Here is a 46631-nt window from a genome sequence, read left to right as displayed (position 1 = left end):
CTAGTTACAAAAAGTAACATGTCGAGTTTAAAAACCCATTTGAATTTCTAAACTGAATTTTATTGGTCTTTGTGGTATAAAGGCAGTAATCGTTAAAATAATAATCGAAAGGTAATATAAAAGTGCTTCAGGCTGGAATAGTGGGCTTACCAAACGTAGGAAAATCAACTTTATTTAATGCTTTAACATCAAGCAAAAAAGCAGAATCGGCTAATTATCCGTTTTGTACAATAGAACCAAACAAAGGCGTTGTCATTGTACCGGATGAAAGAATGCAAATTCTTCAAGACCTCGTAAAAACAACTAAAATCATCCCGACCGCAGTAGAATTTTATGATATTGCAGGACTTGTAAAAGGTGCAAGCAAAGGCGAAGGGCTGGGAAATCAGTTTTTGGGACATATAAGAGAAGTTGATGCAATAATTCAAGTGGTAAGATGCTTTGAAGATGAAAACACAGTACACGTTTCAGGAAAAATTGACCCTGTAAGCGATATAGAAACAATTAATCTTGAACTTGCTATGGCAGATCTTTCAACTGTCGAAAAAAGAAAAGAAAGAGTTTTGAAAAACGTAAAATCGAGAGATAAAGATGCGATAATCGAAGATCAGGCACTTGACAAGCTTCTGGAATTTTTGAACAACGGAAAACCTTTTTCTATGGATTTATTTACGGAAGAAGAAGTCCCTTTTGTTCAAAATCTCCATCTTTTATCCACAAAACCAGTTATTTACGCAGCAAATGTCTCAGAAAATGACCTTGCATCAGGCGGAAATGATTTTGTTAAAAAAGTCGAAGAATATGCAAACACTCATGGAGCCGAAGTAGTTGTGATTAGCGCACAAATTGAGGCAGAACTGGTAGATCTTGGAGCTGAAGAAGCAAAAGAATTTCTTAAAGAACTTGGCGTTACCGATAGCGGAACAGAAAGAATGATCAAAAAAGTTTATGATCTTCTAGACCTAAGAACATATTTTACCGCCGGAGAGATTGAAGTTAGAGCCTGGACAATAAAAGTCGGGATGAAAGCACCTCAAGCAGCAGGTATTATTCATACTGATATGGAAAAAGGATTTATTAGGGCTGAAGTAACCTCTTATAAAGATTTTGTTAACTGCGGATCGTACACAGTTGCCAGGGAAAAAGGACTTACCCGCCTCGAAGGGAAGGATTATATCGTTCAGGACGGAGATATAATGCACTTCAGGTTTGCTGTTTAAAAGAACCTTTATTTTTTGTAATCAGTTATTTCCAAAAATTTACTTAACATATACGGATTAAAGCTTTTTTCTCCTTCTGAGATCATAATTTCGATAGCTTTTTCTGACGCAAAACCTCTTTTGTAGACTCTGTTTGAAGTTAGTGCATCATAAACATCAGCTATACTTGTAACTTGGGCATAAAGATTAATTTCTTTCCCTTTTAATCCGTTAGGATAACCGCCACCGCTATATTTTTCCTGATGATCCAGAGCAACTCTAGCGACAGCATCACTTACTTCTAAATTCTTCTTAATATATCTATAACCGCGCACTGTATGAGTTTTCATTATTTCAAATTCTTCAGGATCAAGCTTTGCAGGCTTATTTAAAATTTCTATAGGTACAAGCATTTTGCCTACATCATGAAGCAAAGCCCCGAGAGCAAGTTCCTTGATATCCTTTTCACTTAGCCCTAAAGTTATTCCGATAGCAGAACTATATGTAGAAACGTTTACTGTATGAGAAAAAGTATATTCATCAAAGATTCTAAGCTGGCTTATGCAATCAATTTTTTCAAGATTTTTGCTTACTTCCTGCAATATCACATCGGTGGCTTCTGTAAAGACAGCTGTTTCAACTTTTTCGTTGTCAAAAACCTTTTTAAATATTGTTTTTGCACTCTTTACAAGATTTTTTGTTGATTTCTCGGAAATCACAGTGTTATGAGTTAATATAACAGGATTTTCAAATTCCAAGTTTTCGTCTGCTAATAAATTTTTTACATATACTTTTTTATAATTAAGTTTAATTAACAACTCGGGAGTGAGATTATCTCCACTCCTATAAAGGATTTCTCCTTTTTCGTCATAAAGGTCAAAATCGAGTTTGTCATTTCCGACCAGTTCTAAAGGGATTATACGGCGCATTTATTCAGTACTCTTTTTTTCGAAATAAGATCTCAACTCTAAATCAATATTACTAATAAAATGGGGAATTCAAAATACTGCAAATTACTAATAAAATTTATTAATACACTATTTATTATACAAGATTGCAGAAAAAAATCATCATTTTTTTTTGAATAATGTTATATGGAACACTCAACTATAGTATTTATCGACTTTTAAAGAGGGAGAGATGATAATGAAAACAGGAAAATATCTTTTAGGGTGTTTAATTATTTTATTTTTGTTAACTAATGTATCTTTTGTCAGAGCGCAAATGACAAATGCTGCTACTCCTATTAAAAATATTAAAAATGTAAAAGTTGTTAAAGAAGACAATCAGGCTGAATCTCTTTATTATTTCAATATGGCAAAAGCTTATGAGAAACAAAAAAATATAGATAAGGCAATTGAAAACTATAAACTTGCGATAAAGACCAATCCCGATCTTAGTGCTGCTTATAGCAATCTCGGGTTAATTTATGCAGAAAAAGGCGATTATAAAAATTCTATAGAACTATTTAAAAAATATTTGAATTTTTCGAATAATCCTGAAGAAGAATCATCAATAAAAGAATTTATAAGCAAAATAACTCCTTTGATTAAAAAATAATAATTAACTCAAATCGCTAATTAACTCCAATTGCCAATTAATTTTTTTATTGTCATGTTGAGCAAAGCGAAACATCTGTCCCTTTTGGGTTTTAAGCTTAAATACTTTTTTGGACAGATTCTTCGGGCTTTAGCCCTCAGAATGACAATACCAATATTCATTTAGATTTCGACTATAGTGCTCTGAAAAAGTAATTAAGAAATGAAATATTTTTTGCGAAAGCACTATAGCTTTTAGGAGTGATGCTTTTCAGTATACAAGCAATTCGAGTTAATTAATTATGAAAAACCCGAGAATAAAAATTCCCGGGTTTTTCATCTGCAGGTTTAAACCGTTGGTTTGATGAATGTATATAAAAAAGAGATACACTAAAAATAAGAAGCTGCAATTAAATTTAAGGAAGGATAAACTTATGGCTATTAATAAAATTGAAAGGTTTTTTGAAGAAACAAAAGAAATAAAAAATTTGGCGATTACCGGAGAAACTAAAACAAAAAAAGAAAACTTAACAAAATCTGCTTCTTTAAATCCCAAATATATAGGTGTTTATCTTTCTAACTATTATGCTAAAAATACAAATAAACAATTCCATCTTGACCTCTTAAAATAAAGAGGTTATTCAAAAAAAAGAGGCTGTGTCTCTTTTTTTATTTTGCTTTTTCAAAACCTTGCGGCATAAATTTATATCCACCGCCATAAATAGTTTCAATATAATTTTTATCCGAACCTGCTTTTTCGATTTTTGATCGAAGGTGTCTTATATGGACTCTTATTGTTTCTACATCATCGTCTTTTGAATAGCCCCATATTTCTTTAAGCAAATCTCCTGATGAAACCGCTTGACCGTGGTGCTGAAAAAGATTGTTAAGTATTTCAAACTCAATAGGCGTTAATTTTACGTTTTCCCCGTTTAATTTTACCGTAAAATTTTCGGGTATGAGAGTAAAGTCGCCTACAGAAAGTATTTCAGGTGTTTTTAATGATTCGGGAATCGCATTTGATCTTCTTAGAAGAGCTTTTGTCCTTATTTTGAGTTCTTCGAGTTCAAAAGGCTTAATCAAATAATCATCAACACCTGAATTAAAACCTTGCACTTTATCTTGAAGCATACCGAGTGCTGTGAGCATAAGAATAGGAATTTCTTTTGTAGAAGAATTTTGCCTGATTCGCTGAGCAACGGTAAAACCGTCAACTCCGGGCATCATAACATCAAGAACTACAAGATCAGGCAACTCCTGTTTAACAAGAGCAAAGCCTTTTATGCCATCAGGTGCAGTTAAAATATCATGTCCCATTAATTCAAGATTTATTTTTACCAGCTCTAAAATTGATTCATCATCATCAATGACTAATATTTTGCCCACTTATATTCTCCTTATAAAATATATTTCAAGCTTTCTTAATATTAGCTTAATAAATATTTAAATTATAACAATTAAAACATATTATAAATTCAAATTTTTAAATAATTTTATTTTGTAAAGGAAAATTAATATTTAAAAAAGACAGCTTTTAAGATTTAAAAATTTTCGCCTTTGAATTTTTCCGGTTTTCCGTCACGTGAAACTACTAAAAATTTTTCATAATTGTAATCACTGCAACAAGTTTTTTCTTTTATAAGAACATTTCCTGATAAAGGATTAAGTGCTAATAATTTTGTAATTCTTTTAAAAAGTTTGCCTTCAAGACCCGCAATAGTATAATTACCGTTCCTTATGTATGTTTCTTGCTCTATTGAAGCTGATAAAGGATTAGAATGACTGAATACAAAAGGTAATTCTTTTTCTTCTTTCATAAATCCTACCTCTTAAAGTTTACTTCTCCCCAAGAAATATAGATACAAAAATTGTAATTAAACTTGACATCACCTGCTTAAACGCCCTGTCAGCATGTCATTTTAGTAGTTTAAGAACTTTTGTATTACTATAGCACTATTTTTTAATAAAAATATTAGATTTATATTAAGATTCAACAAATAATATTAATTCTTAATATTATTAAATTTTAAAATAATCGCAAATAAGTTTTTTGTTTTTTTTCCTGTTAAGCTTTTCGCAAAAATTTATTAAAACATTATTTGATTTTTTATTCTCAAGCTTTTTTCTTATGGTTGCTCTTTCTATAAGCAAACGATTATATGTTTTGCTTAACTCTTCATTATCCAAACTATTGCTTAATTGATTAATCAAATAAGTAATACGACTTTGAGAAGAGTCAAGATCTTTGTTCTTTTTTATTTTAAGCATATAACCTCTATGCATCATCCTTTATTGACTGAAAAACGGTTCTTAGACAACAAAATATTGCTTAATTGCAATACAAACTTAAGTTTTTAAAAAACAGATATTAAATTCTATCAGATTGTTAATAAGCCTAACTAATATCTGTGTTATTATTTTTTCTATTAAAATAATAAAGCAGGTATCCGAATATTTGTTCCTCTAAACAATTGAACAACAATCACATAGTTGTACGTTAAAAAGATTATTTGAATAATTTTAGAATATTTTGTTATCGGCAAGACCAATTAAAGTAAAATATAAATAAAGTCCGAAATTATGAATACTCCCCCTAAAATATTAATAGTAAGGCTAAGCGCGATTGGTGATGTCATTCATTCCACGCCCATACTTCATTCTCTACGGAGAAAATTCCCTGAGGCGTATATTGCATGGGCTATAGAGGATAAATCTTCTGATATTATAATAAATAACGCCTTAATTGACAAAATTTTTGTTTTTCCAAAGCAAAAATGGAAAAACAGAGGTTTTAATATAAAAAATTTATGGGAATTTTTTATATTAATCAAAAAAATCAGAAAAGAAAAATTTGACATAGTCATAGATTTGCAGGAATTATTTAAAAGCGCAATTATAGCGTTTTTAAGCGGAGCAAAAAGAAAAATAGCACATGCTGGAACAAGAGAATTTGCAAGTATCTTTGTAAACGAAAAACTCCCTGCCCATGATAATTTTGACCCCGATAAATTAATAATAGAAAGATATCTTGAGCCTGCTGCTTACCTTGGAGCGCCTGTTGACCAAGTTCAGTTCAGTCTTCCTCCGGTAAGCGAAAGCGCAAAAATTTATATTGATAAGCTTCTGGAAAATATCGATAAAAACAAAGAAATCATAATATTTTCTCCTGCTACCATCTGGGATTCAAAACACTGGCTCGAAAAATACTGGGCAGAACTTCTGGAAAAACTTGCGCCCGAATATAATATTATTTTTACAGGGACAGAAAAAGACAAAGAACTTATTGCAAGAATATGCAGAGCTCGAGATGAGCAGGTCAACAACACAAATCAGAAAAGCAATTATCTTTCTCTGGCAGGCAAAACCAATCTTTTTGAGTTAATAGAGCTTTTTAACAGGGCAAAATACTTAATAGCCCCTGATACAGGACCTGCACACATTGCAAATGCAACCCAAAAACCTTCTATAATAATGCTCTTTGGTTCTACAGGTTTTAAAAGGACTCCTCCTTTTGGAGAAAAACATATAGCCTTAGCGGCAGAACTTCCTTGTCAGCCTTGCTTTAAAAGAAAATGCCCGAGATCCGATAATAATATGGAATGTATGAAACAGCTTTCTCCTGAAAAGATTCTGACGTTTATTGAGCAAAGAAACAGGGTATATTAGTTAGATTGGATGATAAAAATTATAAATAAATTAATTTCAATATAAAAAATGTTATACTATAATAATTATAAATAATTGTGTGCTTCTAAGTACTTAGTATTTAAACAGGTCGTAAAAACATATGGCATCAGGATGGCTTAAAGATATTGTTAATAAAGTAGGGACTTTCAAGGATAAAGTTAATATTCTTGAAGATAATTTTTTGGATGAAAGAAAAAGATTCAAAAATACTTTTGAACGAAATCTCTTACTTGAGAGAGAAATTACAGAACGGACTGACGAATTAAATCAGGCCAACAAAAGCTTGCTGACTTTAAAACACATCTGGAGCACCATGAATTCGGCTGAGCCATTATCTGAAGTTCTTTCTACGGTTATTAACGGATTGTCTGACGAGCTGGGGTATCTGTATTGCTTTGTTTTTCAGATTTATAATTTCGAATCAGGAACAAGACTCAAAATAAGAGCCGCAAACGAAAACAGTTTTTCCGCAAAAATGCATGATATATTGCAAAGCTCTATATTTTCTTACGATATACCTTTGAGCTGTGAAAATAATATTATTGTAAATGCCCTGAAAAACAGGGAAATAGTCAAAATAAAAAACTTTAAAGAACTGTTTCAGGGTGCTGTACCGGAAATAGAAGATGAAAAACTTGAGGCCATCGATAAGCTGTTAGGGAACAGGGCTATTTCAATATTGCCAATAATAGTGCAAGGAGAACCTTTCGGATGCCTTATTACTATTTCTATCAGAAGTGAAATAGGAAGTACGGAAAAAAACTTTTTGAGCCTTTTTGCAGGACAAATTGAACTTGCAGTGACAATCGCAAACCTTTTTGAACAAATTAAAAAACAGGCTATTACAGACGGTTTAACGGCTTTGTACAACAGAAGGCACTTTGATCAATGCCTGACAGCGGAAGTTGAGAGAGCAAGCCGTTTAAATCAGCCTTTTACGCTTATTACACTTGACTTGGATCACTTGAAAAAAATTAATGACACGCATGGACACTCCGTTGGAGATGAAGCAATTAAACAAATAGGGGTCATTCTCAAGAAAAATGCCCGTTCTGTAGATATTGCGGCAAGATTTGGCGGAGAAGAATTTGCTATAATACTTCCCGGTATTGAGATAGAGGGTGGTCTTATTGCTGCAGAAAGGCTTAGAGCAGCTATTGCTGAAGCACAGATTAAAGAATCCATACCTATTTCTGCAAGTATTGGTGTTGCGACTTTCTTAAAACATACGGAATCTATAGGAGAGCTTCTTGAACTTGCCGATCAGGCTATGTATTTAGCGAAGAAAAACGGCAGAAACAGAGTTGAAGTTGCAAGTAAACAGGAAGAAACAGACTGGCAGCGTTTGATTGTAAATACATTTATAGAATTGCTTGTTAAACAACAAATTCCGGCAGCTTCTCAAATTGTAAAAGACATTCAATTAAATAAACTTCAAGGTGAAAATCTTTTTGACATAATGAATTGTATATATTGCTCACTTTCTCAAGCCTGCAACAATATCTACAAAAATGAATATCTGGATGAAAAACTTTTTCTGGTTACAGAACTTGCAAAAAAATCAGATTTATCAGATGAAGAAATTGAAAAATTAAAAATTGCATGTGTGTTACATAACATTGGAAGTCATTTATTACCCGAAAAAATTCTAATAAAACCCGGTCCTTTAACAAATGAAGAAAGAAAGCAAGTGCTTGAGCATCCACTTTTATCGGCAAAAGAGATTCTGAGACCGCTTAAATCCACCGGATATATTATAAATATTATTGAACATCATCATGAAAATTGGGATGGAACAGGTTATCCTGGTATTCTTTCCGGAGAGACTATACCGAGAGGATCAAGAATACTTTATGTAATAAATGCATACTATGCAATGATTGACGATAGACCCTACAGAAAAGCTCTTGCCCCTGAAAAAGCTTTTGAAATGCTTATAAATGGCGCAGGAACCGTCTGGGATCCACAGATAGTAGATCAATTTATTTCTATCTTAAGAAACAAAAAAAATAAAGATCTGTCAAAAACTGTATAGAAATTTTTACCTTGTTTGAGAAGCAAAAACTTCGAAAACTTTATGAAAATTCTTTAAAATTCTGCTAAAAAAACTGTAATCACTTAAAACTTTTTCATGATCGAGAATGTTATACCTGAACACATGCTTTTCAGCCAAAAGCCTTTTATTGGGTACATTTTCTTCTGTAATTTTATCAGGATCAATGATGTATCTAAACATATCAGGACTAAACATAATTTCTCCCGCCCATTTTCATGTAAATCGACCGCATAGCGGTATATTTATATAAAAACAAGCATGAGCAAAAAATTGCGTTAATTTTTTATTTTATTAATTAACTCGAATTGTTAATTATACAGTTTCTTTTCCTTTGGTCTTGATTTCTTTATTAAGCGAATTTATGAAGTCATCAATATTTTTTGTACCAATATCACCTTTTAATCTGGCTCTTACTGCAACAGAATTTGCTTCAATTTCTTTATCGCCTATAACAAGCATATAAGGGATTTTTCTGTTTTGAGCTTCCCTAATTTTGTAGTTCATACTTTCACTTCTGTCATCAAGTTCGACTCTTAAATCTGCTTCTTTTAGTTTTTCATAAATACTTTGAGCAAATTCAGTATGTCTGTCGGCTATAGGGATAACAACAGCCTGCTGAGGAGCCAGCCATGCAGGGAAAGCACCTGCGTAATGTTCTATAAGAATACCTATAAATCTCTCCATAGTTCCAAATATAACTCTGTGAATCATAACAGGAGTTTGCATACTGCCGTCTTTTTCAGTGTATTTGAGGTTAAACCTGATTGGAAGGTTAAAATCCAGCTGAATTGTAGCACCCTGCCACGTTCTTCCTATGGCATCTTTCAGCTTGAAGTCGATTTTTGGGCCATAAAAAGCCCCATCTCCTTCGTTGATAACATAAGAAAGTTTTTTGTCTTCCAGAGCTTTTTTAAGTCCTGTCTCTGCCTTATCCCAGATTTCTATAGTTCCTGCAAAACCCTCGGGGCGAGTTGATAACTCGACTTCGTAAGTCATTCCAAACATAGTCAAAGTATCGTCAATAAACTCGATTATCCTGTTTATTTCGTCTACAAACTGATCCTGTGTACAGAAAATATGCGCATCATCCTGTGTAAAACCTTTTACTCTGGTCATTCCATGGAGTGCACCAGATCTTTCATTTCTATAAACTGTTCCAAGTTCTGCCATTCTGAGAGGAAGACTTCTGTAGGAATATCTTTTTGCTTGATATATAAGAATATGGAAGGGGCAGTTCATTGGTTTTAGCACATAATCTTGTTCTTCCACCTGCATGTAAAACATATTCTCTCTAAAATGCTCATTATGTCCTGAAATATCCCAGAGATTAGATTTTGCAATATGAGGAGTATAAACTATGTCATAGCCTCTTTTCCTGTGTTCATAACGCCAGTGATCTTCGATCATTTGTCTGACTACGCTTAAATTTGGATGCCACAACACTAGTCCTGCACCGACTTCTTCTCTTATGCTGAACAAATCAAGTTGTGTACCAAGCTTTCTGTGATCTCTTTTTTCTGCTTCTTCAATCCTTGTAAGATATTCATTAAGTTCATCTTTTGTCCAAAAAGCTGTAGCATAAATCCTTTGAAGCATTTTATTTTTTTCATCTCCGCGCCAATAAGCACCTGCCACGCTTAAAAGCTTGAATGCTTTTATAAATTTGGTGCCGGGGATATGCGGACCACGACAAAAATCGTTCCATACTATATTTTTATCTTTATCCCTGCCAAGATAAAGTGTGGGGTTCTGCGAAGCGTATTCCATAAGCAATTCTATTTTATAAATCTCGCCTTTTTCTCTAAAATTCGTTATTTGTTCCTGCACATTTACTATTTCATGCCGTTCAAAAGTTTGATTTTCTTTGATAATAATATTCATCTGCTCTTCGATTTTGGAAAGATCCTCTACACTAAGAGAAGTGTCAGGAATATCAAAATCATAATAAAAGCCGTTTTCGATGGTAGGTCCGATTGCAATCTTTGCATTTGGATAAATTCTTTGAACAGCCTGAGCCATAACATGAGCTGTACTATGTCTTAAAATATCAAGCGTTTCAATATCTTTTGAAGTTAAAATCTTTATGCTGTCACCGTTTTTTAGAATTGTATTTAAATCAACAACATCTCCGTTTATTTTAGCGGCAATGGCCACTCTTCCGAGTCCTTCACTGATTTTGCAGGCAAGATCTGCCACGGTGGAATTTTGGGCAATTTCCATTGAAGAGCCGTCAGGAAGATTTATTTTTATTAAATTTGTATTTTCTGACATATTTTATTCCTTTTGATAAAAATATTTTCAAGTCTATTTTCATACTATTTGTAATTAAAATCAATAAATAATAAAAAATATTTAAAATAGGTTTGATTTTATAAAATTATATATTTTAAATTTAAGTCGGGTAAATATACTATTTTTCACTCAATAAGCTATTAAAAACTAAAGTTTTGTAAAAATAATCCGACAAACTATACTGAGAGAGTTAGAAATAAGGGTATGAGAGAGATGCGCTCAAAAAAGAATAAGAAAAAGTTGCTTATTGCTATAACTCTCGGGTTAATAGCAACTGCCGGCGTTTTTAACATGATGAATAGCCAAAAAGCATCATTAGAAGCATCTATTGCCAAGCAACAAGCTGCTGCTCTCGCTACTATGCAGTCACAAACAACTGCAACAGTTCCGGAAAATGAAACAACAAGTGTTATTTTAGCAAAAACAGATATAAAATCCGGTGAAATTATTACTCTTAATAAAATTGAAAAAAAAGAATATAAAAAAAATGAACTACCTCCAAGTTTCTTTTTTAACGAAAATTTTGTACTGGGAAAAATAGCAGCTCAGGATATTCTTGCCGGAAAAATCGTTACTAATGAAGACATCCTTGCTATGTCAGAACATTCATTAAATATTCCTTCGGGCATGCGTGCAATTACTATTCCGACTTCATTAATTCAAGGACTGGCTTCTTATATATACATAGGCTCAAAAATCGACCTTATTTCAATAAAATCACCGCCTGAATTTATTGCGCAAAATATAAAAATAATAGCACTGGAAACAACTGTAGACTATTCCGCAAAAGAAACAACCCCAAAAGAAACAACAGCTAAAGCACCTGAGCCACCAAAGCCATCTGACTCTTCCACACCTCTTGCCCCTGCGCAATTGGCACCGATAGACGATACAACTGCTTCGCCAGAATCTAATACAACAATATCCCCGTCTTCTGCGGGAATAAAAAGTACCAGTGCCGATAAAGCTCTGGGAATAACTATACTTGTACCTGTAGAAACCGCAAAAAAAATAATCTTTGCAATGATTGAAGGAAAATTACAAGTTATAACAAGAGGAAGAAATGATGATAAAATAATTAAACAATCCTCATCATCATTCTCTTCATCATCTTCTTCTATTCGTAAACTTCCTTCGGAAATAAGCTCGCTGTTGCCGCCTCCTCCATCAGGAACAGGAAAACTGCCTTCGCTGCCGGGAGTTGTCAGCCCTAAAAATATTCCTGTTGAACAGCCCAAAATTGAAGTAGAAGTTATTGAAGCAAATAATAAAAGACAAGTTTCCTTTAATGATACAAGAAAAAGTCCTGCAAGCACCTCTTCTAATAAAGATATAAAAGAACTTCTTAAGGGGCTAAACTAGGAGAAATTAATAAAGTATGTTGTTCAAGCTGTTAAAATTTATAAACTGTCATTCAGAGGGCTTTAGCCTGAAGAATCAGTTTGGTCTACAATGCAGGTCTTTTATTTTATTAATAATAATGCTTGCTCTCTCGTCTGCCTCTTTTGCTCAAGAAATCCCTAAAATAAGAGAACTTCCGTCAAATCCGACTCCTATTAATAATCAGATATTAAAAAATGACAAAAATAATATTTATAAAACACAAGCAATAACTAAAAAACTCGAAAAGAACCTCACTGTAACCGAAACTAATAAAACTACACAGTTAAAGGGCGGCGTTTCCGAGTTAAAAGCGATTGTCGGCAAGTCCCAATTAATAAGATTTGATGAACCTATTAAACGAATTTCTATAACAGATCCGAATCTTGCTGATCTTGTCATAATTTCTCCAAAAGAAATGCTTGTTAACGGGAAAGCAGGCGGTGAAACTTCTCTTATAATCTGGGGAGAAACCGGTAATCCAATTATGTTCAATCTTTTTGTGCAGAATGATTCAATAAACTTTGTTAAGGAAATTAAAAAAATAGCACCTGATGATGATATTAAAATTGATTTTATTAACTCCGGCAGTCAAACCGGAATGAAAGTTGCTATTTCAGGGCGTATTTCTTCTACCATAACAAGAGATAAAATTAAAAATCTTGTTACAGCTTACGGCTATACACTAATTGACAATACTGAAGCCCTTACTCCACAGATTATGCTTTCGCTCAAAATAGTTGAAATCAACAGAACAAAGGTTAAAAACAAAACTTCAAATTACTTAAAAGGTCCTCTGTCAAATGATTATATGACAAAAACGTTTGGCGTTGATGTCTCTGCCATTGACCCTTTAACTAGTACAAGAGTCAATGGCAATGATGCAGTAAGTATAATACAAAATCTTCTTAATATGACAGGAGGCTCAATAAAAAATACCCAAACAACATTTCCTGATGGCAACGGCTTTACTTTCTGGAGATGGAACATCACAGGTAATGATCAAACAGCACAAGTTTTTAAGGTAGCTGAAACCGAAGGGATCATCAGTATACTTGCAGAGCCTAAACTTATGGCAATAAACGGGCAGGCAGCAACTTTTAATGCAGGGGAACAAATACCTGTAGTCAAAGGCAGAGATGAATATGGTGGATTAATCATTGAATATAAGGATTCCGGAATAAATGTCTCTTTTACCCCAACAATACTAGAGCAATCAGGAAGAATTTTATTAAAAATAGCTCCTGAAATTAATCAACCCAGTGCTTCTGCAATATCAACTGTAGACGGATTCCCTATTTATGGATTTACAACAAGAAAAACAGATACCACTGTTGAACTTGAAGATAATCAGACAATGGTTATCGGTGGATTGATTCAAAAAAAATCAAATTTGCAAAAAACAAAAATCCCATATCTTAGCAATCTTCCTATAATCGGAAACTTATTGAATAATTCCACATATAATAAAGACGAAACTGAACTGATGATATTCGTAACTCCAACAATAATAAAACCTGATGATGTTGTAAACGGGGTCTGATAATGGCTAATTTAGATATGATAATTATTGACAGCAATTCTGACTCAAGAGATGAACTTATCGTTCTCCTTGAGCAATTTCACCAAATTGACGTTATTGGCGAATTTGATGACCTACTTGCAGGATACTCCGCAATCATTCAGGAAAAACCTCATATTGTATTTATAGATCTCTCCGAAAATGCAGATTTGAGCATAGAAATAATAGAAAAAATAACTTTAAAAAACAAAAATTGTGTAATATTGGTTTCTTCAGAAAACGTAAATACAGAGCTTGTTTTAAGGTCAATGAGAGCTGGCGCAAGAGAATTTTTGACAAAACCTGTTATGCTTGAAGACCTGAGTACAGCACTAAAAAAAATAAAAATGCTGCTTGAAAACCATGAAGGAAGAACTGCAGGACAAATAATTTCAGTATTCAGCAACAAAGGCGGCATAGGAAAAACAACTATAGCTACCAATTTGGCATTAAAAATATCCGAAACGACAGGAGAAAGAGTCTGTCTGGTGGATTTAAACCTTCAACTCGGAGATATTACAACCTTTCTGGATATAACCCCTTCTTTTGATATTTCTTATGTAATAACACATATAAGCAGAATCGATGAAGCCTTCCTTTTAAGTTCACTTGAACAGTATAAAAACAAAGAACTTTATATTCTTGCAGACCCTCCAAACCTAGAACAAGCGGAAGAAATTTCTTCAGAAGACATAACTTCTGTTCTCAGTATGCTTAAAGAGATGTTTTCTTACGTTATTGTTGACACGAGCAGTGGTTTCGATATGAAAACGCTTACATGTCTTGATATTTCTGATATTATCCTTCTTATTTCCATGGTAAACCTGCCTTCCATAAGAAATTGCCAGAGATGTATGGATCTTTTCCACCGACTTGAATATCAAACTAATAAAATAAAACTTGTAGTCAACCGCTATATAGAAGACGAAGAAATCACCATAGACGATATTGAAGATGCTCTGGAACATGAAGTTTATTGGAAAATACCAAATAATTATTTTGCAGTAATGTCTGCAATTAACAAAGGTATCCCGATTTCATCAATAGCTCCTGATTCAAATATTGACCTGAGTTTTACAGAATTAGCCGGAAAAATTACCGATAGTATAATGATTTTGGACCAACCGACAAAAGCATCAAATGCAAATTTAAAACTCCCATTTGGTCTAAATCTTGATACATTTAAAAATTTCAAATTGTTTAATAAATAGGAGCATCTATAATGTCCATCCGTGATCGACTTTCAAAACAATCCTCACCCCCGTCAGCGCCAACGGGAAGACAAGTGACGGTACAAAATAAAAAATTAAATACTGTTGATATATCAGCACTACAGGACATCAAAGACAAACTGCACATGCTGCTTATAGAAAAAATTAATGCTATAGCTGATTGGCAAAAAATAGGTGATTCCGAGCAAAATTCTTTTATCAAACAATTTATAGAAAGACGTATTGAACAGGATTTTGGGTCAACACCTTTAAGTACAATTGAAAGAGAGCAGCTGGTACAGGAAGTACGACAAGAAGTTAAGGGCTTTGGACCGCTTGATCCGCTTCTTTGCGACCCGAGCGTCTCTGATATCCTTGTAAACGGACCTGCTAATGTTTACGTTGAAGTTGGCGGCAAGCTCAGGAAAACTAATGTAAGATTTAAAGACAATGCTCACCTTATGAATATTATTGAAAGAATAGTATCAAAAGTAGGTCGGAGAATTGACGAAAAATCGCCCATGGTTGATGCAAGACTTCCTGACGGTTCCAGGGTAAACGCTATTATTCCTCCCCTTGCAATTGATGGAGCTTCTTTATCAATAAGAAGATTTAAAGCCGATGCTGCAACGATACAAAATCTGCTAACATGGGGTTCAATGACCGTAGCAATGGCAGAAACTCTAAAAGCTGCCGTCAAAGCTCATCTGAATATAGTAATCTCAGGTGGTACAGGCGCAGGCAAAACAACTCTTTTAAACAGTCTTTCTTCTCAAATACCGGAAGATGAAAGAATTGTAACAATAGAAGATTCGGCAGAGCTTTCGCTGCAACAGGAACACGTTGTAAGACTGGAAACAAGACCGGCAAATATAGAAGGTACAGGTGCAATTACAGCGAGAGATCTCCTGATAAACTCTTTAAGGATGCGCCCTGACAGGGTAGTAATAGGAGAATGCAGAGGAGCGGAAGCTTTTGATATGCTGCAGGCGATGAATACAGGTCACGATGGTTCCCTGACCACGCTTCACGCTAACACACCCAGGGATGCATGTTCCAGACTTGAAACAATGTGTATGTACACAGGAATTGATCTTCCTGAAAAGACTATTCGACAACAAATTTCATCAGCTGTTCATCTTATAATTCAAGCAAGCAGACTTTCTGACGGTTCCAGACGTGTTACTTACATCAGTGAAATTACCGGCATGGAAGGCTCAATTATAACCATTCAAGATATATTTAAATGGGAACAGTACGGTCTTGATGAAAACGGCAAAGTAATAGGGTGCCATGTCTCTACCGGTGTAAGACCTAAATTTGGTGATAAGTGTAAAGCAAAAGGAATCAAACTGCCTCTTGAAATATTTGACCAAAACGCTCCTGCTGTATATCTTTGTAAAAATCCGCCAAATGAAAAAGCCGTAAACAAGTCAAAAAACAACTCTCAAGCTGATGATCAAGACTCAATAGATGATATTATAAAACAAAGAAAAGCTCAGCGATTTAGGTAAAAATTAAATACAGGAATTAGTCAGAAATGAATCCGGAATTAGTAAGTATAATATGCGGTATTATAGCTTTTTCAATATATATGATGTTTTTCTCGGAAGAACCTCTGGATTCTGATATTGCGAAACGTCTAAAAGAAACCAAAGAAAAGAAATTTACCGCTGCAAGAAATAATGACGAGCTTTTTGACCAACTTAAATCTAAAAATGACAGTAAACTCAATAATATGCTGAAAGATTCTTCAGATTACAGACTTGCTTTTTTGGGAATATTTTTCAGGAAATTCGAATTTACAAATAAAATCAAAAAACTTTTAAAAATTGCCGATTTAAAAATCCCTATCGATTTTTTCTTTATAATAACAGGTGGCTTATTTTTACCGTTTTTTTTAATTAGTATAATAAGTAAATCTTTTTTATTTATTTTGCTGGGAATTGGAGCTGCAGCAATTCCTTATGGTGTTATCAAAATGAAAATTGACAAAAATTTGCAGCAATTTAATTTTTATTTTCCTGATACATTAGGATTAATCTCAAATTCATTAAAAGCGGGTCATTCTTTACTTTCTTCATTCCAATTAGTCTCAACCGAGTCGCCATATCCTATAAATAAACTTTTCAAAAACATTGCAGACGATATTTCTCTGGGAAGGGACATAAGAGAAGCCCTTGAAGATTTAACTAATAACATTCCCGGCAGTGAAGATGCCAAGTTCTTTATTACAGCAGTCCTTATTCAGAAAGAAATAGGGGGAAACCTTGCAGAAATTCTTGATACGCTCAATAATACAATAAGAGAAAGATTTAAATTAATAGGAATGATAAAAACACAAACATCTCAGGCAAAAATTTCCGGATTAGTTCTTGCACTTGCGCCTATTTTTATAACATTGCTCGTAAGTTTATTGAATCCATCATACATGACACCTTTATTTAATACCTTTCCAGGACATGTTGCTCTTGCAATAGCAATCGGAATGTCCGCCATGGGTTATATAATCATTAATAAAATCACTCAAATAAGAGTTTAACAAATATATCGGAGTGCTGCTAAAAAATGGAATTAATTATTATTACAATAACAGTCTTTTCTGTAGGTTACTTGATTTTTATGATCATGGATGACAAGGATGAAAGTGTGCAACGCAGACTTTCATCCTTGTCATCGAGTTCTGACAGAATAAATAAAAATAGACAAGAAGATGAAGACTCAAAAGATTTTTTAATAAAAAGTTTTAATAATATAGCAAAAAATATAGCAGAAAAATCCAAAAATCTTATCATACAAAAACAATTACTTTCTGAAGCCGGATTTGCAAGCGATGAGGAGACCGTTTTAAAACATATTTCAAAAAAAGTTGTTTTTGCCTCTGTTTTAGGTGTACTTGCATTAATACTGCTTTTTCAGGCAAACTCCACCCCGCTTGTTAAAACGATGCTAATTATAATAGTACCTTTATTTGGATTTAAATTTCCGGATATAGTACTAAAATCTAAAGCAAAAAAAAGAGCCGAAGAAGTAACTTACAGTCTTCCTGATGCTCTTGATTTGCTGACAGTCTGCGTTGAAGCAGGACTAGGTCTGGATTCTGCAATTTCAAGAGTATCTCAAGAACAAAGAAACAGTGCTCCCATTCTTTCACAAGAACTTCAAAGAGTAAACAAGGAGGTTCTTTCAGGTATTCCAAGATCAGATGCTTTTAGAAATTTATTAAAAAGAAATAGTTCCGAAGAATTAAGATCTTTTGTAAGTTTATTAATTCAATCTGATAAATTTGGGACAAGTATTGCTCAATCTTTAAGAGTATATTCTGAAACTGTAAGAGTAAAGAGAAGACAAAAAGCCGAAGAATTAGCTTCAAAAGCAGGCGTAAAAATGTCTATACCTCTAATATTGTTTATTTTGCCCGCAACATTCATTGTAATTCTTGCTCCTGCTGCAATAAGCATGATTTCTTTATTTTCTTCCACCGGAGGACCGTAGATTTTTTTAGTGGTTTATAAATATTTGTTTACAGTTAAAATATTCTGACCACAAAACAAAAAATTTATCATAAAATAGTATTGACACTCAAATAATAATTTTATGTTGTTAATTTATTTTTAAATTAGGAAAAATACGATTATGGATAGCGAAAAGGGTTTTAGTAAAACAGCATTATATGAAGAACATAAAAAAATAGGAGCAAAAATGGTTCCTTTCGCCGGATGGGAAATGCCTCTTCAGTATTCCGGCATTATAGAAGAACATTTGACAGTAAGAAAAAAAGCAGGTTTATTTGATGTTTCCCACATGGGACAAGTTTTTATCAGCGGAAAAGATTCAATAAGCTTTCTTCAAAAGCTTGTTCCTCAAGATATTTCTAAATTACCTTCAGGAAAAGCTGTTTACACTCAACTTATTAACGAAGAAGGCGGCATAATTGATGATTTAATTATTTATCGTCTTGATAATGACAACAATTACAGATTTTTACTTATAATAAATGCCTCCAGAATAGAGGAGGATACAGCATGGCTTTTAGGCAATAAAGAAAATTCGGATTTGGTTATAGACAATCAATCAAATAACCTTTCAATGATTGCATTACAAGGACCTTTGGCTTCTGATATTCTAGCTAATATGGGAATAACAAAAGAAAATCAGCCAAAAAGATTTTTTATAAAAGAATCAAAACTGTTAAATACAGATGTTTTGGTCGCTTCTACAGGATATACCGGAGAAGACGGATTTGAAATAATTATAAAAAATGAAGAAGCTGCAAGATTATGGGAAGAAATTTTGTCAAAAGGCGAAAAATTCGGACTAAAACCTATTGGACTTGCTGCCAGAGATACTTTAAGACTTGAAGCAGGTTTATTTCTTTATGGTCAGGATATGAACGAAAATACAACTCCTGTTGAGGCTTCTCTTACCTGGACAATTTCAAAGGACAAGAAAGAAGATTATTTTGGAAAAAATAAAATTTTATCTCAAATTAATCAAAAGAACGAAGCCAAAAAACTTGTCGGGTTTAAAATGATTGATAAGTCAATTCCAAGACATGATTACAGGATTTATATAAATAATGAAGATGCCGGCGTGGTAACAAGCGGAGGAGTGGCCTCTTTTATCAGTGAAAACATTGGACTCGGCTACATAAATACTGGCAAATCGACCTCAGTCGGAACAAAAATTGATATCATGATACGGGGCAAATTACATCCAGCGGAAATTGTTAAAAGACCGTTTTATTCACATAATTAAAATCATAAATTCAAACGAGCGCTAATATAAAAGAGGACTGAAAAATGACAACAGATATGACAAATATTTTATGTACAAAGAGTCACGAATATTTAGTTAAAGAAAATAAAATTTTAAAAATCGGAGTTACCGATTTTGCTGTTGAACAACTTGGTGATGTTGTCTTTATTGAACTTCCTGAAGTTGATTCATCATTCAAAAAAGGTGATATTTTTGGAACTATAGAATCCGTCAAAGCCGCTTCTGAATTATATTTGCCGGTTAGCGGAACAGTTGTTGAAATTAACGAAAAAGTTGTAGAACAACCTGAATTAATCAATAACGACTGTTTTGGAGAAGGATGGCTCGTTAAAATTAAAGATTTTAAAGAATCTGAAATCGCAGAAACTATGACATATCAAGAATACAAAGAATTTATTCAAGAGGAAGATTAATTTGCATAACTTTTTGCCGCATACCAAGGAAACCCGCCAGGAAATGCTTAATGAAATCGGGTTGAATTCTATTGAAGATTTATTTATTAACATTCCTGCAAAAGCAAAAATCAATAATTTAAATATTCCTGAAGGATTAAGCGAACTTGAAGCAAAAAAACGCTTACAAGAACTTGCTAATAAGAACAAAACTGCACAAAACTGCATATCTTTTCTGGGAGGAGGAACTTATAACAGGTATATTCCCAGCTGTATAAACACTATTACCCAGCGTTCAGAATTCATTACAGCTTATACCCCTTATCAACCCGAAGTTAGTCAGGGAACTCTTCAGGTTATTTATGACTACCAGTCAATGTTATGCAACTTAACCGGCATGGATGTTGCCAATGCGTCTGTTTATGATGGTGCTACAGCCTGCGCAGAAGCAATACTTATGGCGTCCAGAATAACAAAAAAGACAAAAGCGTTAGTTAGTTATGTTTTAAATCCTGATTACAAGAAAGTTATCCGGACATACTGCTATGGTGCAGGAATTGAAATCGAGTATCTAAGTATTTCAGAAGGACATTCGGAAATATCCGATGAAATAAACCTTGATGATTACGCTTGTGTACTAATTCAGAATCCGAATTATCTTGGTTGCACAGAAAATCTGGTTAAAATCTCTGAAAAAACAATAAATTCTAAGGCTAAACTTATAATTTGTGCTGATATTGTAAGTCTTGCAATACTTAATAATCCTTCGAAATACAATGCGGATATTGTTGTCGGAGATCTTCAGCAGCTGGGCTTAGGAATGAATTATGGCGGACCGCACTGCGGATTTATTGCCTGCAAAAACGAATATTTGAGACAAATACCCGGAAGAATTGTAGGCTTATCAAAAGACAGGGATGGAAGCGATGCTTTTACCCTGACAATTCAAACCAGAGAGCAGCATATCAAAAGAGAAAAAGCCGCAAGCAACATTTGCTCTAATCAAGCGCTTATGGCACTTACTGCAACAATTTATCTTTCTGTGACAGGACCTGAAGGACTAAAAGAAATTGCAAATATTTCGGTGCAAAGAGCGCATTATCTTGCGGAAAAACTCAATGAAATTAAGGGAATTAAAGTTTTATATTCTGATTTTCTCAATGAATTTGCGATAAAAGTTGAATCTGTTTCTGCTGATGAACTTATTAAAAAGCTTGAAGCGGAAAATATTCTGGCAGGAATCAATCTGGGTAATAAATTTAAAGAATTTGAAGACTGTATCTTAGTTGCAATAACCGAAATGAATGAAGTTCAGGATCTAGATAAATTTATAAGCGTATTGAAAGAAATTTTGTAAGTCTTCTCGTGAACAGAACAGATTGCCACGTCGAGGCTTCGCCCCCTCCTCGCAATGACAACAGAACAAAAAAAGAAAAATATGAACAAATATAACGACCTTATACAAAAAGACCTTAAATACCTCTGGCATCCTTTTACCCAGATGAAAGACCACGAAACAGACGAGCCTATCATCATTGACAGGGGAAAAGGCGTTTACTTGTGGGACTTAAAAGGGAACAAATACATTGACGGGATTTCTTCATGGTGGGTAAATACACTCGGTCATTCGCATCCCCGTCTTAATGAAGCCCTTAAAAAACAAGTGGAAAAGATTGAACATGTTCTACTTGCGGGATTTTCACATGAACCTGCTATAGAGCTTGCTGAAAGACTCGTTAATCTAGCACCTCCTGAAATAACAAAAGTTTTTTATTCTGATAACGGCTCTACTGCTGTTGAAGTCGCACTTAAAATGGCATATCAATACTGGCAGCAAAGCGGATTTCCAGAAAAAAGCAAGTTTATTGCCCTAAAAAACTCGTATCATGGCGACACTTTAGGAGCTGTTTCAGTAGGGGGAGTTGATGTATATCACAAAATCTACAAACCGCTTTTGTTTGAAGTATTTCAGGCAGATTCTCCATACTGTTACCGTTGTCCTGCAAATCAAAAACAGGATTCCTGCAATATAGAATGTTTGAATTCTGTAGAAAAAATACTGGAAAAACATGCCGGAGAAGTGGCGGGTATTATAATAGAACCCCTTGTTCAAGCGGCCGGAGGAATGATTATTTATCCTTCACAATATATTACAAAGCTCCGAAAGCTTTGTGACAAATATAATATTCTTCTCATAGATGATGAAGTTGCAATGGGGTTTGGAAGAACAGGAAAAATGTTTGCTTTTGAGCACTCAAATATCGTTCCTGACATAATTTGCCTTGCAAAAGGCATAACGGCAGGGTATCTTCCTCTCTCTGTCACGATGACCTCCGATAAAATTTATCAGGCGTTTTATGATGATTATGAAAAGCTGAAAACTTTTTTCCACGGACACAGCTTTACAGGAAATCCGCTTGCTGCAAGCATAGCTGTTGAAAATTTAAAAATTTTTGAAGAAGAAAAAATTATAGATTCTATTCAGCCTAAAATTAAAAAACTTGAAATTGAACTTAAAAAATTCAGAGAGCTTGAATGTGTCGGGGATATTAGGCAGATAGGAATGATTGGCGCAGTTGAAATTGTTAAAAACAAAGAAACAAAAGAATCTTATGATTTTGAAGAAAGAATAGGCTCAAAAATATATAAAGAAGCCTTAAAGAAAGGTGCTATCCTGCGCCCTCTAGGAAATATAATTTATTTTATGCCTCCATACGCAATAACGGAAGAAGAAATAGAACAACTTACAGACATTGCTTTAGAAGCTATAAAGATTTCAGCAAATTAACCGTTTATATCAAGTTTGTTTCCTAACGATTGAGATAGGATTTGTTCATATTTTTGAGTTTCTTGTTCAACTCTAAATATTTGATTTTGCAGATTATCTTCTTTTTTTGGTTTTTTAGGCATAATTTTTTTTGCAGCAGTTTCCCATAAATTTGCATCAACTTTTTTTGAAAAAATAGTACTTTCTCCTACATCAATTTTCGGTATGTTAACCGGATTTAAAACAAATTTTTTATTATTAACAGGCGTATCCGCCATAATAAATCTCCCTTTATGTGTGATATATATCTCTGTTTTCGACATGATTTTAATGAAACTTTAGGCTTTTACAACAAAAATTAACATTTCTTAAACTACTAAACAGGAATATTTAAATTTGCAGGTTATGTTGTAAGATTGCTTTGTAATAAGTATGATAATAGTAGAAATAACAAAATCATTGCCTTGTGACGATATAAAATAAATTTATGAAAAATAACCACAAAATCAGCCTGGGTCTTATTAATTTTACAAACTGTCTGCCAATTAACTATACATTGGAAAAGTGGGCACTGGAAAACATTATTTTAAGTTGGGGACATCCTGTTTTAATAAATCGGCTCATATATGACGGACAGCTTTACGTTGCCCCTGTTTCTGCTTTTGAATACATAAAGAATGAAAACGATTATGTTCTTATTAAAGAAGCGTGTATAACTTCTGATGCGGAATGCGGAAGTGTAATTCTTTTTTCTAACCATAAATTAGAGGATTTAGCCGGAAAAAAAATCGGAATTCCTCATAATTCGGCAACTTCAATAAATATGCTAAAAATTATACTTAACGAAAAAGGAATTTTATCAGATACAACAAATCAAATAAATTTTGTTGAACATAAATATAAAAAACCTCTAAAAGAAGCCCTTGAAGAAGAATTTGACGCTGTTTTATATATAGGAGATCAGGCGTTAATTTCCAGAATCAAACATAACAGTACATTGTTGCAGTACGACCTCGGCAAATTATGGAAGGAGCTTACAGGACTTCCTCCCGTTTTTGGCACCTGGGTGGCGAGAGCCGACTGGGCAGTTACTCACAAAGATGATTTCGATCGGATAAAATTTTTAATCAATAAAGCAGTTGAAGCCGGTCTTGGTATGTATTTTAATGATGTAATCCAAAAAGCGTCTTCAGAATTGGATTTACCGGATTACGTCATTAAAGATTATTTAACTGACAAAATTAAATATAATTTCACACCCGAACATGAAAAAAGTCTTAATCTTTTTAAAAAGCTTTATAACAAGCTTAATGACCATTCCGAAGCAATTAGTTATTTATAATAAAAATGATACAAGATTGGAAAATATATGAAAATAATTAAAAATACTATAATAACTATATTTTGTCTGGTTCTTTTGTTTGGCTCGGCAGCAATTTGGGCATACAAAAACAATTATGAAAATGCACAAACGCCTGTTGAGTACGTTCTTTCCTCCATAGAAAATACCAATGTAACTCCTGAAGGGGTTTTTAACAGAGCATGGAGAATAGTTAAAAACAATTATGTTGATTCAACCTGCAACCATCAGAATTGGGAAAAATGGCAGCAAAGATATGATGACAAAATAAAAAACAAAGGCGACTCTTACGTTGCTATAGAAAGTATGATTGAAAGCTTAAATGACCCCTATTCAAGGTTTTTAAAGCCTGATGAGTTTGCAGAGCAGGATAGAAGCATAGAAGCAAAACTTTTTGGTATAGGTGTCCATATAGCAGACATTAAAGGCAATGCTGTTATTGTAAATGTCATAGAAGATACTCCAGCCGCAAAATCAGGTCTAAAAGCAGGTGATAGAATTTTAAAAGTAGGAAATAAATCCACAAAAGGACTTTCACTAAAAGAAGTTGCTGATTCAGTAAGAGGAAAAGCAGGAAGTAAAGTTGTTTTGACTATTTTAAGGAATAAAAAACAATTAACCAAAGCAATTTTAAGAGAAGAAATAAAAATTAAATCCGTTAAATACAAAATACTGGATAATAAATACGCTTATATAAAAATATCAACATTCATAAGCACAGACACCGCCTTTGAAGTAGCAGAAGCATTACAGGCAACTAAAAAATCAAAAGGTATAATAATTGATTTACGCGGAAATCACGGCGGGCTCCTTCCTAACGCAATTATGATCTCTAATATGTTCATAAAAAAAGGCATAATAGTCAGTGTTGTTGATAGAAACGGCGGAAAGCAAGAGTTCAAAGCAGAACCTGACAGCATAATGACGACAAAGCCGACAGTTGTTCTCATAAACAATGAGTCTGCAAGTGCCAGCGAAATTTTAAGCGGGGCATTGAAAGACCACAAAAGGGCTTTGCTTATAGGAGAAACAACCTTCGGCAAGGGGCTTGTACAAAGGATATTAAAATTGCCTGATGGTTCGGGAATAAACTTAACTGTAGCCAAATATTTAACGCCTAACGGCAATGACATAGGGCATAAAGGAATTAAACCGGACTATAAAGTTGTTATGACAGAAAAAGAATTCTTTGCTGGAAAAGATCTCCAGTTAAATAAAGCTAAACAAGTGCTTGCAACTGAACTTAACAAACCCAAATTAGCTGCTGTTAATTAATTGTGATTAAGAACCTCTTTCGATAATCAGCGCAATGTCATTTGAAATAAAACTTTATAAAACTTTACACTGCAATACAAAAACAATATCGGCAGACGGGTTAAAAAAGCCTGTAAATAAAGGCTGTAAAAAGCCCTAGCATTGCTTATTTTTTTTAATATAATTGTTTAAATATTTTAAAATTTCAAATAAAAGTTACCTTTACATAACTTTTATAGTTAAATATTTATTAAGAATAAAATGGTACTATATTATTATTCTCTAGTTTATTAATAAAAGTGAGTTAATTAAGACAAAAGAGGTTGAATATCCGTGGTTGATAAATTTAATTCATTAGGCTTAAATGAATCCATTCATATTACATCAATAGAAGGTGCCAATCAGGCTAACATTAAAGTTGTCGGTGTCGGCGGCGGTGGCGGAAACGCTGTTAATCGTATGATTGCGGCAGGACTTAGCAGTGTTGATTTTTGGGCGCTTAATACAGATGCTCAAGTCTTGCAAATGTCAAGCGCACAAAGCAGAATTCAACTTGGAAGTAAATTAACAAACGGCTTAGGCGCTGGTGGTGATCCTTCAAAAGGCGAAAAAGCTGCCGAAGAGAGCAAAGATGAAATAATGAAATCTCTTGACGGTGCAGATATGGTATTTATTACCGCTGGTATGGGCGGAGGCACCGGTACAGGCGCAGCTCCCGTAGTTGCTCAAATAGCAAAAGAACTCGGTGCTTTAACAGTCGGCGTTGTTACAAAACCATTCAGTTTTGAAGGTCGCCGCAGAATGAATCAGGCTAATGCAGGTCTTGAAAAGCTCAGAGAAAATGTAGACAGCCTTATTGTTGTTCCTAACGACAAGTTAATTGAAGTTGTTGAAAGAAGAACTACAATTAGAGAAGCTTTCTATGTTGTTGATGAAATATTACTCCGCGGTGTTCAAGGCATTTGCGATATAATTACAACACCAGGCTTAATCAACGTTGACTTTGCAGATGTTAAGTCTGTTATGTCAATGTCAGGTTCAGCTCTTATGGGTATCGGCAGAGGAAGCGGCGAAGGCAGAGCCCTTGAAGCAGCTAGAATTGCCGTTAATTCACCTCTTCTGGAAACATCAATACACGGCGCAAGCGGCGTAATCTTCAACGTAACAGGCGGTCCTGATATGACCATTCATGAAGTTTACGAAGCGGCTGAAGTTATTCACGAATCTGTTCTTGATGATGCTATCGTTATATTTGGTGCTGTGGTTGATGACAGAATTCAAGGAGAAATCCAAATTACTGTTATTGCAACAGGATTTGACCTTAAACCTCAGGGTGCTGAGAAATCAATTGCTGATCCTCTTTCCTTGTTCACAACAGCAAGCACAAGTGCTTCACCATTAAAGAAAAAGACATCTCAGGAAACAGCAAGCACTATGTTAGATCTTGATATTCCCGAATTTTTAAGAGATAAAAAACCTTTTAAAATCTAGGATTTTATAATTCAATGCAAAAGATAGAGGGTTTTTAAAAGCCCTCTATCTTTATAGTAAACTCGAATTGCTAAATCGCCAAAATTGTCATTGCGAGCAAAGCGAAGCAATCTATAAAAAACAAAAGGAAATTTAGATGAAAAAAATTGTGTCTTATTCATATATTCCATTAAAAATTCTGGAACAAAATTTAAAATCTGATGCCAAAAATAAAAATGGCGAGGTTATTCAAATTAATATGGACGGGGCTATAGGTAAAGAATTAGTTCCCGGAAAATTAAAAAATATTTTTACCCACGATCTTTGCGGGTGCAGTTCTTCATTTATTTTAGCCAGATGCAAAAACGGAAATCCATTCGCGATAATGACACACTTTCCTCCAGATTATGCATCGGTACATAGACAAGAGATATCAAGACTTTTAAGACAAAATGAGCGTTTTATTGATACGTCCAAAGCCGTAACCTTTCTTTTTTTAGCGCCTGAACAATCTATTAATAAAATTTCGACTAACACTTATGACAGTGGTGATGATAAATTGTTTAATGAAATCCATAAGACTTTATCTAATTTTTTCAAAGACAAAATAAACGTTAAACCTTTATTTTATAACTCTAAAGGTGACAGCAGGGTTTTTATAGTCAATCTACCTTCGCAAAAAGGCGAAAAGATTACATACAAAGCCGTCGGTAATAATAGAGGCACTGTAGGGATTATGTAATATAAAAACAAAACTTAAAGAGCAAGTACAAAATACTTGCTCTTTTTTTAAAACTTATAATCTAAACTAATTTAATACTCTATGCCTTGTCTTGCCATAACACCTTGATCAAAATAGTGTTTAATGGGTTTCATTTCTGTAACGAGGTGAGCCATTGAAACAAGTTCAGGGTGCGCACGTCTGCCGGTCATTACAATTTCCATATTTTTCGGTCTATTCATCAGAACTTCTTTAATTTCTGCAATTTTTATCATGCCAAGATCAGCACAGACGTTAATTTCGTCCATAATAACAAGCTGATATTCTCCGTTCATTATAGCTTCTTTTGCAAAGTTCCAGCCGTTTCTGGCTTCTTTATAGTCTTCGATATTAACATTATGCGAATAAACAACTCTGTCCAGTCCAAACTGTTTAACTTCCAGATTAGGCATTAATTTTGAGGATGAAAGAATTTCGCCGTAATAATTTATCTGGTCGCCTTTTGCAAATTGTATAATTAAAACTTTCCAGCCATGCCCTATAGCTCTAAGAGCCAAACCCAGAGATGCTGTTGTTTTGCCCTTGCCGTCTCCTGTGTAAATTTGAATATAACCATGCTCCAGCAATTTATGTTCCTCCGAAAAAATACTTTAATTAGTTCCAGACAATTTTATTGGTTATTAACCTCTGCTCTACTTTTATTTTCTAAATTTACCGGCTACCTCTATTTTACAGGTAACAACCCCCTAATCTCCTCCTTTTTTTATACGATTAATTTTTGGGCAGAATAAATATTTTCAGTCTAATAATTCTAAGAATAAATCATAAGACCAATTATTTAATTAACTTTGGACTTCATAAAAGAACTATAAAGAACTTATTCCAATCAAGCAAATTTGATACTTTATAGTTACAATTAATTATAATTACCCGACAAATTCTTCTTATATACTTTCCAGCTTTTGAAATTCTATAAAACATTTTGAATTGGGTATAAATAATAATTTATTTAATATATTCATGTTAATTCAAAGGTTTTCCTGTGTATCATTTTAAAAAAAGTATGTTTACAATTGTTTTTTTAAGAAAGGTGACTATAGTGATAGCAAAAGCATTTCTGCGTTTAAAAAAAATTAACTTAAAAAAAATAAATAAATATGCTTTATCTATTGCAATGTAGATTTAGAGGCATTATGCGGTTTCTTTATAAAATAATTTATAGTATGCAAATCTTTATATTATTTCGGAATTTCATTCATGCTAATACCGAAAATCCGAAATTTTAAAGTTTTGTTTCATGCAATGTTAAAATATTTACAATGCTTTAAAAAAGAAATCAGGATATGAAATATTTATTGCAAACCTTTTCTTTTCCTAATGTATTTACAAAATAACTGAAGATAAATAATTGCTTATTTTGTTCAATTTTGTTAAATTTTTGTAATAATGTAATCAAAAAAGGAATATGCTATGAGTGAATGCTGTTTAAAAATTGCTGTACCAAATAAAGGTCGCTTATCTGAAGATGTAATGGATTTGCTTCAGAGAGCAGGTTTAACTATTTCCAAAAACGAGCGAACTCTTTATGCAACTACGCAGGATGGAAATTATACAGTGATTTTTGTCAGGACGCAGGATATTCCCAGCTTTGTAAGTGACGGTGTAACAGATTTAGGTATTACAGGTCAGGATATAATTGCGGAAACAGGTGTGCCTGTTGAAGATATTATGGAGTTAAATTTCGGGCATTGCAAAATGGTTATAGCCACAAAAGAAGAATCCCCTGCAAGCACAGTAGAAGAGCTTCCTGACGGCATTAAAATAGCAACATCCTTCCCGAATATTGCCAGAAAATATTTTGAAAAACTCGGCAAAAAAGTTCATATAACAGAAGTTTCAGGAGCAACAGAAGTTACACCGCAATTAGGTCTTGCAGATGTCATTGTGGATATTACTTCCAGCGGTTCTACATTGAAAAATAATAAATTAAAAATCATAGGAAATATTTTACAGTCAAAAGCTGCTATAATAGGACGTCCCGGAATAAAAAATGAGCAGCAAGTCAAAATAAACGCTTTTGTAAGAGCTATAAAATCTGCTTTAGACGCTGAAGAGAAAAAATATTTAATGGCAAACCTGCCTAAAGCATCTTTAGCCAAAATAAAAGAATTCATGCCTGGTGTTACTTCTCCTACTGTTACCATGCTTTTGGACAATGACAGCGAAGTCGCCATACATGTCGTTATAGAGAAGAAAAAAGTTTATGAAAATATTGAACAATTAAAGCAACTCGGTGCAACAGGCATACTTATAATGACTGTTGACCAGATGGTGCCTTAATAAGACAGATTCTTAATACTTTTCTTTTAAAGCAAAATAACCTGCTGCTCCGATTACACCGAGGGTTACGCCTGCCAGCGTAATTAAACTGGCTCTTGGATTATGGTCGATTTGTTTTTTAACTTTTTCCAGAGTAGGATGTTTTGCTATATTATACCCGACTTTATAGCCTAAATTTGCCGCGAGTTTCATTCCGTAACCGGCTTTTCCTACGATATTCCCAAAGCTTTTAAGATTATCAGCTTTCTGTGAGATTTTTTCCCTGGTTTTCATAAATACTTTCCTCCTTAAAGAAATGAACACTCAAGCTTTCCCTGATTTACATATCACATATTAAATTCAATTATTGATTTATAAATTGCCCACAGGAGTATAAAAATTATTTATTAAATAACTCGAATTTCTAAAATTAAATTTATGGGTCATTGCGAGTAGAGTCTTTAGTTCGAAGAATTTATCTAAAAAAGTATTTAAGATTAAAACCCCAAAAGAGACAGATGTTTCGCTTTGCTCAACATGACAATAAGAAAATTAATTGGCAATTAACACTATAAAATGGAAAAAAAATAAAATTTTTCTATGGTTTATGTATAATTTAAAAGATACATGAGCGAGAATTGGAATTTGGAAATAACTTTATCAAAAACTATAGGCTTAATTGCAGGAGACGGAGAACTTCCCGTCAGTCTTTCTAAAAATGCAGCAAAGAAAGGCCATGAAATAGTTGCAATGTCCCTTTCCTCTACCAACAGGAAAGAGCTGGAAGTGCATTGCAAAAAAGTCTATTCCTGCGGGGCGGGAGAAGTACAAAAAATGGTAGATATTGCACATCAGGAAGGAATAACACAGATTACTTTCGTTGGAAAAGTAAGCAAAACAATGCTTTTTAGAAATCCGCGATTGGACTCAAGGGCTATTTCTCTTTTAAAACAGGCTAAAAGACTTAATGATGACGCTTTAATGCTTAAACTTGTGGACTCACTTGCCGAAGACAACTTAATTGTTATAGACCAGACAATTTTCTTAAAAGAATATTTCCCGACAAAAGGTGTTATAGGCAAATATCATCCTGACGATCTTCAACAAGTTGATATAGAATACGGCTTTCAAATAGCAAAAGGAATAGGCGGGCTAGACTTAGGGCAAACAGTAGTGGTTCAGGACAAAATGGTTCTTGCTGTCGAAGCCATAGAAGGTACGGACAGGTGCATTGAAAGAGGATGCAGGTTGGGAAACAAAAAAGCTGTTGTGGTTAAAGTCAGTAAACCGGAACAGGATAAACGTTTTGATGTTCCAACAGTAGGACTTAGAACTCTTAAAAATATCCAAAAGTTCGGCGGAAAAGTTCTGGCTATCGAAGCAAACGAAACTTTTGTAGTAGAAAAAGAAAAGATGATCGAATTTGCAGACAGAAATAAAATGGTATTTATAGCGGTATGAAAAAGATATTTATAGTTACAGGCGAGCATTCGGGAGATATACATGCTTCTTATATAGTCAGGGAATTAAGAAAATTGAATCCTGATATCAAAATCGAGGCAATAGGCGGTAAATCACTTGAAGCTGAAGGCATAAAACTTTTTAGCGACCACAGCAAAATGGCAGTAGTCGGGCTAGATGCCTTTAAAAGCCTCTTTAGCCACATAAAACTCGGGCAAAACCTTGTTAATTATTTAACATTGGAATATCAACCCGATCTCGTTTTACTTATAGATTACGGCGGCTTCAACCTCAGACTTGCCAGAGAACTTAAAAAACACGGAATTAATATATTTTATTATATTTCTCCGCAAGTATGGGCTTCTCGAAAAGGCCGCATAAGTAAAGTTAAAAAATATGTTAATAAAATGATGACAATTTTTCCGTTTGAAGAAAAATTATATAAAGAAAAAGGCGTAAATGCTGAATACGTCGGGCATCCTTTAATTTCGCAACTTCCAAGGGATTTCGACAGGGAAGATTTTATAAAACAAAATAACATAGACCTGAATAACAAAATTGTCGGAATTTTCCCCGGCAGCAGGAAAATGGAAATCAATTATCTAATGCCGATTTTTCTTGAATCGGTAAAACAAATTCATACCCATTCCAAAAAAGTCCAGTTTTGTCTTGGGCAAGCACCGAATATTGACGACAAACTGATAAACAAATACCTTGATGCTTTTACAAAAAAAGAAAATATCGAGATAAAAGTGCTTAAAAACCAAAATCATGCACTTCTTTCAAGTTCTGATGCGGTAATTCTTGCGTCAGGCACAATAACTTTGGAAGCTGCAATGTATGGAACACCTATGGTTATAAGCTACAAAGCTCCTTATCTGGCTTATTTCCTTTATCTTTGCGTAAGATATTTAAAATTTGTTTCTCTCCCAAACATAATAGCGGGCAAAAAAATTGTAGAAGAATTTATTCAGCAAAAAGCAAAACCTGAACTTATTTCTCAAGAAATTCTCGCTTTGCTTTATAATAACGAGAAAAAAGAACAAATGGTACATGAATTAGGACAAATTCAAAACACGCTGGGCGAAAAAATAGCTTCCAAAGAAGTGGCAAAAATTGTAAACAATTACTTGGGGAAAACAAGAGCATAATATGACTGAAAGACATGATTATGAAGAAAGAAAAGTAACCCGATTTGCGAATTTGGCGTATGCAGGAATTAAAATTCTTGATGTTTCATGCAAATTTAATAATATTAATTACAATCTACAGACAAAATCAGCCATCTTTGCCCTCTGGCATGGCTGGCAATACGGGCTACTAGGTGTCCCCTCAAGAAACGACCTGAATCTTTTAATAAGCCCGAGTCTTGACGGAGAAGTCATAGCAAGAGTTACTGAAAAACTCGGATTTTCAACAGTTCGAGGTTCAATGAAAAGGGACGGTTCAAAAGCTTTAAGAGAAATCCTGAAAGTGCTTAAGGCTGACAAAGCTATTGCTTATACGATAGATGGACCCAAAGGTCCTATCTGTAAAGTAAAAGAAGGTGTTATAAAAATTGCCCAGATGTCGCAGAAACCTATAATTCCACTGGTTCCGACTGTCAACCGGAAATTTGAAATAAATTCCTGGGACAGGTACAAAATACCGCTGTTTTTCGCGACTGTAACAAATACATACGGTGAACCGATTTATGTTCCTAAAAAACTTTCGGAGGATCAAGTCGAAGAATACAGGCTTAATCTGGAAAACGAACTTTTTAGACTACAAAAAGAAACCCAAAAATCTTAGCAGGTTATAACAGTTATTCCTGTATCACCGTAAAATTTTGTTTTATAAATTTTAAATTCTGTTTTATCTGTTATTTCTTGAATATTCAGAGTTGATGAATGTTCAAGTATGATAAACCCTTCCTGCGATAAAATTTTATTTTCCCGAATTTTTCTCAAAACAGGTTCATACAATTCTGAAGCATAGGGCGGATCAATAAAAACAAAATTAAATTTTTCGTTAATTTTATCTAAAACTTTTAAAGCGTCTGAAAGAATTAATTGTGTTTCAAAATTACCGAAGTTTTGAAGATTTTTTTTGATAATATCAGAATGGTGTGGATTTTTTTCAACAAAGACTGCTTTTTTTGCCCCCCTGCTTAAAGCTTCCAATCCCATAATTCCGCTGCCCGCAAACAAATCAAGCACTCTTGTTTCCCCTTCGTAAAAAACAGTACCCGATTCATTGAGCTGAATTATATTGAATACACTTTCTCGAACTTTTGAGGAAGTAGGTCTTACATCCTGCCCTTTGACAGTCTGAATTGCTTTTCCTTTTTGAGTTCCGCCTGTTATTCGCATTATTTTTGCCTTTTTTCAAAACAAGAAAAATAAAATCTTGGGGTTTAAATTTATTATAAATTTGCTATAATACTTAATACGAGGGGATGCGAAAAATTAATTCCGCATCCGATAATGAAAGTTATCTTTTATAGAGAATGTAAAGAGTTACTATTACAACTAGTAACTCTTTCTCGTTTAAAAGAATCACCATATTATCCCCCTTTCTAGCCAGAGGGCTGGCATGGCTCGTATTAAGTTTTCAAGGTTCTAAAAGTTAAACTTTTGCAGGCTCTTTAGCTTCTTCATTCATCATATACTGGGGAATAAAGCTTGTATTAAAGTCGCCGTCTATAAATTTAGGATGTTTAAGGATTTTTTGATGGAAAGGTATGGTCGTTTTTACACCGGTAATTGCATATTCATCAAGAGCCCTTAGCATACGGATTCTTGCTTCTTCCCTGTCTTTGCCCCAACAAATAAGCTTGCCCATCAAAGAGTCATAAGTCGGTGGGATTTTGTAATTTGAATACATGTGACTGTCAACTCTCACTCCAGGACCGCCTGGAGCTATATACCCATCGATTTTCCCCGGACATGGCATGAAGTTTTTATCGGAATCTTCCGCATTAATTCGGCATTCGATAGCATGCCCGTGAATTTTCATATCTTCTTGCGTAAAAGACAATCTTTCGCCGGCTGCTACTCTGACCTGCTCTTTCAAAAGGTCAACACTAAAAATCATTTCCGTAACAGGATGTTCTACCTGAATCCTTGTATTCATTTCCATAAAATAGAAATTATTTTTATTATCAAGAAGAAATTCTATTGTTCCTGCGCCTTCATAGCCTATTCCTTTTGCCGCATTTATAGCTGCCTGCCCCATTTTTTCTCTGACTTCTGCTGTAATTACAGGAGAAGGAGCTTCTTCCAGAAGTTTCTGGTGTCTTCTCTGGATACTACAATCTCTTTCACCGAGATGAACAACATTTCCGTACTGGTCAGCAATAATTTGAACTTCTATATGTCTCGGATTTTCAAGGTATTTTTCCACATAAACACCGCCGTTGCCAAAAGCACATCTTGCTTCTGACTGGGCGAGATTATACATTTCTTCAAGTTCGCCTTCATGCCTGACGATTCTCATCCCTCTTCCGCCGCCGCCGGCTGTAGCTTTTACAATTACAGGATATCCTACTTTTTCAATCCATGGCTTAATTTCATTAACATCGTCCACCAGCCCGATTGTCCCAGGAACTGTAGGAACATCATTTTCAATCATTGTTTTCTTTGCCGAAGCTTTATCGCCCATAGCTCTTATGTTTTCAGGAGAAGCTCCGACAAATTTAATATTGTGATCGCGGCAAATTTCCGCAAATTCAGCGTTTTCTGAAAGAAATCCGTATCCGGGATGAATAGCGTCAGCCCCTGTCATTAAGGCAGTACTTATAATATTTGGAACATTCAAATAACTTTTGCCGGAAGGAGCAGGTCCGATACAATATGCTTCATCTGCAAGACTGACATGAAGGCAATCTTCGTCAGCTTCTGAGTAGACTGCTACTGTAGGAATGCTTAATTCTTTGCACGCTCTGATAATTCTTACCGCTATTTCGCCACGATTCGCTATTAAAAGTTTTGTTATTGTCATTTTCTTCTCCGAGAGTTTTTAAATTAAAATTTATTAATGTTTTTCGCCTGAAAAAACTTGTTTATTGAATTTGTAAGTTGCATAAATCCCTGCAATTATAAATAATAAAATACCTATAAGCTGAAATATTTCTATGACTGTCATTATAAAATATCCTTATTTAATTTTTCAATTAACCCATATATTTTATCATCATTTTTAAAATAGCCGTTTAAAAAAATAAAACCAAAAATAAATCCTGCGATACAAAACATAAGTTTCAATAAATTATTGATGTTAAATATTAAAGTTAAATTAAACATCAAAGTTAAAGCACCGCCAAAAGATACTATCATCACGTTCCATAAATGGTTTTTGACATCTCTTAAAAGATCTATTTCTTTTTGGATAGCTTCTTTTGTCATAAAAATATCTTACGGCTGAACAAGCATCAAAACTTGACCGTATTCAACAGGCTGACCATCTTGAACGCAAACTTCCACAACTTTGCCTGAAACTTCTGACTCAATTTCGTTCATAAGCTTCATAGCTTCAATAATGCAGACTACCTGACCGTTGCTTACGGCTTTGCCGGCTTCCGTAAAAGGAGTAGCACCGGGGGAAGCTGCACTGTAAAAAGTTCCAACCATAGGTGAAGTTATTTTCAACAAATTTGATTCATCTTTTTTATCAGGTGCTGCTTCGGCAGGTTTTGCCGCGATAGGCGCCGCAACAGCAACAGGCTGCGCTGCAACTGTAGTCGTTGTTGTTACAATTTCTTTTTCTTTTCTGATTATTATTGCTTTATCATCTTCTTCAAGGCTAAGCTCTGTAAGTCCATTCTCGGAAACCAACTTAACCAGTTTTTCAATATAATCTAATTCCATTTTCATTTTATATTCCTCTTATAATTATAGCCCTTTATGCTCTTTCAAGATATGAGTTGGTTCTGGTATCCACTCTTAATTTATCACCATTATTAACAAAGAATGGAACCTGAACAATAGCTCCTGTTTCAAGAGTTGCAGGTTTTGTACCGCCTTGAGCGGTATTTCCTTTCTCTCCCGGAGGTGTATCAACAACTTCAAGCTCAACAACATTCGGTAAATCAACACCTATAACTTTATCTCCGTGTTTTAATACGTTTAAGGTCATATTTTCTTTAAGATATTTTATTCCGTCGCCGATTTGTTCTTTTGTTAAAGTTATTTGATCGTAGGATTCATTATCCATGAACGAGTATTCATTATCGCCGGACATATAAAGATACTGCATTTCTCTTCTGTCGAGAATTGCTCTCGGGAATTTTTCACCTGCTCTGAAAGTTTTTTCGAGAACAGCACCACTTTCTACGTTTTTTAGTTTTGTTTTAACAAAAGCCGAACCTTTGCCCGGTTTTACATGCAAAAACTCAACAACGTTCCAGAGGTTACCGTCAATTTCAATTGTCATTCCCGTTTTAAATTCATTTGTAGAAATCATATTCTTTTCCTATAAGTTAACTGAATATAACTTGTTATTTTAAGACACGTATAAAAATAATATATGAATAGATTATTAAAGACAACTTAATGTTTCTTAATGTTATGTTTTTTCAGGGAAAAAAAGTCTATTCTTTAACTCCTCCCATCATTATGCCTTTAATAAAATATTTTTGACCGAGTAAAAATACACCTATAACCGGAATTACAGAAATCACAGCACACGCCATGAGCTGCCCCCATTCAGTTGTTTCTCTGAAACTTCCCTTAAAAATCGCAAGACCAACAGGCAAAGTTCTCATATAATCTGAATTTGTAACAATTAATGGCCACATAAAACTGTTCCAGCTGGTAATAAAAGTAAAAATCCCGAGTGTCGCAACAGCAGGCAATGCTAAAGGCAATGCTATTTTTAGATAAGTCTGAAAGGGATTGCATCCGTCAATTTTTGCTGCATCTTCAAGTTCGGCAGGCAAGGTTTTAAACCACTGTCTTAAAAGAAAAACTCCGAAGCCTCCGAACAATCCGGGGATTATTAAAGCTTGATACGTATCAATCCAATGCAGTTCACGCATTATAAAAAACAAAGGAATAATATTTACTTGCGGCGGTACCATCATTGTTGCCAAAAGGATTAAAAACAAAGGCTCTTTATATTTAAAATTAAGTCTGGCAAAAGCGTAGGCTGCCATTGAAGAAATTATTACCTGCCCTGTAGTTGTTAAAATTGCCACAATTGCACTATTAAGGAAATATTTTACTATTGGGATTGCTTTTGCGACATTTGAATAATTTTCAGCATAAAAAGGATGCGGAATGATTACAGGAGGATATGAAAAAATCTGCCCTGATGTCATAAAAGAAGTTGCCAGCATCCAAAAAAACGGCACAAGCATTGAAATTGCACCAAGTGTCAGAATTATATATGCAAATATTTTTCTACTCATTAATAACCCATTTTTTTCTTGTTATCCACTGAACATAAGTCAAACTAAGTATTATAACAAATAAAACATAGGCTATTGCTGAAGCTTTGCCTATGTTAAAAAACTCAAACGCTTGTTTATAAATCCAATATACCAGAACAGAAGTTGAATTTTCCGGCCCGCCATCCGTCATAAGATAAATCAAATCAAACACATGAAACGAAGAAATAGTTGTCATTATCGAAACAAAAAATACTGTAGGGCTTAATAAAGGGAGCGTAACAAGAAAGAATCTTTTAATTCCCGTAGCTCCTTCTATTTCGCAAGCCTCGTTGATACTTTCAGGAATTGCCTGTAAGCCTGCCAAGAAGATTACCATATTATAGCCGATATTTTTCCATACACTCACTATAATGAGTGCAGACATAGCAAAATTTTTGTCATAAAGCCATTTTATGTTGTCACCGACTCCTAAAACCCAGTTCAGAATGCCGTAATTAGGATCAAATATCCACGTCCAAACAATTCCTATAACAATCATAGGAGTTACAAACGGAATAAAGTACGCTGTTTTAAAAAAGTTGCTTCCTTTTATTTTTCTATCAAGAGCAGTAGCCAACATTAAAGGCAATATAATGCTAAAAACAGCCGTTATCAAAGCATAATACAATGTATTAAATAACACCTGATAAAATACAGGGTCATTGAAAAGCCCGATATAATTTTCTAAGCCTACTATTTTTGGTTTGTTTATAAGGTTCCAGTCAATAAAACTCAGACCAAAAGAAGCAAATATCGGAATTATTATAAAAATAAAAGTTCCCAAAAACGCAGGCAAAATAAAAACCCACGCCCAGAAACTTTCTTTCTCAAACATTGCCGATATTTTATTTTTGACTCTATTTTTCATACAAATATTATAACTGACTAAAATTTTTTTATTTTTGTTAAGTTTTGTTAATACAAGTTATTTAATAATATCACTACTTGTTTTTTATTTTTATAAAAACAATAGCACGGGGCTATTAATTTTTTTCTTGAGGGTTTTTTAAATATTTAGTTTAACAGGCAAAGCCCCAAAGGAAAAATAAAAATAATGAACACAGGATTTAACCCGATTCAAAACAAACAACAAGCAGCATGGAGTTTGATTAACTGAATTAGCCATTTCAATTATTGCATTATATACCTCATAGTCATTTGTATTTTGTGATAATCCAAGCTGAAAAAAAATTTTTTGCAAATGTTTATCTGGTTTTGGATATTCTGAATATTCAAGCTCTTTCAAACAATCACATGCCAATGCAAATCCAAATCCTTTAATTTTTTTCGCTAAAAATTTAGGCAAAGCTACACTATTATTCTTGAATTGAGATGAAAAAGATTCAAACTCTTTTTCATCAGCAAAATCAGATAAAAATGTTGATGCTGAAATGATAAATTCTGAATATTGTTCCCAAAGATTTTTTCTTTGATTATTTTCATTGAAATTGACATTAAAATTATTTTTAAATTCAGTATAGAATACATCAGAGGTTGCATAATTTTTCAAAATTTCTTTTGGGCTAAATTCGTATAATATTTTGCTGAATTGATTTTCGTTCTCAAGGGAAAGAATTAACAAAATTTATATAGATAAGCTTGATAATTTAATCACAGAAGAATTTTGGCTTGAAAAACATAATCAGTGGACTTTGGAACTTGATAAAATCCAAACTTTAGTAACTGCACACGATAAAGCAAATAAAAGCTATATTGAAAACGGCATTCAGGTTCTTAATATTGCAAGTGAAGCTTACGAATTATATATTTCTCAATCCGGAAATGAAAAAATTAAGCTGTTAAAAATCATACTATCGAACTTTTTACTGATAGGCGAAAACGTAAGCTATGAGTACAAGCAAGCCCTTCGACATATTAGCCGAAGGACTGTCTTGTACTAAGATACTGGTATCACAGTTCTGACAGCATTATTCTCTTTTTGCGTTTTAAATAACAGGGACTTTACAGCGAATTTATTAAAATATTGCCTTTTTTAAAATTTTTAATGCAGACACAGTGTGGCTTTTCACCCTAAGTTCCCTAAAGAAAAAACAGGGAATTATTTTTAAAGAGCAGGGAACTTTTTTTAACCATCACCGAAAAAACTTGCTAATTCAGGGATAACCTTTTTTATTCACACAAGCAGTATAAAACATTGCCGGTAAATTTATTCTGTCCGATTTCTACGAAATAAAGTTTTTGTGTCAAATATTTTCATCTATATGAAATTGCAGTGCCATAGCCATATTCATGTTAATTAACGAAATCAGCCAAGCAAGCGTGGATTCTGCCCCTTGATTGCCGTTAACTCCTTGTGGTTCGAGTCCGTCACAACATCCCCCCGTTTTATAATCGCATACGGGAAGCTGTAAGTCATTTTGTCCGAGGAACCAACTGAGACATCGTTCGCTCTCTTCAAACCATTGTTTGTCACCTGTAGCAATATAAACGTCTAAACAGGCATCAATTAAGCCCTTTACTTCAATAGGCTGCTGATCAAACATGGAACGGTTTCCGTTTTTATCAAGCCATCCGTTATTACCGATTATTGAAAGATGTCCGTCGGGCGCTGTCTGAGCTTTTAACAGCCATTTTAAAGATTTTATGCCGGCATCATACATTTCTTGATCAGGTATCCATTTTCCGGCGACAATTAATGCGTGAGGCAAAATTGCATTAGCATATGTTGCGGTATTTTCGCACCAAGTCCACTCATCAGAAGCGTTGTTTTTAAATAGCTCATAAATTTTTCTTGCTAATTCGTCACGAATTTTGCGGGCAAACGAATCTCCTCCGTATATCGACAAATATGCTTGTAAGCCGAGAACAGTATAGCCCCAAGTTCTGGGTGAAGAAAAATGTTCGACCGTCGGTAACGCCTCAAGAAATAAACGCATCGCCATATTTCTTATAGAACTGTCGGGGGCTTCTTTTACGGTTATTCCTAAGCCCCATAAAGCACGTGCATGTGAATCTTCGCTTCCTGCAAGTTCTAACCACCTGCGGTCATAAGACATGAAGTTACGGAATCTGCCGTTTTCCTGATTAAAGGCGTAGAATAAAAATGCCAGATATTTTTGTATTAACAGCAAAACGTCTTTGTCTTTTCTGAGTGAATAATACTTTGTAAGTGCTATCAGTCCACGAGCATTATCATCAACGCAATAACCGTGGTGAAGATTCGGAGTTGTGTATTTAGCGTGCTGCAACAAGCCCGTATCGTCTGTTAAAGTTTTTAAATGTGATAAATTGATTTCCGGCAGTTCATTAAATATTTTATGGTATTTAATGACGACTTCCTGAATATTTTCGAGTGGTTTTCTTTCGTTTATTTCCGAAAGAAGGTCTAGGTGCATTCTTGCAACTTCTTTCCATATCATCGAGCGACCGTATTGATAACCCTTAAATCGCATCATTTCTCTTTCTTGGTCGTTTGATAAGAGATTATTGATTTCGGTAGCCATAGCTGTCGGATTGTTAAAAGGAACTAATTTGCCTCTTCCATCTGCCAAAAGTTCTTCCGCATGCCAGAAAGGTGTAGAAACAACTGCCGTGCCGACTCCTAAAGCATAGGCAAGAGTTCCGGAAGTAATTTGTTCTTTTTTTAAGTAAGGAATCGCATAAATTTTTGAAGTTTGAAGATATTGAATAAGCGTTTCAAGTTTGACAAAATTATTGTGAAAAACTATGTGATTTTCCATACCGAGTTTGTTGACCAGTAATTGCAAATCTCGCCTGTAAGAGTCTCCCGAGTGTTCGAGAATATGAGGATGAGTTTGACCCAAGATCAAGTACATAACATTAGGATGCTCTTTTACAATTAACGGCATCGCTTCTATCATAGATTCTATGCCTTTGTCGGGACCGAGAAGTCCGAAAGTCAGGATTACATCTTTGTTTTCCACACCGAAAAGGTCATTATAGATTCCCGGCGATTTGAAAGATGCATCGGGCACGCCGTGAGGAATAAAAGCAATCATTTCTCTGTCTATGCCGTATACGTTTGTCAGTAAGTCAAAAGCCTTTTTGCTCATTACAAGTAATCTGTCCGAATATTTTGCCAATCCTTTCATTACTTTTCGCTGTCCGTCGGTCGGATTTTCAAGGACGGTATGCAAATTAGTAATAACCGGCATTTTTAAAAATTTAATCATGTGTAAAATATGAGAACCGTCTTCTCCTCCGAAAATCCCGTATTCATGCTCCACAATAGCAGCTTCGAATTGATTAGCGTTAAGATAATCAGCCGCCCAGAAATAATCCGCTTGTATATTCTGCCTGACTCTGAATTTGACTTGCGAAGGATAATTATGTCCTTCCGGAATGTCATCCATTGCAACGTTTATCAAATTTTCAGGTATGGATAATTCTCGTGCCAAGGCTTGGCTCAAATCTGTAGTAAAAGTGGCAATACCGCATTGTCTCGGCATATAATTACCGATAACGGCGATTTTCATGATATTTTCAATTTTTCGCGGATTCAACATATTTTTTTATTCACTTTCTTTTTTGGTGACAGTAGCCACCTTTCTTATGTAAATGATTTTGGTATCTATAATACCGGTAGTGTTGTTCGGATATTATTAAATAATTCATCAAGTGATATTGTTACGATTCCCGAAGAAGTATCAGACATCGCATACGGGATAACCAGATTGTTATTATGGATTATTGACCCGCAAGAATATACTACGTTTGGTACATATCCTTCTCGTTCTTCAGGAAGAGGCATCAGCAAAGGCTCTGTCATAGATCCGATAATTTGACTCGGGTCTTCAAGGTCTAATAATATAACTCCGATACAATACTCCCTCATTGGTCCTACTCCGTGCGTAAGCAAAATCCAGCCTTTATCTGTTTCAACAGGAGAACCGCAGTTACCGATTTGTACAAATTCCCATGTGTTTTCGGGTTCTTTCAAGAGTTCTGCATTTTGCCAGAAATGGATATTATCTGAAGACATCAGATACAAGTTTTCACCGTCAATACGAGATATCATCATATATTTGCCGTTGATTTTTCGAGGGAAAAGAGCCATTCCTTTATTTTTTGAAAATTCCCCGTTCAATGTGATCATTTTAAAAGTAAGAAAATCTTTGGTTTCGATAATTTGAGGCAAAATACTCAGCCCGTTATACGCAGTATAAGTAGCATAATAAGTTACAGTGTCGTCATCATCGACAAAACGGACAAATCTCGCATCTTCTATACCGTTACAGTCATTTTGCGAAGAAGGAAAAATAATTCTTTCGGAAAGTTCATGGCCGAGCTTGAATTGTATCTGATAATTGGATTTTGCCAGCCACATTATCCTTTCGCCGATATCTTTATGCTCTGAATCAATAGCAATACTTAGCACCTTAACCAGATCTGAAAGAAGAAATTCATCGGAGAGCAAATCAGAAACTTTTTGAGAAATTATATTCTCGGGCTTTTGCATTTCTGCAAGTTTTAAGAAAAACGTAGTTTTATCATAAACAGGATTGCTGACGATTTGTGCTCTTTCGGCATATTGACTTGCTTTGTCAAAAGTAAAATCGCAATTTTTATCTACTATACCGCTTCTGAATTCTATAGACGAGATATGTCCTTCTCCTACAGAACGAAAACTTAAAATAAATCGCAAGCTTCCTTCCGGCAAATTACTTTGATTGGGATGAGGAATAATTGAAGGATTAAAAAAAGCAGCTGCCTGAATAGAATATTCTAAAGAAAAATAAGCGCCGAGAAGTGCTCTCCTGTTGTCGCTGATTTGTGTGTTTTCGGGAATATATTCTTTTATTTCGTTATAGTTTTTGTCAAATGCCCCCCATATATTTTTATGCCGACCGGAAAAACTTGCAATTACACCGTCTAAAACCTGTTTTGCTTTTTCTTCAGGCAGATTCAAAACTCTTGTTATAATTCTTTTAACACGAGCTTCACTGTTGGGGACATGCGGTTTTATAATGACACGTGAATAATCAGGCTGAAATTTTTTCTTTACCCTTTTAACATTTAACAATAAGTTCTCCTTTATAGTGGCTTGCGGGAATTATTAAGACATAAATCAACTAAATCATTAATATTTGCGCTTCCAACGCACATAACGCTATCGGCTCCGCCCCAATAGATTTTTACGCTGCCGTCTTCTTCCGGAACAGCTCCGCAGGTAAAAACTACGTTTGAAACATAACCGACAATTTCCCAAGTGTCTTCCGGCTGTAAAATCCAATTATCAGCCACACCGATAATTACTGAAGGATCTTCTAACTCATGCAATGCCACGCCTAAACGGTATACAACCCCTGACATTGTCTCGAAAACTCCATGATAGATATTCAACCATCCTTTGTCGGTTTTGATAGGAGTTGCACCGGGACCGATTTTCATTTCATCCCAGTGATAGGTTTCAGGTTTTATTATTAATTTTGAATCGCCCCAATGCACCAAATCAGGCGAATAAGAAATCCATATAGACCATTTGGAAATTTCAGAGTGCGGCCGATCCAGCCTGACGTATTTTCCGTTAATTTTTTGCGGAAAAATCACTACGTTTCGTAAATCTGACTGAGTAATCAAAGAAATTCTTTCGACTGTTTTAAAGTCTTTGGTCTTCGCAAGTCCGATACGAACCCCGTGTCTTGAATATGCACTATAAGTAAGAAGAAATTCATCATCAATTTGACTTATACGAACATCTTCCACTCCGTATTCTTCATACTCTCCGAAAGCTGAATCGGAAGAAGGTGTTAAAAACGGCTCTGCTCCAACTTTAAAATCATAACCGTCATCGCTTTCTGCTATTCCTATTATTGAGCGCCCATTATGTAAATGCGAACGAAACAGCATTATGTATTTATCGTTGAATTTGACAACGCCCGCATTATGAACGGTGGCAACTTCGTACGGCACAGCATCTTTAGTAAGAATGGGATTGTTTTTATATCTTATTACGATAGGATTTTTCATTAATCTGTTCTCCCGTACTTATCTTCAAATCTTTCTATATCGTCTTCTCCAAAATAATCCCCATGTTGAATTTCAATAAAAGTCATATTTTGGTTGCCGATATTTTTGATTCTGTGTTTAGTTCCCAGCGGGATATTGATACTTTCTCCTGCTTTTAAATATATTTTTTCTTCGCCCAAAGTAACAACAGCTTCTCCGCTAACTATCTGCCAATGCTCAGACCTGCGTTTATGTCTTTGCAAACTTAATTCGCCTGTCGGAAAAACTTCAATTCTTTTGACCTTACAGTCAGATTGGTCGCAAAGCACTTGATAATGCCCCCAAGGACGTTTATCTTCTCGTTTGTTCTCGTTGATAATCTTTTCATAAACTTTAATGTAATTATCAACCATTTTTTCTACGGTAAATCTTTGTTCTATCGTATTTCTGCACGCTTGTCTGTCAATTTCCGGAATCTTTTTAAGTGCCGAAACCGCTTCTTCGACACCCGAAACTATAAATCCGGTTTTTCGGTGTTCTATTAATTCCGGCATACTTCCTTTCTTGAATGCGACTACCGGAGTTCCGCAAGCCATGGATTCAATGACCGACAATCCGAACGGTTCTGCGAAAAATATCGGATGCAATAAGGCATAAGCACCGCCCAGCAATCTATTTCTTTCTTCCGGTCCGACGCTGCCGACAAAAACAATATCTTCTCTAAAACAAGGAGAAATTTCCCGGTCGAAATAATCTTTATCCTGAATTATTCCCGCCATTATTAATTTTTTACCGAAAGATTTTGCGATTTTAATAGCTTCTTTTGCGCCTTTATCCGGGTGCATTCGTCCGAAAAATAATAAATAATCCCCGATTTCTTTATTAAAAGAAAATTGCTCGAGATTTATCCCGTGATAGACGGTAGCAATATAATCAAGCTTATCTGAGCGGTCAGAATTGCTGATTGAGACGTAATAGTTATTTTTATTATATTTTTCATAAACAGGTAAAATCGCAGCCGAAGAAAAACCATGAATTGTAGTTAAAACCGGAGTATTAACCAGTCCACTATAAGAAAGAGGCAGAAAGTCAAAATTATTATGAATTATATCAAATTCATCCGCGCGCTCAAAAACTTCCGAGATATGAAGACATTCCCAGACTTTAGGCTCTATTGTTTTATCTTCTTCGTATCCGTGTTTGCATACTGCGCTGAGTTTTCCTGCCGTCAAAGAATCTCCGGTGGCGAATAATGTAACGTCGATTCCTTTTTTAACCAACCCTTCGCAAAGCAGCGAAGCAATGTTTTCCCACGGTCCGTAATGTGTCGGAGGTGTTCTCCAGGCAATAGGTGAAATTAATGCTATTTTCATATGTATTTTTTCCCTAAATTAAATTAATAAATTTTGAAGCATACGATAGACAGCCTTCCCCTGATAGAGAAGCTTTGTCTTTTTGAATTGATTTTTAATAATTTATTATGATGTTTATTTTCTTCCTTACAAGAATATAAACATTGAATTTACTAATTTAAAGAAGAACGTATGTAAAGAAAATTTAAATATCATAAAGTTACACCTGCTGAATTTTTACAATATGTGCCTGAAAAATTTGAACAAGAGTTCTGCAATATTCAGACCGGTTAGTGCCGCTTTATTTATTCTCCAAATCATTACTATTCATAGTTTTAATGTTAGCATACATTTTGCTCAAAAAATTTATCGGGACTTTTTTCTTAAAAGCAGGAGTTACGCAGCATAAGTTAAAGTCTTGTTGTCATTGAATTTTATAGTACTATAATATGCCGTAGAAATCGGACAGAAAAAAATATAAGTTATCATCCTT

At 34.4% G+C, this 46631-nt stretch carries 45 protein-coding genes; 24 read left to right on the top strand and 21 right to left on the bottom strand.

What is annotated here, in order from left to right:
* Positions 1-122: 122 nt before the first annotated feature.
* Positions 123-1220 carry a redox-regulated ATPase YchF gene (gene ychF / locus WCG23_06055; GenBank protein ID MEI8389432.1) on the top strand — a complete coding sequence of 366 codons (1098 nt, stop codon included), beginning with the start codon at positions 123-125 and terminating at the stop codon, positions 1218-1220.
* Between the two features lie 8 nt (positions 1221-1228).
* On the opposite strand, the gene WCG23_06050 is transcribed toward ychF, so the two are convergent.
* Positions 1229-2128 (bottom strand): HD-GYP domain-containing protein, encoded by a 900-nt coding sequence (locus WCG23_06050; GenBank protein MEI8389431.1) that lies wholly within the window; start codon positions 2126-2128, stop codon positions 1229-1231.
* Positions 2129-2345: 217 nt separating this feature from the next.
* Here WCG23_06050 and WCG23_06045 point away from each other — a divergent pair, with 217 nt between their 5' ends.
* A complete protein-coding gene (locus WCG23_06045) occupies positions 2346-2759 on the top strand; it encodes a tetratricopeptide repeat protein (GenBank protein ID MEI8389430.1) in 414 nt (137 codons plus the stop codon).
* Positions 2760-3171: 412 nt separating this feature from the next.
* The gene (locus WCG23_06040) at positions 3172-3369 is read left to right on the top strand and encodes a hypothetical protein (protein ID MEI8389429.1); all 198 of its coding nucleotides are present in this window, start codon (positions 3172-3174) and stop codon (positions 3367-3369) included.
* Positions 3370-3406: 37 nt separating this feature from the next.
* On the opposite strand, the gene WCG23_06035 is transcribed toward WCG23_06040, so the two are convergent.
* The 3 genes from WCG23_06035 to WCG23_06025 all read right to left on the bottom strand — a co-directional run bounded on the left by WCG23_06035 (position 3407) and on the right by WCG23_06025 (position 5005).
* Positions 3407-4123 (bottom strand): response regulator transcription factor, encoded by a 717-nt coding sequence (locus WCG23_06035; protein ID MEI8389428.1) that lies wholly within the window; start codon positions 4121-4123, stop codon positions 3407-3409.
* A gap of 155 nt (positions 4124-4278) precedes the next feature.
* Positions 4279-4554 (bottom strand): hypothetical protein, encoded by a 276-nt coding sequence (locus WCG23_06030; GenBank protein ID MEI8389427.1) that lies wholly within the window; start codon positions 4552-4554, stop codon positions 4279-4281.
* A gap of 202 nt (positions 4555-4756) precedes the next feature.
* Positions 4757-5005 carry a hypothetical protein gene (locus WCG23_06025; protein ID MEI8389426.1) on the bottom strand — a complete coding sequence of 83 codons (249 nt, stop codon included), beginning with the start codon at positions 5003-5005 and terminating at the stop codon, positions 4757-4759.
* 312 nt (positions 5006-5317) lie between these two features.
* On the opposite strand from WCG23_06025, the gene waaF reads away from it, so the two are divergent.
* Together waaF and WCG23_06015 are read left to right on the top strand one after the other, a co-directional pair.
* Positions 5318-6403 (top strand): lipopolysaccharide heptosyltransferase II, encoded by a 1086-nt coding sequence (gene waaF / locus WCG23_06020; protein ID MEI8389425.1) that lies wholly within the window; start codon positions 5318-5320, stop codon positions 6401-6403.
* Between the two features lie 121 nt (positions 6404-6524).
* The gene (locus WCG23_06015) at positions 6525-8459 is read left to right on the top strand and encodes a diguanylate cyclase (protein MEI8389424.1); all 1935 of its coding nucleotides are present in this window, start codon (positions 6525-6527) and stop codon (positions 8457-8459) included.
* 6 nt (positions 8460-8465) lie between these two features.
* Here WCG23_06015 and WCG23_06010 read toward each other — a convergent pair whose 3' ends face one another.
* Together WCG23_06010 and thrS are read right to left on the bottom strand one after the other, a co-directional pair.
* A complete protein-coding gene (locus WCG23_06010) occupies positions 8466-8675 on the bottom strand; it encodes a hypothetical protein (protein MEI8389423.1) in 210 nt (69 codons plus the stop codon).
* A gap of 117 nt (positions 8676-8792) precedes the next feature.
* A complete protein-coding gene (thrS, locus tag WCG23_06005) occupies positions 8793-10751 on the bottom strand; it encodes a threonine--tRNA ligase (protein MEI8389422.1) in 1959 nt (652 codons plus the stop codon).
* Positions 10752-10985: 234 nt separating this feature from the next.
* Here thrS and cpaB point away from each other — a divergent pair, with 234 nt between their 5' ends.
* The 10 genes from cpaB to bioA all read left to right on the top strand — a co-directional run bounded on the left by cpaB (position 10986) and on the right by bioA (position 22883).
* Positions 10986-12134 carry a Flp pilus assembly protein CpaB gene (cpaB, locus tag WCG23_06000; protein MEI8389421.1) on the top strand — a complete coding sequence of 383 codons (1149 nt, stop codon included), beginning with the start codon at positions 10986-10988 and terminating at the stop codon, positions 12132-12134.
* Positions 12135-12150: 16 nt separating this feature from the next.
* A complete protein-coding gene (locus WCG23_05995) occupies positions 12151-13695 on the top strand; it encodes a pilus assembly protein N-terminal domain-containing protein (protein MEI8389420.1) in 1545 nt (514 codons plus the stop codon).
* Positions 13696-13697: 2 nt separating this feature from the next.
* Positions 13698-14924, top strand: a complete 1227-nt coding sequence (locus tag WCG23_05990; GenBank protein ID MEI8389419.1) for an AAA family ATPase — start codon at positions 13698-13700, stop codon at positions 14922-14924.
* Positions 14925-14935: 11 nt separating this feature from the next.
* The gene (locus tag WCG23_05985) at positions 14936-16438 is read left to right on the top strand and encodes a CpaF family protein (GenBank protein ID MEI8389418.1); all 1503 of its coding nucleotides are present in this window, start codon (positions 14936-14938) and stop codon (positions 16436-16438) included.
* Positions 16439-16464: 26 nt separating this feature from the next.
* Positions 16465-17466 carry a type II secretion system F family protein gene (locus WCG23_05980; protein MEI8389417.1) on the top strand — a complete coding sequence of 334 codons (1002 nt, stop codon included), beginning with the start codon at positions 16465-16467 and terminating at the stop codon, positions 17464-17466.
* A 26-nt stretch (positions 17467-17492) separates the two neighbouring features.
* The gene (locus tag WCG23_05975; protein ID MEI8389416.1) at positions 17493-18419 is read left to right on the top strand and encodes a type II secretion system F family protein; all 927 of its coding nucleotides are present in this window, start codon (positions 17493-17495) and stop codon (positions 18417-18419) included.
* A 141-nt stretch (positions 18420-18560) separates the two neighbouring features.
* Positions 18561-19682 carry a glycine cleavage system aminomethyltransferase GcvT gene (gcvT, locus tag WCG23_05970; GenBank protein MEI8389415.1) on the top strand — a complete coding sequence of 374 codons (1122 nt, stop codon included), beginning with the start codon at positions 18561-18563 and terminating at the stop codon, positions 19680-19682.
* Between the two features lie 44 nt (positions 19683-19726).
* The gene (gene gcvH, locus WCG23_05965; GenBank protein MEI8389414.1) at positions 19727-20116 is read left to right on the top strand and encodes a glycine cleavage system protein GcvH; all 390 of its coding nucleotides are present in this window, start codon (positions 19727-19729) and stop codon (positions 20114-20116) included.
* A gap of 1 nt (position 20117) precedes the next feature.
* Positions 20118-21452, top strand: a complete 1335-nt coding sequence (gene gcvPA, locus WCG23_05960) for an aminomethyl-transferring glycine dehydrogenase subunit GcvPA (protein ID MEI8389413.1) — start codon at positions 20118-20120, stop codon at positions 21450-21452.
* 81 nt (positions 21453-21533) lie between these two features.
* Positions 21534-22883 (top strand): adenosylmethionine--8-amino-7-oxononanoate transaminase, encoded by a 1350-nt coding sequence (gene bioA, locus WCG23_05955; protein ID MEI8389412.1) that lies wholly within the window; start codon positions 21534-21536, stop codon positions 22881-22883.
* Here the strand turns inward: bioA and WCG23_05950 are convergent.
* Complete coding sequence (locus WCG23_05950) at positions 22880-23140, bottom strand: hypothetical protein (protein MEI8389411.1); 261 nt, start codon at positions 23138-23140, stop codon at positions 22880-22882. The genes bioA and WCG23_05950 overlap by 4 nt on opposite strands.
* 209 nt (positions 23141-23349) lie before the next feature.
* Here WCG23_05950 and WCG23_05945 point away from each other — a divergent pair, with 209 nt between their 5' ends.
* The 4 genes from WCG23_05945 to WCG23_05930 all read left to right on the top strand — a co-directional run bounded on the left by WCG23_05945 (position 23350) and on the right by WCG23_05930 (position 27688).
* Positions 23350-24204 carry a menaquinone biosynthesis protein gene (locus WCG23_05945; protein ID MEI8389410.1) on the top strand — a complete coding sequence of 285 codons (855 nt, stop codon included), beginning with the start codon at positions 23350-23352 and terminating at the stop codon, positions 24202-24204.
* Positions 24205-24231: 27 nt separating this feature from the next.
* Positions 24232-25497: a S41 family peptidase gene (locus tag WCG23_05940; GenBank protein ID MEI8389409.1), complete on the top strand. Its 1266-nt coding sequence runs from the start codon at positions 24232-24234 to the stop codon at positions 25495-25497.
* Between the two features lie 351 nt (positions 25498-25848).
* A complete protein-coding gene (ftsZ, locus tag WCG23_05935; protein ID MEI8389408.1) occupies positions 25849-26967 on the top strand; it encodes a cell division protein FtsZ in 1119 nt (372 codons plus the stop codon).
* A 136-nt stretch (positions 26968-27103) separates the two neighbouring features.
* Positions 27104-27688, top strand: a complete 585-nt coding sequence (locus WCG23_05930; protein MEI8389407.1) for a hypothetical protein — start codon at positions 27104-27106, stop codon at positions 27686-27688.
* A gap of 71 nt (positions 27689-27759) precedes the next feature.
* On the opposite strand, the gene cobO is transcribed toward WCG23_05930, so the two are convergent.
* Positions 27760-28293 (bottom strand): cob(I)yrinic acid a,c-diamide adenosyltransferase, encoded by a 534-nt coding sequence (gene cobO / locus WCG23_05925; protein MEI8389406.1) that lies wholly within the window; start codon positions 28291-28293, stop codon positions 27760-27762.
* 844 nt (positions 28294-29137) lie between these two features.
* Between cobO and hisG the strand changes: the two genes are divergently transcribed.
* A complete protein-coding gene (hisG, locus tag WCG23_05920) occupies positions 29138-30007 on the top strand; it encodes an ATP phosphoribosyltransferase (protein ID MEI8389405.1) in 870 nt (289 codons plus the stop codon).
* A 12-nt stretch (positions 30008-30019) separates the two neighbouring features.
* Here the strand turns inward: hisG and WCG23_05915 are convergent, their stop codons facing one another.
* A complete protein-coding gene (locus WCG23_05915; protein MEI8389404.1) occupies positions 30020-30280 on the bottom strand; it encodes a hypothetical protein in 261 nt (86 codons plus the stop codon).
* A 351-nt stretch (positions 30281-30631) separates the two neighbouring features.
* On the opposite strand from WCG23_05915, the gene lpxI reads away from it, so the two are divergent.
* From lpxI to WCG23_05900, 3 genes are read left to right on the top strand one after another with little or no spacing between them, the layout of a single operon-like run.
* Positions 30632-31447, top strand: coding sequence for a UDP-2,3-diacylglucosamine diphosphatase LpxI (lpxI, locus tag WCG23_05910; GenBank protein MEI8389403.1), 816 nt, complete (start codon positions 30632-30634; stop codon positions 31445-31447).
* Complete coding sequence (lpxB, locus tag WCG23_05905) at positions 31444-32598, top strand: lipid-A-disaccharide synthase (protein ID MEI8389402.1); 1155 nt, start codon at positions 31444-31446, stop codon at positions 32596-32598. Before lpxI ends, lpxB begins: the two co-directional genes overlap by 4 nt.
* A 1-nt stretch (position 32599) precedes the next feature.
* Complete coding sequence (locus tag WCG23_05900) at positions 32600-33238, top strand: lysophospholipid acyltransferase family protein (GenBank protein MEI8389401.1); 639 nt, start codon at positions 32600-32602, stop codon at positions 33236-33238.
* On the opposite strand, the gene rsmD is transcribed toward WCG23_05900, so the two are convergent.
* The 8 genes from rsmD to WCG23_05860 all read right to left on the bottom strand — a co-directional run bounded on the left by rsmD (position 33235) and on the right by WCG23_05860 (position 39366).
* Entirely contained in the window at positions 33235-33798 is a 564-nt protein-coding gene (rsmD, locus tag WCG23_05895; protein MEI8389400.1) for a 16S rRNA (guanine(966)-N(2))-methyltransferase RsmD, read from the bottom strand. The two genes, WCG23_05900 and rsmD, sit on opposite strands and share 4 nt — an antisense overlap.
* A gap of 256 nt (positions 33799-34054) precedes the next feature.
* Positions 34055-35428: an acetyl-CoA carboxylase biotin carboxylase subunit gene (accC, locus tag WCG23_05890; protein MEI8389399.1), complete on the bottom strand. Its 1374-nt coding sequence runs from the start codon at positions 35426-35428 to the stop codon at positions 34055-34057.
* Between the two features lie 143 nt (positions 35429-35571).
* Positions 35572-35832 carry a hypothetical protein gene (locus tag WCG23_05885; protein MEI8389398.1) on the bottom strand — a complete coding sequence of 87 codons (261 nt, stop codon included), beginning with the start codon at positions 35830-35832 and terminating at the stop codon, positions 35572-35574.
* 9 nt (positions 35833-35841) lie between these two features.
* Positions 35842-36300 (bottom strand): acetyl-CoA carboxylase biotin carboxyl carrier protein, encoded by a 459-nt coding sequence (gene accB, locus WCG23_05880; protein MEI8389397.1) that lies wholly within the window; start codon positions 36298-36300, stop codon positions 35842-35844.
* 28 nt (positions 36301-36328) lie between these two features.
* Positions 36329-36889 carry an elongation factor P gene (gene efp / locus WCG23_05875; GenBank protein ID MEI8389396.1) on the bottom strand — a complete coding sequence of 187 codons (561 nt, stop codon included), beginning with the start codon at positions 36887-36889 and terminating at the stop codon, positions 36329-36331.
* A 127-nt stretch (positions 36890-37016) separates the two neighbouring features.
* A complete protein-coding gene (locus WCG23_05870; GenBank protein MEI8389395.1) occupies positions 37017-37835 on the bottom strand; it encodes a carbohydrate ABC transporter permease in 819 nt (272 codons plus the stop codon).
* The gene (locus WCG23_05865) at positions 37828-38724 is read right to left on the bottom strand and encodes a sugar ABC transporter permease (protein ID MEI8389394.1); all 897 of its coding nucleotides are present in this window, start codon (positions 38722-38724) and stop codon (positions 37828-37830) included. The genes WCG23_05870 and WCG23_05865 overlap by 8 nt, the downstream gene beginning before the upstream one ends.
* Positions 38725-38862: 138 nt before the next feature.
* Entirely contained in the window at positions 38863-39366 is a 504-nt protein-coding gene (locus WCG23_05860; GenBank protein MEI8389393.1) for a hypothetical protein, read from the bottom strand.
* 142 nt (positions 39367-39508) lie between these two features.
* Here WCG23_05860 and WCG23_05855 point away from each other — a divergent pair, with 142 nt between their 5' ends.
* Positions 39509-39757 (top strand): hypothetical protein, encoded by a 249-nt coding sequence (locus WCG23_05855; GenBank protein MEI8389392.1) that lies wholly within the window; start codon positions 39509-39511, stop codon positions 39755-39757.
* Positions 39758-40060: 303 nt separating this feature from the next.
* Here WCG23_05855 and WCG23_05850 read toward each other — a convergent pair whose 3' ends face one another.
* The 4 genes from WCG23_05850 to WCG23_05835 all read right to left on the bottom strand — a co-directional run bounded on the left by WCG23_05850 (position 40061) and on the right by WCG23_05835 (position 46159).
* On the bottom strand, positions 40061-42343 hold the full coding sequence (locus tag WCG23_05850; protein MEI8389391.1) for a glycosyltransferase family 4 protein: 2283 nt from the start codon (positions 42341-42343) through the stop codon (positions 40061-40063).
* 65 nt (positions 42344-42408) lie between these two features.
* Positions 42409-43860: a glycoside hydrolase family 130 protein gene (locus WCG23_05845; protein MEI8389390.1), complete on the bottom strand. Its 1452-nt coding sequence runs from the start codon at positions 43858-43860 to the stop codon at positions 42409-42411.
* Between the two features lie 11 nt (positions 43861-43871).
* Positions 43872-44807 carry a glycoside hydrolase family 130 protein gene (locus WCG23_05840; protein MEI8389389.1) on the bottom strand — a complete coding sequence of 312 codons (936 nt, stop codon included), beginning with the start codon at positions 44805-44807 and terminating at the stop codon, positions 43872-43874.
* Entirely contained in the window at positions 44807-46159 is a 1353-nt protein-coding gene (locus WCG23_05835; GenBank protein MEI8389388.1) for a glycosyltransferase, read from the bottom strand. Before WCG23_05835 ends, WCG23_05840 begins: the two co-directional genes overlap by 1 nt.
* Between the last annotated feature and the right edge of the window lie 472 nt (positions 46160-46631).

It is taken from the genome of bacterium, assembly GCA_037147175.1.
Classification (GTDB): Bacteria; Cyanobacteriota; Vampirovibrionia; order Gastranaerophilales; family UBA9971; genus UBA9971.
This window is presented reverse-complemented; position numbering and strand designations above follow the sequence as displayed.

Bases quoted from the DNA above. Each gene is read 5' to 3' on its own strand.
- WCG23_06050 (MEI8389431.1), bottom strand. From the start codon at position 2,128: ATGCGCCGTATAATCCCTTTAGAACTGGTCGGAAATGACAAACTCGAT.
- WCG23_06045 (MEI8389430.1), top strand. From the start codon at position 2,346: ATGAAAACAGGAAAATATCTTTTAGGGTGTTTAATTATTTTATTTTTG.
- WCG23_06040 (MEI8389429.1), top strand. From the start codon at position 3,172: ATGGCTATTAATAAAATTGAAAGGTTTTTTGAAGAAACAAAAGAAATA.
- WCG23_06030 (MEI8389427.1), bottom strand. From the start codon at position 4,554: ATGAAAGAAGAAAAAGAATTACCTTTTGTATTCAGTCATTCTAATCCT.
- WCG23_06025 (MEI8389426.1), bottom strand. From the start codon at position 5,005: ATGCTTAAAATAAAAAAGAACAAAGATCTTGACTCTTCTCAAAGTCGT.
- waaF (MEI8389425.1), top strand. From the start codon at position 5,318: ATGAATACTCCCCCTAAAATATTAATAGTAAGGCTAAGCGCGATTGGT.
- WCG23_06015 (MEI8389424.1), top strand. From the start codon at position 6,525: ATGGCATCAGGATGGCTTAAAGATATTGTTAATAAAGTAGGGACTTTC.
- WCG23_06010 (MEI8389423.1), bottom strand. From the start codon at position 8,675: ATGTTTAGTCCTGATATGTTTAGATACATCATTGATCCTGATAAAATT.
- thrS (MEI8389422.1), bottom strand. From the start codon at position 10,751: ATGTCAGAAAATACAAATTTAATAAAAATAAATCTTCCTGACGGCTCT.
- cpaB (MEI8389421.1), top strand. From the start codon at position 10,986: ATGCGCTCAAAAAAGAATAAGAAAAAGTTGCTTATTGCTATAACTCTC.
- WCG23_05995 (MEI8389420.1), top strand. From the start codon at position 12,151: ATGTTGTTCAAGCTGTTAAAATTTATAAACTGTCATTCAGAGGGCTTT.
- WCG23_05990 (MEI8389419.1), top strand. From the start codon at position 13,698: ATGGCTAATTTAGATATGATAATTATTGACAGCAATTCTGACTCAAGA.
- WCG23_05985 (MEI8389418.1), top strand. From the start codon at position 14,936: ATGTCCATCCGTGATCGACTTTCAAAACAATCCTCACCCCCGTCAGCG.
- WCG23_05980 (MEI8389417.1), top strand. From the start codon at position 16,465: ATGAATCCGGAATTAGTAAGTATAATATGCGGTATTATAGCTTTTTCA.
- WCG23_05975 (MEI8389416.1), top strand. From the start codon at position 17,493: ATGGAATTAATTATTATTACAATAACAGTCTTTTCTGTAGGTTACTTG.
- gcvT (MEI8389415.1), top strand. From the start codon at position 18,561: ATGGATAGCGAAAAGGGTTTTAGTAAAACAGCATTATATGAAGAACAT.
- gcvH (MEI8389414.1), top strand. From the start codon at position 19,727: ATGACAACAGATATGACAAATATTTTATGTACAAAGAGTCACGAATAT.
- bioA (MEI8389412.1), top strand. From the start codon at position 21,534: ATGAACAAATATAACGACCTTATACAAAAAGACCTTAAATACCTCTGG.
- WCG23_05950 (MEI8389411.1), bottom strand. From the start codon at position 23,140: ATGGCGGATACGCCTGTTAATAATAAAAAATTTGTTTTAAATCCGGTT.
- WCG23_05945 (MEI8389410.1), top strand. From the start codon at position 23,350: ATGAAAAATAACCACAAAATCAGCCTGGGTCTTATTAATTTTACAAAC.
- WCG23_05940 (MEI8389409.1), top strand. From the start codon at position 24,232: ATGAAAATAATTAAAAATACTATAATAACTATATTTTGTCTGGTTCTT.
- WCG23_05930 (MEI8389407.1), top strand. From the start codon at position 27,104: ATGAAAAAAATTGTGTCTTATTCATATATTCCATTAAAAATTCTGGAA.
- hisG (MEI8389405.1), top strand. From the start codon at position 29,138: ATGAGTGAATGCTGTTTAAAAATTGCTGTACCAAATAAAGGTCGCTTA.
- WCG23_05915 (MEI8389404.1), bottom strand. From the start codon at position 30,280: ATGAAAACCAGGGAAAAAATCTCACAGAAAGCTGATAATCTTAAAAGC.
- lpxB (MEI8389402.1), top strand. From the start codon at position 31,444: ATGAAAAAGATATTTATAGTTACAGGCGAGCATTCGGGAGATATACAT.
- WCG23_05900 (MEI8389401.1), top strand. From the start codon at position 32,600: ATGACTGAAAGACATGATTATGAAGAAAGAAAAGTAACCCGATTTGCG.
- rsmD (MEI8389400.1), bottom strand. From the start codon at position 33,798: ATGCGAATAACAGGCGGAACTCAAAAAGGAAAAGCAATTCAGACTGTC.
- accC (MEI8389399.1), bottom strand. From the start codon at position 35,428: ATGACAATAACAAAACTTTTAATAGCGAATCGTGGCGAAATAGCGGTA.
- WCG23_05885 (MEI8389398.1), bottom strand. From the start codon at position 35,832: ATGACAAAAGAAGCTATCCAAAAAGAAATAGATCTTTTAAGAGATGTC.
- accB (MEI8389397.1), bottom strand. From the start codon at position 36,300: ATGAAAATGGAATTAGATTATATTGAAAAACTGGTTAAGTTGGTTTCC.
- efp (MEI8389396.1), bottom strand. From the start codon at position 36,889: ATGATTTCTACAAATGAATTTAAAACGGGAATGACAATTGAAATTGAC.
- WCG23_05870 (MEI8389395.1), bottom strand. From the start codon at position 37,835: ATGAGTAGAAAAATATTTGCATATATAATTCTGACACTTGGTGCAATT.
- WCG23_05865 (MEI8389394.1), bottom strand. From the start codon at position 38,724: ATGAAAAATAGAGTCAAAAATAAAATATCGGCAATGTTTGAGAAAGAA.
- WCG23_05850 (MEI8389391.1), bottom strand. From the start codon at position 42,343: ATGTTGAATCCGCGAAAAATTGAAAATATCATGAAAATCGCCGTTATC.
- WCG23_05840 (MEI8389389.1), bottom strand. From the start codon at position 44,807: ATGAAAAATCCTATCGTAATAAGATATAAAAACAATCCCATTCTTACT.
- WCG23_05835 (MEI8389388.1), bottom strand. From the start codon at position 46,159: ATGAAAATAGCATTAATTTCACCTATTGCCTGGAGAACACCTCCGACA.